Source organism: Streptomyces sp. NPDC006385 (assembly GCF_040612485.1).
GTDB lineage: Bacteria > Actinomycetota > Actinomycetes > Streptomycetales > Streptomycetaceae > Streptomyces.
Window position 1 is genome coordinate 1 of sequence record NZ_JBEXQG010000068.1, and the last position, 49,539, is coordinate 49,539.

Below are 49,539 nucleotides of genomic sequence, written 5' to 3' on the forward strand. Positions count from 1 at the left end.
GTGTAGAGTGGCCTCACCGACGCGGGGTGGAGCAGCTCGGTAGCTCGCTGGGCTCATAACCCAGAGGTCGCAGGTTCAAATCCTGTCCCCGCTACTGACCGACGGGCCCGGCATGCAGCCGGGCCCGTCGTTGTATCCGGGCACCGCGCGCCAGGGCGCCAACGACCTCCTCGCCACCTCCCGGCGCAGCTGACCGGGCCCCTCTCCACAGGCTGGCGTCACTCCGGCCTCGGCGGAGGCCACAGGAGCCGGGCCCGGCCGTACCGGGCCCTGGCCGCGTCCGCGCTCAGACCGTGCGGGCGCCCGATCTGCTCCCAGGTGGCGCCCACCTCCCGATCCGCGATCACCGCGCACCGCACCAGCTCGCTGGTCAGGTGTCGGAAGTCCGCGGCCGCAGTGCTGTGCAGCCCTGCGTCGGCCCGCTCGTTGCCGACCGCGTCGGCCACCAGCAGTTCCAGGGCCTCGCACCGGGCCCGGATCTCGCGCGAGATCTGCAGCAGAGCGATCCGTGCCCGAAGGGCAGCTGCCGCCCGCCGCCGCTCCCGGTACGCCTCCTGCCGGCAGGAACGCGGACGAGGGCAGTATCGGCGCCGCCGCCCGCCGGGTAGCCCGGCGCCACACCACACGCATCTGTCGTCCATATCCGAAGGATTCCCCCGGAACCCGATGACAGCACCTGGGGCCACCGCCGTCCGGTAGCACCGGCGCAGCCCGCCGCGCAGCCCGTACAACCACATTCACATGCCGCTGACCTGCAAAGACACCCACTGGAGTGTGGGCCGCAGTCCCGCTGTCGGCATCGCTCCGCCCAGCCCCGGGCAAGGCGTTTTCGTATGCTCCGCCGCACCGCGGGCACGCCCTCGCCCGCGGTGCGCCTGGAGCCGGCCGGCTCCATCGCCCGGATACGCAGGGCTGGAGGATTTGATGCGCGGCACGACTGTCGCCGGCCGGTACCGGCTGAAGGAGCCGATCGGCAGCGGAGGCATGGGCACCGTGTGGCGCGCCGAGGACCTCCACGAGAACCACGGCGTCGCCCTCAAGATCATCCCGGTGGGGGAGGGGGACCCGGTTCGGGAAGCGGCCTTCCGCCGCGAGGCACAGGTCGCCGCGCGCCTGTCCCACCCGAACGTCGTCGCCGTCCGGGACCACGGCGCCGCCGACCTCGACGGCCGCCGGATCCTCTTCCTGGCCATGGACCTCGTCGACGGACGGCCGCTGAACACGCTCACCGGCCGCCCGCTCCCCGTCAATCAGGCCCTGATCTGGGCGATCCAGATCAGCCAGGCCCTGGAGGCCGCCCACCACCGCGGCATCGTCCACCGCGATCTCAAGCCGTCCAACATCCTCCTCGACCAGGCCGCCGGCAACGCCGCGAAACTGTGCGACTTCGGCATCGCGCGCCTGGCCGAGGCCACCCACCACACCCTGACCGTGACCGGCGTCGCCATCGGCACCCCCGCCTACATGTCGCCCGAGCAGGCCCGCGGCGACACCACCCTGAGCGCACCCAGCGACCTCTACTCGCTTGGCTGCCTCCTCCACGAGCTGCTCACCGGCTCGGTCCCCTTCACCGGCACGGGCTGGCAGGTCCTCAACCAGCACGTCCACGACGCGCCGGCCCCGCTGTCCGCCCTGCGCCCCGGTGTTCCCCGCGAGCTCGAGCAGCTGGTCCTGGAGCTCCTCGACAAGGACCCCGACCGCCGGCCGACCGCTGCCGACACCAGCACGCGGCTCACCCGGCTGCACACCGCGCTGGCCGCCTTCGCCGACGCACCCACCGCGACAGCGCCCCGGTACCCGCCCACGCTGGTCGCCACCACGACCTCCGCCGGCCCCGCCGGCCGCCAGCGTGAGCCGGGCGCCCGCGGCACCACCGTGTGCACGGCCGGCCTGACCGCGGCCGCCATCACCGGCGCCCTCTCGCTCACCACCACCGTGCCGACGCCCTGGACGACCGGCCTCGGCACGCTCGCCGGCCTTCTGCTCGCCGCCCTCTACCTTCTCGACCCGCCCCAGCCACCGCATCCAGGGCAGCTGATGATCACCACGGCCGCCCTCATGACCCTCCTGCTCCTCACCGGTGGCGCGGCGCTCGCCGTCCTCGTCACCGACCTCTCCTTGTGGGCGACCGCCCTGGCCATCAGCGTCCTCGGCGGGCCCGCCATGGTCACCTGCGCCAGCGGTGTGCGCCGCCTGGTCGAGCACACGCTCCACCGCACGGCCTGGCACGGCGACCTCGCCTCGACCGCCGGCGCCCTGCAGACCGCCACCCTTCTGCTCGCCGCTCACCACGCCGGCCTTCCGCCCCTCACCCTCATCGCCGCCGGCGCCTTGCTGTGGCCAGCCACAGCACTTCTCACCGCGGCCCTCACACCGCGCCGAACCCGCCACGAACCTCTTGCGCCGGCCCGGACCGGAAACACCGAGCCCCGGCGTGCCACCCGGCCCCGGTCCGCCGTTACCCCCACATGAACGACGCCACCACCGTCTCCGGCGAGATCATTCCCGGCTCCGTCATCGACCAACTCCTCGCCACCGTCGACTGCGCCGACGGTGAACGCGCCCTCGCGAACAACACTCTCGCCGAGGAAGCGGCCTACAAGTACAGCCTGGCCTACGGGCTGCCCGGGGGCCGCGACCTTCACGACGATGCTCACAGCGCCGGCATCGACAACCTTCTGGGCCACGCGGTGCCGGCAGCAGTCGCCTTCGCACTGCACCACCTCGGTGCACTCCTGCCCGACCTGACGATCGAGCAGTGGGAGCGCCTCGATGCCGTCGCCACCACCCTCCACCTGAAGATCTGCGAGGACCTGACCGGAGCGAACGCCACCGGCGACGAGACACTGCCCCCTGCCGCTGCCGTACCCGATGCCGTGAACTGAGCCGCCAGGCCGCCCGGCACCGGTTCCCAAGGGCGGCAATACGACACCCAGCGTCGATGTCAGTGGCCGCCTCTATGCTGCGCCGCACAGCGAGGCAAAACCCCGCTCACCCTTGGAACGCGGGGAGTTGAACTCATGGCGCGCACCGGCAGACCGCGGAAGGACCCTCGCGAGCCGGAAGAGATCATTCGGGCGGCGGGTCTGGAGCCGCTGGAGCCCTACCCCGGCAGCTCCGCCCCGTGGCGGTGCCGCCATACGGCGTGCGGGCGGGAGGTCACCCCCCGACTGAGCAACGTCAGCAAGGGACAGCGCGGCTGCGTGTACTGCTCCGGGCGGGCCCGGATCGACCCCGAGGCCGCAGCCGCAGTGATGCGGGCGGCTGGCCTGGAGCCCCTGGAGGTCTATCCCGGCAGCGACCGGAAGTGGCGGTGCCGCCACCTCGCGTGCGGACGCGAGGTCACACCCACCTACGTCCGGATCAACTCCGGTACCGGGCCTTGCCGGTGGTGCGCACCGAACGCGCCGGTCGACCCGGACGTCGCCGCGGCCGACATGCGGGCCGCGGGCCTGGAACCCCTCGGCCCGTACCCGGGAGTGGACACACCCTGGCCCGTCCGCTGCCGGACGTGTGGAGAACCCGGGACCCCCACACTGGGCTCTATCCGGCAGGGGCAGGGCGGCTGCTACCCCTGTGGCCGGCGCAAGGCCAACGAGTCGATGCGCCACGACGCCGAGACCGCGGCCGCGGTGATGCGGGCGGCGGGCCTGGAGCCGCTGGAGCCGTACCCCGGGACCGCGTTCCCCTGGAAGAGCCGCTGCACCAAGTGCGGAGCCATCGTCTCCCCGCGCCTTGGTTCCCTGACCGGCCAGAGCCGGCGTCCAGGCTGCAAGCCATGCGCCGACCGGGCAACCGGTGCGGCACAGCGCCACGACGAGAACCTGGCCGTCGCCGAGATGCGCGAGCACGGATTCGAACCCCAAGAACCGTACCGCGGGGTCAAGTACACCTGGCGGTGCCTGTGCCACGGCTGCGGCACCGTCACCTCACCGACCTTCGGCTCCATCCTCGCCGGCCAGAGCGGATGCCGACGCTGCGCCGATCTCCGCTCCGCCGCCGCACGACGTGAAGACCCCGACCGCGCCGCCGCCTCCATGCGCGAGGCCGGTCTCGAGCCCCTGGAGCCCTACACCACGACCATGACGCCCTGGCGCTGCCGCTGCACCACCTGCGGCCGCACCTCGACTCCCACCCTGGCCAAGATCCGCAGCGGCCGCAGATGCAAGTACTGCGCCCGCTTCGGCTTCGATCGCGCGGCGCCCGCCCGCGTCTACGTCGTAACCCACGCACAGCACGGCGCCGTCAAGATCGGCGTCGCCGGCGCTCTCCAGCGCAACGACCGCATTGCCCAGCACCGCCGCCTCGGATGGGCCCTGTTCTACGAACACCACGTGCCCACCGGCGATGACGCCCTGTCCGTCGAGCAGACGATCCTGCGGCGCCTGCGCGCCGCCGGGCACGGCGTCTTCCTCACCGCCGCACAGATGCCCAACGGCTGGACCGAGACGTTCGACGCGGCCCGCGTGACCGCCGCTCACCTGCGGGACGCGATCCGAGAACACCAGCCCGCGCCAGCCCCTCCCGAGCCGCTGACCCTGTTCTAGCCGCCCGGCTGGGCCGGGGAGCGAGCCAACCTCGGCGGGCCGGGGTGGAAATGGGGTGGGCTATGCCACGTCCTGGAGAGGGAGGGCCGCCGCGGCGGCCTGCTTGGCGGACTCCAGCGCCTTGGTGAACGTCGAGGCGACGACGGCGGCCTCGTCCGTCAGCGCCTCGATCTCGGCGACCGCCAGGTCGTCGACTGCGGTGCGGGCAAGGAGGTCGAGGAGCTCGTCGCTGCCCGCGTCCAGCCGCTCGATCTCCCGTACCGCGGCGTAGCGGGCGTCGGCCTCGGCGACCTGTGAGGCGTAGGCATCCAGCGCCGCCACCCGCCGCTCGATGCCGTGCAGGCTCGTCGCAAGCACACCTCGGCGAGCGGCGAGCAGCTCGGCCACCGTGTCGTTGACCGTCTCATGCGGTACCCGTTGATCCTTGCGGGCCACGCGGCTGTAGTCCCGCAGGTCTTGGGCGATCGCCCACTCCTGACGGGGGAAGGCCGCCTCGTTGCGCTGGGCGTCGAGCCACTTCTCGCGGTGCACCCTGGAGTCGAGCACGGCCGTCATCGCCCGCCGAGCCCGAGCCAGGAGTTCCTGGGCGTCGGCGGTCAGGTCCTTCGGATGCACGAGGTGCTGCTGAACGGCGGCGAGCCGGCGCAACTGCCCGTTGTAGAGCGCCCGGTCGGCGATCAGACCGGCGCAGAGCACAGCCACGACACCGGCGGCCAGCGGCCATACGGACAGCAGTGTGTGCGCCAGGTCGACGGCCTCCTGCAGCAGCTGGTCCTGCGCGCCGACGATGGTGGAGGAGTCTGCGGCGGGATCCGCGATCTCGAGGCCACCGGTCCACCACCACACCACGCCCGCCGCCGCCACTCCCGCTCCGCCGCGCGCCAGAAGGGGGACGGCCGCCCACAGCGGGTTGGCCGGGCGGCCCGCGAAGCGGCGAGGATCCTCCAGGGCCTGCCGCAGGACCTTCCGGGTAGCGTCCGAGAGCTCCGCATCCGGGTCAAGGACCGGGCGCATAGCGCTGCCCGCGGGCTTCTTGGACTCCGTCACCGCTTCCTCCCCCTGTACGAACACAAACCGCTCGGCCATGCTCCGCCTGTCCCAGCGACCGCGCGGTCGCGGGCCGACGCATCGGTCCGCGCCACGGTACGTGATCGCCTTCCGGCGCCAAGGCGGCTGAACCTTGGCGTACTTCACACCGGACCGGTCCCACCGCCCGCGGTGGCGGCCTGGCAGCGAGATGCCCGGGCGCGACCGGCAACGCCGGTGAACAGACGTCCCCCAGCAGAGCCGAACCAGGGAAAAGCGGTGGGTCCGGTCCCGAGTCGTGCCGATACTGGCGACGAAGGAAGCGAGGATCCCGTGCCACAGGTCGAACCGAGTGTTCTCGACACCCTCATGGAAGCGGCGCAGGACGCCGCTTCCTACGAGGCCATCGCCGTCGCGCTCGCGGCCGCCGACCTCGACAGGAACGCGGCCGCCGCACAGCAGCGCGATGCGCTGCTCGCCGCGCTGCGACTTCGGCTATCCGGGACCGGCAAGGCCCAGGACTTCGCTGCGCCGCTCCCCGTCCACGCGCTCAGGGGGTGGTTGGCGAGCCTGTCCGAGGCCACCGCCGACCAGTTGGAGATCTGGAGCGCATACGCCGAGACCGTCAGCAACCCCTTCGTCCGGGGCCGCCTCCATCACCTTCTTCTGGCCGCGGGACACGGCCCCAAGCCCGATCGCATCCGGGGCGCGGCCACCGGGTATCTGGACGCGGCACCGCTGCTGCTGGCCACCCCCCGACGCTTCCCCGGCCTGATGGGCGCGACCGAGTGCCTGCGCTGGGCCGGAGACATCGCCCGGACCTTCAACCAGACCGCCTTGTGCAAGCGCGTCATCGACGACACGGCTGCCCTGGCCGAACGCGTCCTGGCCGCTCCCGAGGACGAGTCGGGGATCGTGGTCGGCCTTCTGGACGGACTGCGCGTGCAGCGATACGACATCACGGACCTCGCGGAACGTGCCGCATGTCGCTACGCCGCTGATGTGTACACCCACGTCGACTTCCTCAAGCTGCTGCGGGAGGTGGCGCCCGAGGACCGCCGAGCCGGCATCGACACCGCGATCGTCAACGCCCTCCTTGACGCCGCCGACGCCGACACCGGGTTCCGTCGCCACAACCTGCTGACCCGGGCCGCGACCGAAGCCCGCGACCGGGGTCTGTCCGAGCTGAGAGTGCGTGCGGAGATGGCCTTGCAACAGACCGATCCGGATTCGCTGGGATGGACCCGACTCGGTCGCCTACTCATCCCCCCGCCGGGCCTGTTCGCCGGGGCCCGAGCACACATCGACGCCGCCGCCGACCTGCGAGACGCGCTGTGGCGAACCGCGCTGGACGTCCACCCGGCGATGCGCGCGGACACCGACGACGCGCACCCACTGGACGGTCTGCTCCGGATCCCGCGCACGCGCATCAACACCGCCGGCCCTGTCCAGGTCGCCCCGCCCGTCGACGCCGACGACGACCACGTCGTCGGGCTGCAGGTCCTCGCGATGGACTTCGTCGGGCACCTTGCCGCCGAGCAACTCGACCGCATCTACGAGCGTTTCGAACCGGACGAGGCCGAGCTGATCGGCGCCCTGGCCCACGAAGCCGTCCTGCCGCCGGCGCGCGCCCGAACCCTGGCCTACGCCTTTCGGTACTTCTGGCTGGGTGAACTCGACGCGGCCGTGTGCATCGCCCTGCCCCAGGTCGAGCAGATCCTCAGACAGCTCTTGCGCCCCCGAGTCCCGATCATGTCCGTGGCCAAGGGCCAGTCCCCCGGGACCGTCGACCAGATGGGCGGACTCATCCGCAGCATGCCGGCCGCCGGGTATCCCCGGGACTGGAGCCGCGCCCTGGAACTGCTCCTCGTCGACCCCGACCGCGGCATGAACTTGCGCAACGACGTCTGCCACGGCTTGGTCGACACCCCGCCCAAGCACCGCGTCGCGCTCATCCTCCAGGCCGCGCTGTACCTGCTCAGCCACGCCCACGGACATCGAACCGCTGCGCCGCCCACCCCTTGAATGTCCAGCCGAGCTGAACCCAACAGGAGCAGCGGGACCTTCGTCTTGTGACACCGAATCCTGCCTTTGCCACTGTGGACTGACCGATGGCCCGCGCGTGCAGGATGTAGCCATGGAGAACGAAGTGCCCTTGTCCGGTGGACGCATCACTTCGGGTGTGGTCAGGATCGGCGATACCGTCCGTCGGCCAGTTACCGCGTCGTCCCCGTTCGTCGCCGAATTGCTCGGTGACCTTCGACGGCAGGGCTTCACTGGCGCTCCGCGTCATCTCGGGTTCGACGAGGCCGACCGCGAGATCCTCAGCTACCTCCCCGGCTGGGTGCCCGCCCGCTTCCAGCGCTGGACAGACTCTCAGGTGGCTGCTGCCGGCTCCCTGCTCCGCGCCTTTCACGACGCCACCAGCGCGAGCCGCCTGGCCGGTCGGCACCCCGTCGTCTGCCACCACGACCCGGGGCCGAACAACACGGTCTTCGCAGACGACGTCCCGGTCGCCTTCATCGACTTCGACACCGCCGCCCCCGGTGATCCGCTGGAAGACCTCGGCTACATGGCATGGACCTGGTGCATTTCCTCCAAGCCTGACGCTCCACCCGCCGCCAGCCAGGCCGCACAGGTACGCATCCTCGCCGGCGCCTACGGGCTCGACGACGCCTCCCGCTCACGTCTCATCGAGGCCGCGCTCGACCGCCAGATGCGCAATGCCCGGTGGTGGCGCCACCACCTCATGCGCCCGTCTCCGCACGTCGCTGACGACCACGAGATCGCCGAGCGCATCCGGTGGTCCGAACGGGAGCACGCCTACACCTTGGCCAACCGCACGACCTTCGACGCAGCCCTGGACTGACATCCGACACTCGTCCGATCCGCCTGCGCGATCAAGGCTCGATGACACATACCCGCGTCCAACGCTCGGTGACACAGGGCAGCCTTCGCCCGGCGTCCGAACGATCCCGGAAACTCGTCCGCTCTGACTGTCACACCGCGCGCCGTCCGCACACCTGTACCAGGTGACAGCGGACCTCACAGCGGGAGCAGCACCGTGACGCACACCGACACCCTCACCCCGTACACGCCCCGGCTACAGCAGGGCCTTCGCACGACCGACACGGCCGTCTCCCCGGTCGCCCTGCGCCAGATGGCCACGGGCGAATCCGAAGAGACGGCCCGAGCCGAGCTCGCGGACTTCGAGCACCTCATCCCGACGCCCACACCCGAACAGGCCCGGGGCGAGGCACGGATCTTCCAAGCGCTGATCACCGCCTACGGCCGTCACCGCCCCGCCCTCACAGGCGGCCCGTTCGGCATCCGCAGCCTCACCCCCCGCACCGACGAACTGATGGTGCGGATCGCGCCCGCCCAGCTGGACCGGTGGATCGACGCCCTCGCCCACCGGCCGGGCGGGACAGGCGTCGCAGGCCTGCGCTGGGCCGGCAGCGGAGACGGGATCGCCCTGACGCTGCCCGGGATGAGGATGGTCCTCGCCGGCATCAGCGAGACCGACTGGCGTTCCGCGCTCGGCCGTCGGTCCGCCGACCAGAGCAGCCTGATGCCGCACTGGATCCCCCAGTTCCGCCGCGAACCCGAGTACGCAGCCGCCCAAGACGCCGAACTCGCGGGCCTCGCCGACCACCTGTGCGCCACCCTGCGCCGGATCCGGCTCCTCGACGCCCTCACTCGTATCAGCGGTCACGTCCACCTGTTCACCACCCGACACCACGGCGACCTCCACCTGATCGAGGCATGCGAGGCCACCCCCACCGTCCTGCCGCTGTGGACCTCCCGGTCCGTCCCCCTGGCCCTGTGGCCCGCCGGACCGAATCCCGCCCCGGGCCCTGCCGACCCGCGCACAGCCGTCCTCGACCTCCTCACCGAAATCGAACCCGCCCGCGCCCCGTCCGTCACCGCCGATCACCCCGCCGCCCGCGCCCTCTGTCACCTCGCCGGCCTCAGCGCGAACCCTGTCTTGGTCCAGGCCGCCGAGCACACTCTCGATGTCGCCACCCGCGTTCTCGCCGACCCCGCCCACGCCAGCGTGTACGCCGCCGGCGGCTGGGCAGGCAGCTGCCGCACGTACCCCGCAGGCACGGTCCACGGAAGCGACCCATGCCTCCCGCCAGGCGCCGAGACCGTCACCGACCTCCCCGAGGAAGCCCTCCAGCGCCTCGGCCGGCACTTCACCAGCCGGCCGTCGGACACCTCCCGCACCGACCTCTCCAGCGCCGGCCAGGAAGAGCTCGTCCACCTGCTCGACTGGGCGCTCGCCGCCGCGACCCGCCCCGCCAACCGCCCGGACTGGACCCGCGACAGGACCGACGGCACGCTCCAGCACACCCAGCCGCTGCCCGACCGCGACGGCACCCTGACCCTGACCGCCACCACCACCGGCGTCTACCACGTCAGACTGGACCCACTGGGACTGCGCGACCTCGCCGACGAGGACGACACCGTGGAATGGGAACGCGAGGCCGCGCCCTCGCAGAGCGCCGCCGTCCTGCTCGCCGAACACGCCGCGATCGAGGCCGCGGTCTGCCTGCCCTTCCAGCGCGAACACCGCAAGCAGCGCCTCCTGCTGCCCGCGCCGGTGTCGGCCGAGCCGACGATCCGGTCCGTCATCGCCGGAGCCGACTACGTTCTTGGGTTCTTCACCTTCGCCAGCGTCCTCGGCCGCCTCCACGAGCGCGTGGGCTCCGCCCAGGGAGCAGCCGACGGCCACTGGCGAACAGATCCCCGCTCCGACACCCCGCCCGACGGCCCAGCCACCCTCACCGCTCTCATCAGCGACTGGTGCGCGCTGCCCTCACCCCACCACGGCGAAGCTGCTAACACCGCCACCGTCGACAGCCCCGCCTACCTCCGCCACCTCGCCTCCCACCGCGCGGCGCTCGACCCGTTCGTCACCCGCTACCTCGCCGCCGCCGACAGCCTCCCGGGCGCGCGCACCTTCGAAGAGCGTCACCTCGCCGGCTTCGCAGCCCTGCGCACCACCGACCTGTCCGCCCTGGCCCGCACGGAGGTACGCCCCACCGGCGAACGGCTCCTCCGCCTGGTCAGGTCCATGCCGCAGGACCCCGCCCACCTGACCGCCTGGTACGAACACCACCTCGACCAGGCCTGAACCACGCCGACCCGGAAGAAGGACCACACGATGAGCGATCAACTGCCGGACCGGCAGCGTTCATAGGCCCCCATCGGACGCGGGAAGGCGCCGCTGCCGACCACCGCCGACGCCGACCAGTGCGCGGCCGTGCTGAGGCGCGCCCTGCACACCGTCGAATGCCGCGAACTCGGCCCGGAGGCCGCCGGCCAGAAGTTCGGACCGTTCGCGGACACCGCGGACGGCCGTGTGACCGTGCTCGTGGACGAGGACCAGCTCCGGGCCCGCCACCCCGGCCACGCCGAGCTCCACCACCTGGCGCACGCGGTCCGTGAACGAGGACCGGCGGTGGACGTCGTCATGGTGGCGCCCAGGCCGACCATGCTGTTCATGGACGAGATGGCCCACGTCATCAGCAAGGCCGCCGAGCCTGCCTCCGGCCCGGCGCTGGCCGGGCGCACCCGATGGGTGTACGAGCCGAGTCGGCCACTGCGACCGGTCTGGTGGTCTCCGAGAGGTGAGCGTGAAGCGGCGGACGAGCGGTGACGGTTCGGGCCCGGAGGCGGTGGTCGACGCGTTCGCATCGGCGGACGTGGCACGGGCGAGCGTGCCAGGAGCGGCGGGCGGTCGGGAGCGAGGGGGGCTTGACGTGGGAATGCGGCCCGAGGAAATCTCCTCGGGCCGCAGTTCGGAATCTGTATACGCTTTCGCAGCCGGTCTGTGTGCCGGCCTTCAGCCGGGCCCGGCCCGGGACGAATCAGGGGACGAGATGACCACCACGAAGACCTCAAGCCCGGCAGCGGCAGCGCCCGGCCGGACGCCGGGCACCCTGGGCGACCTCTTCAGCGACGAGGCGTCCGCGGTGACGCGGGCCGTGCCCGGCGCGGCCCGGAACCTGCCGCGGCCACTGGACACCTTGACCTGGCAGGAGCCCCCCGCCCTGGAGGATGCGGACGACGACGCGCGGTGACCGCATGGCCCGGGGCACGTCGCCTCTCACGTTCGGCTGATCCGCCCAGACCACGGTCAGCAGTTGTGCCAAGCGGAGTGGTCCTTGTTCCACTGCTCCCGGGCCCGGGCCCGCTCCACAGAGCACGGCACTCCCCGTACCACGGCTGGTCTGCCACCCTCACCTGAGCCAGCCCCAGCGCGCCGGTCTCCCACGGGATCCGACGGCCAGCCCATGGACGGGTCCTGGAACTCTGAGGGCGTTCGGGCGGGTTCTGGCTGCCGCTGCGTGCCGGTCCGGTGCTGTCGCGGACAAGTACGACGGCACCGGACCGGACCGTGTGGAGTGGGTTAGGCGGGCACCGGCCAGGGCGGTGAGGGGGGCTACTCGCCCCGGGTGCTCCATCCGAAGAAGCACCAGGTCGACTCGTCTCCCGGGGTGCGCAGCAGCAGTGCGGCGGCGGCGGATCTGACGATCGGGTCGTAGTCCTCGATCAGGCGGTCGGCGAGCCAGTCGGCGTCGTCCTCGCCCAGCGGCCCGCCGTCTTGGCCGTCGAAGCAGCCGTCCGCGCGCAGCCGGTCGCGGCTGTCGGCGACCTTCACCTGGGTCACCTTCGACAGGTCCGCGCGCGGCCGGAACGGGTCGTGCGGCTGCTCGCGGTCCTGGGCGGCAAAGGCGGCGAATGCCGCTTCGGGCGTCGGCCCGCTCGCCGTGAAGCGGAACAGCATGGGGTCCGTGATCATGTCAGTCCTCACATCTGGGGGGCGGGCGCCTGGTTCTTGGCCTGTTGGCCGGGGCCGTTGTTGAGGGCGTGCACGAACCGGCCCAGAGCGACGGGGATGGTTCCTTCCAGCTCCCGTGCGCCCTTTTGCCCGGCGACCGACAGGCGGGGCTGCCCGCCGCGGGCGCGCACGATGTGGAAGTCGCGCTGGTTGAGATCGACGGCGTGGACGATCCGGACTTCCTGGCGGATGGGCAGGAGATGGTTCACCCGCTCACCGCTGTCCCGCAGCATGCGCAGTTCCGGCGGGAGTTCGACGTCGGTCGGCTTGTTCCACCCCTCGAACATGAACCCAACAGCGAAGACGGAGTCCTCATGGACCTCGCTGGGGACGAGGAGGGGCGGCACGGGCGGAAGCGCCTCGGCGTGGTACTTCAGTGCGTCGGCGGGGTTGATCCCCATCGGGTTCCAGACAACCTCCGGGATGAACTCCACCTCCACGCGCGGGGGTCGGAGGCTGAGCATGAACAGGCGGGGAGGGCGGTCCCAGCCCTGTTGTTCGCCGAGCCGGGCTTCGATGTCGGTCAGGACGGAGGCGACCATGTCGGAGGCCGGGTCGTGCGACGGGGGCGTGGCGGGCTGGGGAGCTCGGGGCATGGAGAAGCCACCTTTCGGCCCGGCCGCACAAGAAGGCGGCCGCAGCGAATGCGATCAGGGGAGAGGAAGAGGGCCGGGCTGGCCCGGCGACGATATCAATCTACATATCGAAACGCGAATACACAACAAGTCTGTCTGTGTGTACGGCACGAACCTGACGCCTACGCAGGTCACAATGGGAGTGGTCTCGACGGCGTCCGGCTACTGGGGGAGTGTCTTTGTCCATCGACCGTCTGCAGCCCATCAGCCCTGCAGCGCTGGCCGCCCGTACGCCACGACCCCAGATCCCGCCCTCCCGCGCCGAGACCGCCGAGGGCCCGCCCTTGTCCCTGATGGACGCGGAGGCCTTCCGCAGCACGCTGCAACGCGCTGTCGCCCAAGGCGCCCCCGCGGCGGCGATCGCCGCCGAAGCCGTCCGCCGCATCACCCGGGGGCACCTCGACGTCGCCGCCCTGCGGACGGTGCTCCTCGATACGGCCGAAGCACAGATCTGGGCGCCCGTACGGCAAGCCGCCATCAAGGCCGTTGCCGCCAGCCCGGCCCTGGCGCCGAGCATCATCTCCATGCACGCCCAGCTGCTGCGCACGCCGTCCGCGACCGTCCGGGAAGGACAGGGAGACGACGGCCAGCCGTGCTTCGTCGCGCAGGCCGCCTTCGCTCCCGCCGGCCGCGACATCACCGGCAGCATCCAACAGGCCCGCACCCGCAAGGGCGCCAGGCAGCAGGCCATGACCAGCCTCGTCGCCGCGCTCGCCGACCTGCCCGACCCCCTCGCCGATCGCGCGGTGCCCGACTGGAACTGGGACACGCCCGCCGCGCCCCAGGCGCCCGCGCCAGCAGGGGAAGCCAACCCCCTCTCGGTCCTGAACGAGTTCCACCAGGCCGGCCACATCACCCGGCCCGACTACCGGACCCCGACACCGACGCCCACCGGCTTCACGGCCACGGTCACCGCCGTCCACCGCGGCCAGCAGCTCACCGGCGAAGGAACCGGCCCCAGCAAACGCCACGCCCGGGCCGAAGCAGCCGACCGCCTCCTGAAGGCCCTGCAGACCGCCCTCGGCGCCGACCCCCCGGCCGCGACCGAACCCGCGGCGGCCGCGCCGACCCCGCCCGCGCTCCCCATGCCGCCCGCGCCGGCAGACCGCCAGGAGCCGCCGCCCGCCCTCCCCGCTGGCCCGGCCGACCTGTTCGCCGCCCGCAGCGTGCTCGAGCAGGCCCTCGCCGACGGCGCCGCCCTGACCCTGGTGCCCGCACGCCACCCCGGCCGGGCCGCGTGGATGCTGTTCCAGCCCGACGGCACACCCCTGCCCACACCCGGCCACCTGCCGCCGCCACTGCAGCCGGTCACCCGCGACCTCGTCCTCGCCGGCGCCGGCGGCATCATGCCGCGCCGTGCCACCGTGACCGGCATCGCCGTCCCCGTCGGCCTCGCCCTGCCCGCGCTGCTCACCCCCCGGGAAGGTGAACACCCCTCCGTCACCGGGTGGCGGCCCGCTCTCCGCCTGGCCGTGGCGTGCGTGGCCCAGCAGCGCTTCTACCCCGCCCTGACCGCGGACGGCCAAGGCTGCTGGCGCATCGGCCCGGTCACCGAAGCGCTGCGCACCGCCGTCACCGAGGCCGCGGCCCGGATGGCTCCCGAGGGCCACTGCCTGCTCGCCGGCCACAGCCCCCTGCGGGTCCTCGCACCCGAACACGCTCTCTGGCCCCTGCTCGACGCCGTCGCCGACGCGATGGTCCGCACCCCCAGTGCCGCCCCGCTCCTGGGCCCCGGCCCGTTCACCAGCACCCCGGCCCCCGAGTCCGAGCCCACACCCGAACTGTGGGCCTGGGCCGACGCGATCGAGGACGCCGCCGACCCCTGTCCCGCTCCCCGCCTCACGCTGCGCATCAAGGAGCCCGAGGCCAGCGAGCAGACCCCGACCGCCCAAGCCGTCCTGCACCTGGCCGCCGACGACCAGGACGAACCCGTGTCGGCGAGCAGCATCTGGGACGGACAGCACACCCACCCCGCCCTGACGCCTGCCGTGCTGCCCGGCGTACGCCGGGCGCTGCGCCGCGGCGCCCGCCACTTCCCGCCGCTCGGCGACCTCGCCGCACAGGAACGGCCCCGCCGCCTCACCCTGTCCGCCGAGGACCTGGCCCTTCTCCACGACCACGCCGCCGCCCCGCTCGCCGCGGCCGGCATCACCGTCCTTTGGCCGCCCGCTCTCGTTGGCGCGCTCACCGCCACCGCCGTCATCGGCAGCCGCGGCGGCGCCGACGAGTTCACCTCCGGCAGCGGCTTCCTGGCTCTGAACCGTCTCGTGGACTGCCGCTGGCACATCAGCCTCGACGGCGATCCGCTGACCGAGGACGAGATGACCGCCCTCGCCGACGCCGCCTGGCCGCTGATCCGCATGCGCGGCCGCTGGCTGCTCATCGACCCCGACACCGCCCGCCGCGCCGGCCACCGCGACCTCGCGCCGTTGCCCTCCCTCGACGCGCTCGCCGCCGCCCTCTCCGGAACCCTCACCCTCGACGGCGAGACCCTCGATGTACGGGCCGCCGGCACGCTGGCCACCCTCGTCGACGCCCTGCGCCAGGCTCCCGACGATCCCCGGCCCGTGCCACCGCCGACCGGTCTGAACGCGAACTTGCGCCACTACCAGCAGCGGGCCCTGACCTGGCTCGCGCACACTCTCGGCCTGGGCTTCGGCGCGCTCCTCGCCGACGACATGGGCCTGGGCAAGACGCTGACGACCATCGCCTTGCACCTCCACCGCGCCGAAACGGCCGGCGCAGCCGCCGGCCCGACCCTCGTGGTCTGCCCGGCCTCCCTCATCACGAACTGGCAGCGCGAGATCGCCCGCTTCGCCCCGGACACCGCTGTCGTCCGCTACCACGGCACCACCCGGACCCTCGACACCGATGCGCTCGACCACACCACGGTCGTCATCACGACGTATGGCACGCTGCGCCGCGACCCTGCCGTCGCCGCCACCCAGTGGGGCCTGGTCGTGGCCGACGAGGCCCAGCACATCAAGAACCCCGCCTCCGCCACGGCCAAGGCGCTGCGCGACGTCCCCGCCCTGGCCCGGCTCGCCGTCACCGGCACCCCCGTCGAGAACACCCTCACCGAGCTGTGGGCCATCCTCGACTGGACCAACTCGGGCCTCTTCGGCACCCGCGCCGCCTTCCGCGCCCGCTACGGCACCGTCGAGAAGGACCCCGACGCGCCCGCCGCAGCAGGGCTCGCCCGGCTCATCGCCCCGTTCATGCTTCGCCGGCGCAAGACCGACCCCGGCATCGCCCCCGAACTGCCCGGCAAGATCCACCACCACCGTGTCGTGGCCCTGACCGACGAGCAGACCGGTCTGTACGAGGCGATCGTCCGCGACACCATGCACAAGATCACGACCAGTAGCGGGATCGAACGCCGCGGCCTGGTCCTGAAGCTGCTCCAGGCCCTGCGCCAGATCTGCAACGCCCCCACCCTCTACCTCAAGGAACCCCTGGACGACGCCGAGCCGGCCGGCCTCGCCCGCCGCTCGGGCAAGCTCGCCGCCTTGGACGACCTCACGGCAACCCTCGCCGACCGGGGCGAAGCCGCCCTCGTCTTCACCGGCTACGTTCAGATGGGCCGTATCCTCGAACACCACCTGCGCGCCCGCGGCCGCTCCGTCCGCTTCCTCCACGGCGGCACCCCGCTGGCCCGCCGCCAGCACCTCGTCGACGCTTTCCAGCACGACCCCGACCCCGCCCCGGTGTTCATCCTGTCCGTCAAGGCGGCCGGCACCGGCTTGACGCTGACCCGGGCCGAGCACGTCATCCATTACGACCGGTCCTGGAACCCGGCGGTCGAGGACCAGGCCACGGACCGCGCCCACCGCATCGGACAGCGCCGCACCGTCCAGGTCCACCACCTGATCACCGAGGGCACCGTCGAGGACCACATCAACGAACTCCTCGCCCGCAAACGCGCCCTGACCGACGCCGTCCTCACCTCCGGCGAAGGCGCCCTGACCGAACTCGACGACTCCGAACTCGCCGCCCTCGTCACTCTGGGAACCCGATGACCGGCACCGCCCGATCCCTCGCGCCGCTGGCCGGAGCGTGGAAGCAGGCCTTCCACCTCGCCACCAACGGCTCCGGCTCCTACGGCAAGGGCCTCAACCTCGCGCGCAACAGCGCCGTCGCTCAGATCCACACCCAGCCCGGCAGGATCAGCGCCCCTGTCGCCGCGAAGAAGGCCACCCACCAGGCCGTGATCCACCTCCCCGAGCTGACCGCCACCCAATGGGAATCGCTGGCCGCCCGGCTCGCCGACGACCCTCAGGCCGTCGCCGACCTCGTCGCCAACCGGATCCCCGCCACGATCGCCGACTCCGGCCACGCCGGCGGCATCTCCATCACCCCGCCCTCCGACGGAATCACCTTCTCCTGCTCCTGCCCCACCGGCCGGACCCACAGCGTCTGCGACCACAGCGCAGCCCTTGGCCACGCCGTCGCCGAACGCCTCACCAACAGCCCCTCCTTGCTGCTTGGCGCCCGCGGCATGACCGCCCGCGCCCTCGCGGCCCACGTACGCGACCTCGTCGACGGCGCCGACCCCGGTCCCCTCCCCGCAGACACCAACGGCACCGTGCGCGCCGCCCAGCTTTACTCGCTGGCCGCCCACCGCTCCCCACAGACGGCGCCGGACCTCGACCTCGACACCGTCACCACCCTCACCTACACCGACGCACCCCTCCCCGGGCCCCGAGCCCAGGACCTGGCACACATGACCGCCGACGCCGCCGCCCGCGCCCGGACCCTCCTGACCGACAACACTGCTGCGCCGCACGACGAGTTGGCCGACATCCTCCGGATCCTCGCCAGCCCCGACGGCGCGGACTATCTCGCGGCCGCCCAGCGGGCCACCGGCATCCCCGAAGCCACCCTGCGGGCGATGATGATCGGCTACCGCCACGGCGGCCCGGCCGGCGCCCACGCCACCCTCGCCGCCACCCCAGCAACCAGGGACGTCCTGGAACAGGCACGAGAGACCCTCCACTCCTCCCGTGCTGTCGGCCTCGGGACCATCACCCTCGACGGCGATGCGCTCACCGACACGACCGCCGGCGTTCAGATCCGCCCGGGCCCCGACGGCCGCTGGTATCCCTTCACCGTTTGGCGCGCTGGCGAATGGCGCCCCGCGCCCGGACCTTGCGACGATCCCGCCGAAGCATTCCGCGCCGCACGGCGCGCCCGCGCTGCACGACCGCTCAGGCGATAGCCCAACCGACGACCCGACCAGTACGTCCCGAGCCCGAAAGACCTCACCACATGCCCCTGGACCAGCAGACCGGCGTACGCCTCTATCAGTTCATCGTCGACCGGCTCGAGGAACGGCGCCGCGAGCAATACCCCAACGGCCGCGACGAGTACGAGTCCGACTGGACCGCAGCCCACGATCTGGAGAAGGACTTCGCTACGGCCGTACACGCCGACGACCTCGCCACAGCCGAGCAGCTCCTCCAGGAGCTCATCGACATGGCCGCTCCGTGGCGAAGCCATCCTCAACACCCGGACAGTCACACCGAAGACGGGAGCCAGCCCGACAACGCCGTGCTGGGCAACCGGGCATGAGGCGGCAGTGGATCCTTCCGTGCGGCATGGTCGCCGCGATGGTGGTGCTCACACCCACCGTGATCCGCACCCAGAGCGCGTCGTGGACGATCGGGTGGTCGGCCATCCTCCTCGGGGCCGTCGCCGTGCTGCTGCTACTCGTCCTGGCTGAACGCCTCACCCCGCCGCCGGACCGACCCGAGCCCCGCGACCTCCCGGAAGCCTGACCCGCCCCGACCCGCCGTTCCCCGCCCCGGACAAGGGCGGCCCTCAGCCCTCCGCCCGGAGCAGGACGATCACGGTGGCGTCGTCGCGGTACCCGCTCTCGTCCTCGGCAGCCGCCGCGACCAAGGCGTCCGCGAGCAACTGCGGGCCGGCCGCGTACATGCGACACAGCCGGGCCAGCACCTTCTGGGGCACCTGGTCGGAGACCCCGTCGGACACCAGCAGCACCAACGGGACCTCCGAGGGGACCTGCACCTGTCGGCACGTCGCCGCCCCGGCCTGGGCCAGCCCGAGCCGCGACCAGTTGTCGTGGAGCTCCGCCGCGAGCTCCACCGCCGCGCCCCCGTTGATCCGCAGCCACTCACCCATCGTCTGGTCGGTCGACCACTGCCTGAGCGAGACCCCGTCCCACCCGTACGCCCTGCAGTCCCCGATCCAGTGGACGCTGGTCGGCTGTCCCGGCTGCGCGCAGGCGAAGACCGCGGACGCGTGCGGGGGCCGGTCGTAGGCCGCGGCCATCTGCCCGGCCGCCATCAGGCCGGCCAGCCCGCCCATCACGGTCCCGATGTGGGTGATCACCGCCGGGGTGATCGCCGCGTACCGGACCACCTCCGGATGATGGCCGGCCCCGTCGACCACTGCGGCACTCACCATCTCCCCGCGGCGGTGCACGTCGGCTCCGTCCGCGCAGGGCGGCTCCGTCCCAGGCCGCTGGGCCAGTCCCACCACGATCTTCTCGACGCTCACCGTGCGGGTGTTCTGCTCTTCCATCGTCCATGCCTCCGTTCCGGGGGCCGGGGTGACCCTCGTGCCCTACAGGCCGCTCGGAGCAGAGGGGTGGGCTATTTAACGAAGTTGAGGCTGGTGTGACGCCTGTGGCGGCCATTCCGTTGTGGACGAAGTCGTACGGGCGGCTGCCACGGGAGCGGGGGATTCGGAAACCGAAGGTGCGCGGTCAGACCGGCTGAGATCATGGCAAGAGGGTCAGCTCATGACCATGGCACAGCAGTGGGGGCGGCGATGGACGAGACGAGCACGGTGCGCGCGGTCGCGATCGACTACAAGGCGGTCCTGCGCTCACCCGGACGCCCCCACGACGGGATCGCCGACTTCCTGCAGTGGCTCGACGAACACGACATCTCCTTCGTGCTGCTCACGACCGACTCCATCGACGCCGAAGCCGCCCTGAGGGCCGCCGGTCTGCCCGCCCCCGCCCTCCACCTGTGCCGTGACGACATCCCCGGCCGGCCGGCCCGCGGCAGCGGTGCCTGGCTGCTTTCGGTCGCCGACCACCTCAAACTGCGCACGAATCAGCTAGTGATGGTGGGAACCACGGAGTGGGACTGGCGTACCGGCATCAACGCCGGCGTCGTTTACATCCACGCCCGCTGGGCCAACCACGTCCGCGACAACAAGAACATGCGCCCCCTCTCGGCGGACGAGCCGGCCGGCGTCGGTGAGCTCCTGGAGCACTTCCTGGACGAGCCCTGCTGGGCCTTCAGCCACGACGACGACGCCCGCTCCTTCAAGATCCGCTCGCTGTTGCCTCCCAACGTGCGCTTCCCCCAGGCCCCCGGCCGGACCTTCGAGCTCCAGGACATCTTCACCCGCGGCCGCACGATCACCGTTGGCACCCAGGACGCCCGCGACATCCTGATGCTGCGCCTGCTGTCCTCCGCCTACCTCGACGGCACCCTGCCCCACCGCAGCCTCTTCTGCGTCTACCCCAGCAGCTCCCCGGGCAAGGTCAGCCAGCAGCTCGCTGGCTTCCTCACCAAGGCGAAGGTGATGGTCGGCTCCTACTACCGCGAGGACCTCCTCGAGCGCGTCGCCCAGGCCCCGGACACCAGCTGGGAGCGGGCGAAGAAGAACTGGGGCCAGGTGAGCACGGCGGACATCTCGATCGGCGCACAGGCCCGCACCGTCCGGATCAACCCCAAGTACAAGGGCAAGCTCAAGGGCAAGACGGTGATCGTCTTTGACGACTTCACCACCGAAGGCAAGTCCATTGAGTGGGCTCGCACCCTCCTGGCCAGCGCCAAGGCAGCACAGGTCATCGCCCTGACCATCGGCAAGTACGGCGCCTCCCGCCACACCGCCTACCAGCTGCGCCCCGGCACGACGATCGATCCGTACCAGGTCAGCTACCACCTGGCGGCCACGAACTTCGTGACGACGTCCGTCACTGGAGCCGCAGGCCCGGGCCCCGACGACGCTCTGAAGGCCACGATGTCCCACTTCATCGCCGCCGAGCAGACCGCTGATTGATCTTGCCCGCCGTCCGGCCTTCGGAGCTGGCGCCCCCCGTGGCGACCGGACCCGAGGATCGAGCCGACCGTGCCCTTCCCTCCCGTACGCGGACCGCGTACGCCATGATGGAAGTGGCCCGAGAACCTCGCTTCATCCTTCGAACATCCCGGGGCCACGAGTAGAAGGACACCTTGATGGACCTCGATATCACCGCTGACCAGCACGATCTGCTGACCCTGTGCGCGTTGCGCGCTGGCGACGCCACCCTCGACTGGAGCCTGATCGCCCGCGGCGCCCAGAGCCCCGAGGGCTTGGCCGCGCTCATGGACGGACAACTGCACGAGGACTCCCGTGCCGCGGCCAAGAACCGCCCCCTGCTGCAGCAGGCCCTGACCTCCGGCCTGGACGACGCCCGCGCCCGCGTCGATGACGAGCTCGCCGCCGCCGGCAAGACCGGCGCGCGCCTTGTCACCGTCCTGGACAAGGACTACCCGGCGAACCTCAGGGTGATCGGCAACCTGCCGCCGTTCCTCTTCTACCGCGGCGAGCTCGACCAGCGCGATGCCCGCTCCATCGCGATCGTCGGCACCCGCCAGGCCTCCGAGGACGGCCTGCGGCGGGCGGCCCGGATGGCCCGCGAGCTCGTCGACCACGACGTCGTGATCGCCAGCGGTCTCGCCAAGGGCATCGACGCAGCCGCCCACCAGGCCACGCTCACCGCCGACGGCCGGACCTTCGCCGTCATGGGCACCGGCATTGCCGCCCCGATCTACCCGGCCGAGAACCGTCCGCTCGCCAAGGCGATCCTCGCCGCCGGAGGCGCGCTGCTGAGCCAGTTCTGGCCCACCAGCCCTCCGGCGAAGTACACCTTCCCTCGCCGCAACGTCGTCACGTCCGGCACCACCCTGGGCAGCGTCGTCATCGAGGCCTCCAGCACGTCGGGCGCCAAGATGCAGGCGCGCCTGGCGGCCGAGCACGGCAAGCTCGTCTTCCTGATCCGCTCCCTCGCCGACACCCAGCCCTGGGCCAAGAAGATGCTGGAGGAGGGCCGGGCGATCCTGGTCACCGCCTCCAGCGACATCACAGACCGCCTCGGCCAGGCCGTGGACATCCAGGCCGCCGGACAGCAGCGCCAGCAGCTCGCCCTGGCCGGCCTGTGACGGCAGGTCTCCCGGATCCGGCAGGCTTCCCCGACTGCCCGGTATGCGCCTACCGCATCACCGGCACCGCCCGCCTGTGCTCCGACTGCGCCGGCCGCACCCTCCAGCCCGTCGCCGAGCCCCACTGCCCGGTCTGCTCCCAGGCCGTCGCGCCCGGCAGGCCGTGCGGGAACAGGGTGTGCGCGCTGTCGGAGGCCGAGCGGGGGTTCTCCCGCGTCGACGCGGTGGCCATGTACTCCGGAGCCTTGCGCGACAAGATCCACAAGCTCAAGTACGAGGGGAGGGCGGGCTGGGCGTTGATCTTCGGTCGGCTCCTCGTCGGCTGGATGGAAAGCCACCCCGAGGCGATGCAGGGCGTCGACCACGTTGTCGGGAACCCCACCCACACGGGCCGCCAGCCTCTCCAGCACATTGAGGCGATCATGGACGCCGCCTACACGGAGGACGTGACGCGGGTCTTCCCGCTCAGCCCGCCGGGGGCCCACCGGCTGGTGAAACATGCCGAGACGCCCCGGTCCGCGAACCGGACTCTGGACGAGAAGCGCGTGGCCGCAGTCGCGCACGCCGCCGCCCTGACCTGGACCGGAGACACTGGCGACATTAAGGGGGCCACCATCCTCCTCGTCGACGACGTCTTCACCAGCGGATCCCAGCTCCAGCACGTCGCGCGCCGACTCCGGGCAAACGGCGCCGTCGACGTCAGGGGACTTGTGCTCGCACGAGTCCCCTGGAGCGGATGACCGCCCCGACGCTGCGGCCCGTCTCCGCGGCATCCCGCTCTCCCGCGCAGACCGAGTCCGCGCCACGCCCCGTGATCCGAATCCCCGAATATGTGCGATAAGAGGCCAGTTGGCGCGGTACGTTGAGCAGCAGTCCCCCCCGGACGCCGCGTCCCCCCGTGCGTTGCGTCCGGGGGCATACTCCGCCGGATCCGGCCTGATCACCGGCCACGACCGTCCCGCCACGACGTACACAGCTCTCGACCGCGCGCCTCGTCAGGACCACTCCTCACCCCTCTGAGGGATGGCCATCGGCGGGTGGAATTCAACGTCCTCGTCCGCCACTACCCTGGTGGCCAGCGGGATCGAGGGAGCCACATGAAGCGAACGCGAGCTGTCGAACTGATCGAAGCGATGCTTCACAGGCTCGACGGCCCCCAGGAATGGCCCCTCAACCTGGTCCGGCAGGTGTGGCTGTTCGGGAGCTTCGCACGCGGCGCCACCGAGCCTCACGACGTCGACGTCGCTGTCCGGTGCGAGCGCGACGAACGGATGAACCAGGCCGTCGTCCAGGCCATCTTCTCCGGCGGCAACCCCTACGCGCCGCTGCGCCGCGCGCTCGCCGGGTCATCCCGCGGGCTGCAGTTCCAGTTCGAGGACGCGGCGCGTGAGCAACTGGAGGCCGAAGGGACCCTCATGCTCCCGCTGTGGCAACGGGGTGACACGCTCACCGAAGCTCTCGGCGTGCTCCACGCGATCGACGAGGATCCCGAAGCGGGCCGGGCCGAGCGCCACGACATGATCGACGCTTTCGAAGGCCTCGACCGGCACATCCCCCGCCCGATCCGGGCAGAACTGATCGAGTGGCAGCAGCAAGAGGCCCTCACCATCTCGCGCATCACGCTCTCCGACGCGCCGGACGACACCGACCTGCTGGCGACCCCGGACATGCGCTGGGCCTTCCGCCGGTGGAACGACGACAGCCCGCTGCGCCGCGCTGCCCTGGCGGGTCTGGCCCTCATGAAGGAACTCGCGGTCGACCTCGACGACGTCGAGCTGGCCGGTCAGCGGCTGCCTACACCGCGACGCCTCGCGGGACACCGGAGTGAACCCCGCTGGTGGATCAACTGGAAGTGGCAGGGCTACCAGAGCATCCCGTACTGCGTCACCCGCGCCGACGGCTGGCTGGAGGTAGTACAGCCCACGCGGGCGCGACCGCTGAACGCGTTGGTGATCAAACCCGGACCCAAGGCAGCAGCATTCGGACGCTGACCACCCGAGCCGGCAGCCTGCGCTCGGTACGTTGGCGGTCAATCCCTGCACATTGTGTTCCCCGATGCGCGGCGTCCAGGGGCATACTCGCCGGATCCGGCGTGACCATCGGCTGCCGCCCATCTAATCCCGGAAACCCCGCCACTCGTCTTCCCGCCATCCGGGGCCCAGCGCGTTATCGGCTCTTCGGTAGCAGAGCTCGCAGACGTGGGTAGCGGGCGAGCAGCCGGGCCAGGTGGGTGCTGAGGAGGCCCGGCCTGAGGACGGCGGTGACATGGACAAGCCAGAAGTCCTCCACGGTGCGCCTGGCGTGCGTCAGCGCGTCCTGGGACGGCGTGGTCTCGTCGTGGTCGGGAAGGTGCCGGCCGTAGACGGGAATCACCTCTATGCCGGCGGCGCGCAGCGCGCACAGGCGGTGCTGGCCGTTGGTCAGATTCTGCTGTCCGGTGTCCCACCAGATGTGGCCCCCTCCGATGAGGGAGCGAAACCAGGCGCGGTCGCGCTCGCTCAGGTCCGTGGCGCGGTAGAGCCGGTCCTGTTCGTTGCTGTCGGGTTCGGCGCGGGCGAAGGCGAGCACGGCCGCGGTGATCGCCCTCCAGTCGTCGGCCTGATGGTAGGGGCAGGCGGCGAAGTCCTGATCGCCGAGCCGGGCGAACAGCTCGGCGTGGGCGGTCTTGCTGTGACCTTTGGGGTAGGTGGCAGCCAGGGCCTTCGCCCGCTCACCGTAGGGGCACTTGAACAGGCCATGTGGCCACGGAAGCTGAGAGGCGGCGACAGGGCGGATGCCGGTGACGCCGTCCAGGTGCAGAGCCCGCTGGGCGGGGCTGCTGAACCTGCTGGGGTACAGAGCCGCCTCCGAACCTGGCGGCTCCGGCCGTATACGGGCATCGGCGTGGAGCTGCTCGGTGAGGTCGGGTTCGGTGACACCGGCCAGTTCGTAGAAGGGACCCTCGTGCCAAGCTTCGTCCTCGTCGGAGCGGCGACGCTCCGGGTTGGGCTGGATCAGGACGGTCACCGGAACCTCGGGCAGCACGAGGATGCCGGACAGGCCGTGGACCGAGGCGAGGGTAAGGCGACCGCGCGCCCAGGCAGGATCGTTCAGCACAGCGTCGAGGGCGTCACCAGCGAGGTGGCCGATCCATTCGACACGGTGGAATCCTTCGTCGATGCGCATGTCCCACTTCGGGTGCCGCAGGGCATGGATCTGCAGGTAGTCACCAACCATGACCAGGTGGGCCGGTTTGTCGAACACGGCTGCCCGCTGGCGCGGCGGCTGCGGCTCGGTCTCGTCGGCCGGCGCCACGAGGTCGGGGCCCTGGATGGTGCTGCGAAAGGGGTGCGGTCCGGCGGCCAAGCGGCTTCCGGTGAACAAGGGCTCTGGTGTCTCTGGCCACCAGGGATGGGCGGAATCCCAGCGGGCCCGGTCGCTGTCGACCTCGCCGAGGGTCCACTGATCACCCTCACGCAACATGACCGGGCCTGGCATGCCGTGACAGAACACGACCGCGATCTGCCGGGTTGCCCGGGTACGCAGGTGGGTGGAGCCGGGAGCCAGGAAACCGATGTCGGTGATGACCTCCACCCGCTCGATCCGGGCGAACCCCTCGCCGTCCGGCACGCCGTCGACGGCCATCCGTTCCGAAGCGATCTGGAGGTAGTCCCCCGGGCGAAGCGCGGTACTCACGTGCGGAACGGTCATTCCCTACCCCCGGTGCGCCGCCTCACAGTGCGGCGGTCTGTGATCTCCTCGTGTATACCGCACCGGACCAACAGCTCCTGCCCGGCCTCGCGAGCTAAGTGCTGTCAGTGGCCGTTGATAACGTGCTCCGTCCAGTCGTGGAGTTCATGAAGGGACGGGGTCCGTGCGGGATGTGACATGCCATCAGGTCAGCGAGCAGCGGTTGGCCGAGGCGCTCGACGACATCGACGGGCGGGCCTACACGCGGTGGCACTGGCTGCGGTACGGCAGCATCTCGCCGACGCTGATCCGGGCCATGGCGGACGAACTGCTCGACCACGTCGCCGCGCGAACGGTGACGGAGCCGGGGCTCGACGCTGCGGCCGGCACGGTCGCCGTCACCGCCGCGGAGTGTGTGCACGGAGTGCTGAGCATCATGTGCTTCCCGGACGGGGACCAAGAGCTCCGGTTCCCCCTCGTCGGGGAGCGGATCAGCACGGACCCGGACGACGACGAGTTCGGGGACGGGCCCATCACCTTCCGGGACGTCGTCAAGGAGGCGCCCACCGCGCGGACCTGGCTCGACATGTTCGAGATGTGTGTCGTCAGCGGGCATGTGTGGGACTGGGAGCGGGTCACCGGGCTGCTGCTGCGCGGCGACTACGCGCCCGCCATCCGTGACGGCGTGCCCTACAACCGGTACACCTCCGTCTCCGACCCCGCCGACCTGGCCGCCATGGACGCCCTGTGCCCCTATCTCACCGAGGCGGCCGGGCATCTGCCCCGCGACTGGCCTACGGTTCCGCTGCGCAAGCCGGACGCCGGGGAGCGCACGGAGGCCGCCCGGCGGCTCGACGAGGTCGGCGACGCGCTGAGCGCGGACCAGCGGCTGCTCCGCGTACTCCTCGAAGACGACCAGCACGCATTCGAGGACGCCCTAGTCGCCCGGCTGGTCGCGTACCGGGAGAGCGTCGAGGCCGATGCCGGTGATCCCGCGCCCCGGTCCCTCCTCCCCCTCGGCATCCTGGCCCTGGCCTGCCTCGCCGTCCAGGTCCATGGGTGGGAACTCGGTGTCCGGTCCGGGTATCTGCCGTACGGTCTGCTGGGATCGCCGGACGCGCTGCTCCGGGCAGCGGAGGGGAACCGGAACAGCTTGGGCTGCTGGGCCGCCAAGTAGGCACCCGGGGTGCGAAGGTGGGCCTGGCGCGCATCCAGGACATCGTCGTGGAGACGGACTCGTCCCCACCGAAGCAGCGCGTACGTCTGTGCGATAGCAGTCGGCGCCCCGAGCCGACGAACGGCGTGGCGCCCCCGTCGAGTCGAGCCCGAGGGATACGGTGGCGCCCTGCGGCATCGGTCTGCTGCTCCTCACGCGAACCTCGGCCCACTGGTTCAAGGCGGAGGCGAAGAAGCTCGGCTTCGATCAGAGCCATCTCACCGACCGCACCACCGCACACCAGTGCCTGTTCCTCACGCTCCGCGGGCCGACGGAGCGGAGCGAAAGGTACCCGCCATGTCGGCCACCCAGACCAGCAGCCGGGCCCGGACGTACGCCCTCTACACCGGTGCTCCCCGCCAGCTTGCGTGCGAGGTCGTCGCCGGCCTTCCCCGGCGCGCCCCTCTCATCCCCGCTCCCGCCCACCATGAGCAACTCCTCCTCGAGTCCGAGGTGTTCTACTGGGTTCTCGGCTCCCAGCGGAACTTCTTCGAGTTCCCCTTCGGTATCCAGTACGTGCAGCCCACCGCGGACGGCATCAGGCTCCACCTGGAGAGCAACGCGAGCCTCGACAGCCTGCTGGCCGGCCTGCTGCCCGGGCGGGTGAGCGTGGGTAGCGGCGACGACGAGGTCCACGGCCTCAACGGGTGCCGGATCACGGCACGAAGCGAGCGCGGCATCGAGCTTCGCCGCCTCGGACAGCCGACCAGCATCCGGCTCACCGGACCCTCCCGACGCGCCTTCCAGAAGGCCGAAGCCGCGCTCGCCGAGCGCATCCGTGACCACGGCGGCGAGGCCAGCTGGCTCGCTGGCGGCACGTGGACCGCCCACGAACGCCGTTGGGAAGACGAGCGCCAGCCACTGCCCTACGAATCCACCTGGCGTGACGCGGCCTGGCTCCCCAGCGGGCTGCTGCGCCGCCTCGGCCTCCTGCACACCGTCGCCGTCCCCCAAGTCGTCACCGGCCACGAGTCCCGGCTGGGGGAGTGGTGGGTCCTGGAGCTGGACCACGATGCCGACACCGGCCTGCGCCGCGCCGAGTTGGTCCAGGCCCTCACCGACCCGGAGCACGGTCTTCCGCTGGAACTGCGGGGACACCGTGACCTGACCCCCGGCAAAAGCCTCGGCCTGATCCTCCTGAAGTCCCCGGACAACACCGCCACCCTCCAACTGCGCTACGACCGCTTCGACTACCCGGTCAAGCCCGAGCGGGCCGAGATGTTCGCCGCGATCCGGCGACGGATCAGCACCGTGACGGGCGAGGCCCCGCTCCCGGCGATGCCCGACTGCTCGGCCACCGGCTGAGACGCCAAGCACCACCAGGACCGCCGTCAAGCCCCCGTCACCCGAACGGATTGCCGTCACTCGGCGATCTCCTACGCCCCGTGTTCGTGCCGTACCGTTTCCGGACTGCGCCTGCCCGGGGGAGGGTATGGGGCCGGACCAGGGAGAGGACGGCATCGGGGTGGTCGGGGATGATCAGGACTGGAGTGAGCACGCGGCCTGCCGAACCGCCGATCCCGACGAGCTGTTCGTCGAAGGCGCGGCACAGAACAAGGCCAAGGCCATCTGCACCGGTTGCCCGGTGCGCACCGAGTGCCTCGCCCACGCCCTCGACCTGCGCATTGAGCACGGCATCTGGGGTGGGATGACCGAGCGCGAACGGAGGGCTCTTCTGCGGCGGCGCCCTCTGGTCACGTCCTGGCGCCGCCTGCTCGAGGCCGCCCGATCGGAGCACGAACAGACCGCCGGTGCCGAGGACGGACAGTGGGGCGCCACCGGATGACGAGTGGCCGCGGCCGAACGGACCTCCCCCGCGCCAGCGGTCACATCAATGCCGCCCGGCCGGCCGTTCCTGACAACTTCGCTCCCCTCACCTGCAGCCGACTCACTAACGTCACCCCTTATGGCGACAGACCTCGTTAGCGGCCCAACCCGCAGCTGCATGCGGGAGATCAGCTCACGGATCGAACTCTCCCCACTCCAAGCCTGCTGGGACGGCAGCGGCTTCACCCCCGGACCACCGAAGGACACCTCCGGCGCCCAGAGGAAGCGGCTCTTCTCCTCCTACGCCGACCACATCACCTGGAGCGACCCCGAACAGGTCACCCGCGCCATAGCCGTGTTCGAGAGGATGCTCCGCGCCTACCGCAATGAGGTGGAGAGATACACCGGATCCGGAGAGGAGACGCCCCAGCAGAAGTGGGGGAAGGAGCTCGACAGGATCCGTCGGGACTTCGAATACGACGGCTATCAGATCACGGACAGCCTGCGCATCCGCAAGGCCGGAGAGCGTCGGCCTGATCATGAGAGGGCCGACGCGGAGCTCTACACCGAAGCTCTGCGCGTTCTACGCCACGCCCGCAACCAGATCGAACGCCTTCCCTCCACCACGCGAGGAAAGGGCGAGGAAGACATCCGAGACGTCCTCTTGGTCGCGCTGGGCGCAGCGTTCGCGGGCCGCTGCACTGCGGAGAGCCTGAACGGCGCGGGGAAAACCGATCTCCTGCTGCGGATTGAGGACCGTAATGTCCTCGTCGGCGAGTGCAAAGTCTGGAAGGGCGCCTCGAAGTTCCACGAGGCCATCGACCAGTTGTTCGGCTACCTGACCCGCTACGACCGCTTCGCGGTGCTTCCGCTGTTCATCCACGCAGCGCAGCCGAAGCCAATCGTGGAGAAGGCCACTCAGCTGCTGACCAACCATCCGCGCTGCGTCTCCGCGGCTGTCCCCGATGACAATGGCCGCCAGTACAGCTTCGTGCTCAGGTCCCCTTCATCGACGCCGTGGGATGTGGAGGTGGCCCTGATTCCCTTCGTGATCAGCTAGGCGGATCTGCGCTGGGGGAACCCGAGTGGTGGCACGTCCCGGACACCTGCGGGGAGGTGTCACCGCAGGTCAGCCCCACGCTGACGCTTCTGCGTTCACTATGGTGGGCCACGGCAAGTTCCTCCGGGTCTTCGTGCAGCCGGCCACCGCCGTCGAGGCCCCTTCACGGTCGACTGGACCGGCACCGTCCAGATCGACTTCGAGCTCGGCGCTCCCTGTTGGTTGCCCTGCCGCGACGACGGACAGGCCCCCACCGCCAAGCACTCCGCTAGGCCAGGTTCCACGCTCTCTTCTCTGGCGCAATGCCGGTGCGCACAGTCCGGTCCTACAGGAGGTCCACCTCGGCGTCGACGTAGCCGAACTGGCGAGCCATGTATACCAGCGCCTCCCGCAGCAGGCGCTGGCGCTCTGCGCGGACCATGGTGGGCGCCGTAGTGATGGTGACGGCCATCTGCGACCTGGGGCCGCCGTCGTTGGGGCCGAGCGGCGTCAGGTCGACGTGCGTGTCCAGATCCGGCAGGACGCCGTTGTCGGCGGGCTGTTCGCATGTCATCCGCAGTTCGGTGGTGGGTGGGGCGGCCCACGACAGCCCGGCCGAGTCACCGACGACATCGGGCAGCAGCTCGGCGGCCGTCTCCCACGCGGCGAGCAGCACGGCCTGGACCTCGTCGAGGCCCAGTTGCGTGTCCCCGCCGGGACCGAGGAGCACGGCCCACGCCTCCGGATTCTCGATCAGGACGTCCGCGCAGGCGACCACGGTGGACTCCATCGTGGTGGGCAGGGCGAGCATGACGGAGGCCTTCACGGCCGGGCCGCCGTCCGGCGCGGCGATCGTGCACGTGTACCCCACGGAACGGGCCGAGTTGCCAAAGGGCCCCCGTTCCCAGCGAGCGGCGGGCAACTCCGCGCCCCGACGCCGGGACAACATCGTCACCGCGCCGGCCACCGCGCTGTGCGCAAGCTGCTGTTCGAGCAGCGTACGCCGGGGTTTGCTGACCTCCAGCGCGCCCGGGTCGGCCCACGGCAGGTTCACCAGGGCGCGAAGGCGCAACGCTGGCGTCTGGCCAGCGGTCCCGATCTCGGCCGACCGGCCCTGGTCCAGGCTGAAGCGGGGAAGCGGCTGCCACCGCCACACGCCGCGGCCCGAACACGACAGCCGGCCCGCACCCCACGATCCGCCGTCGAGGTCCACGCTCCGAGCGCCGGCCGGGATCACCCACGGGGTGTCCGAGCCGGCGGGAAGCCGGGGGAAGCCGACGGCCGCGAGCGGGTCCTGACCGCCCGGGGCACGCCGCCCCGCTTCGACGATCGCCTGCCAGACGGGCTCGGCGACGGCGGCCGGAGGGCGACCGGCAACCAGACACAGCACCCATCCCGGCTCGCCGTCCGCCTCGTGCTCAAAATCCTGCAGTACGGCCGGGCTCTGCGACCACGCCTCTCCGGCCGGCTGGCCCAGCCCGGCTTCGGCCAGCTGCTCGTAGGCCGCCCGCATCTCCCGCTCGCGGTCGGGCAGGCCCTGCCCGACACGCAGCCCGCCGTCCGGCCCGGCTTCAGAGACGGCCTTCCGCACGAGCTCGGTGAGCGCCTGAGAGGTAGGCATGCCAGAGGCGCGGACACCGGCGGAAAGCAACTGCTGGATCTCGGCCCGCGGCAGCCAGTGCGTGCTGTCGCCGTCCCTCATCGGCACGGCGACCGTGTCCGTGCGCGGAGACCCGGGCTTGCCCACCGGGGCCGGCACGACGAACAACGTGCCGGCGGCCTGCTCGGGGACATCGATGAACACCACCCGCTCGCCGTCAGCACCGGACCATCCGACGCGCACGCCGCGCGGAGCTGGGGTGATCCATTGACGGATCAGCTTGCGGATCTGGTCCACGTTCACTGCGGCCGGGTCGAGGCCGACGATGCGGTCCAGGACCTCTTCGTCATGCTCCAGGCGGGTGGCGATGCCGATGACGATGATCCCGCCGCCCCCGTTGGCGAACGCAGCGACGTCCTTGGCGAGTTCCTCGACCGCCTTGGGGTCCGCCAGCTGGTAGGGGCCGCCCTTCGCGTCGAGCCACTGCGTCTCGCGCAGTTCGAGCAGGGAGCCCGGTTCCTGGGCGTCCAGCGCGGCCAGCGCGCTCTTCAGATCCTTCACCACCCCGGCAGTATCCACCCGCGCTTCGGCCGCTCGCCGTCATGTTCACAAGCTCACCTGCGCCATCGCATGCGATGAGGGACGCCGACTCACCCCTCCATATGCTCGAGCACGATGTCGATGGTGAGGGCGAACCGGGGCCGGGTGGTACGGCCGGTGCCTTGCGCCGCCTGAAGGGTGCGCTCGCTGCTGCTGCCGAGCCACAGCCCCACGACCAGATCGGGCAGGTACTGCTCCATCGTGACCGCGGTGTGCCGGACGGCCGTGTAGCCGACGGTGAACTGCTGCGCGGAGGGGCGGGCGGTGGCGCCCTCGACGGCGGCGAGGAACTTGGCCGGGACCACCAGAACGTCACCGTTCCCGCGGATCAGCCAGTACACGGAGCTCGGGCTGTGCTCCAGCAGGTCGTGCAGTTGGCGGCGCTTGACCGTCCAGGTGTCCTCCCGCCCGGCGCGCCCGGGCGCCAGCGCGGCGGACTTTTTGACCTGGATGAGGTCTCCCGTCCGCAGCTGGAGACGGCCGGGAACGCGTACGTCGACGACGACGCCGATGTCGGCTCCGTTGGCCCGTTCCTCCTTCTTGGTCACGGTGCGGTGGCCGACCCGTAGATGCGGGCCGGCCACGCCGGCCAGCCGGGTGCGGGCGGGCAGGGCGGTGAACTCACCGGCGAAACCGGCCAACAGTGTCGCAGTCAGGTGTTCTTCCTCCGCGGCCCCGAGGTCGTGCATGGCGCTGGCGAACTCGGCCACCGCGCGGCGGGTGGCGCCCCGCACGAGGTCTTCCAGCCCGTGGTCGGCAAGCCAGGTGGACGACGGCGCAGACAACGGCCGCGGGAAGTCGGCCCGGCGGGCATCGACCGACGCGGAAAGGACGTTCAACAGCCGCTCTTCGAGCGGCCTTGTGGTCTCAGTGGCGGCCCGTAGCCCGCCGGCGCGCAGCTGTACCGGAAGGATCGTGCTTCGGCTGCACCGGTTGACCGCCTGTCGGACTATCCGGTGCTTGTCGGCGAGTGCAACGGTGAGCGCCACGTCCAGGCCCTCCAGATGACGTCCCAGGAGCAGCAGCCACTCCAGAGAGCGCGCCCACAACCCCGGCCGCGCCCGCTTCTCCACCATGTGGCGCAGCCCGGCTGCCGCGACCGGGTCACGCTCCTCGGCCAGGAGTGCCAGGTCACGCCACAGCTGTGCCAGCCGCTGGTCAACGTGGGAATCAAGGCGGTCCAGAAGCCGGGAGGTCCACGTCTCATGCCGGCTGCGAGGACCCTCACGCTGCTGGTGCGCCCGGGCGAGCCCGACGGCGACCGCACAAGGTACCGGCAGCACGTCGGCGACTGCGGGGGTTGCGCAGACGGCCCAGCGCACCAGGGGAGGAGGCCCGCCAGGGTAGGACCATTCGATCAGCGGCCGATGAGCGCACTCGGCAAGCAGCAGGTTCTCCACCCACTCTCGGTGCTCCCTGGCGAACTCGGCGAAGGCATCCGGCTCGCGCCGGGTAAGGCCATCGACATCTCCGGGGCACGCGCTCAGTGCCTGCCGACAGCAGTCGAAACACCGGGAGACAAAGGAGTAGTGAGCGGGGCAGGAGTCCACCCCGCGACTCTACGGCCCTCGTAACCGCCGTTCTGCAGAAGCAAGTCGGTCGGCAAAGGACATGCCGCTCTCCTCGCTCCGAACAGTCGACATTCGTTCACGCCACGACGTCAGTCGGGCCGGATGTACCGCGGGTAGGTCCGAGTAGATCCAGGCTAGCCGGGGCGGTCCGGTGTCGGCCATGTCCGGTTCTCGTGCTTCACGGGTACCGGGCCGATCTGCCGGGCAAAGTGGGAGCGGCAGACGATCCCGGCCGGTGTCCCGGCCTGGGTGGGATGTGCTGACGGCCTCGGGGAGGGAACGTCGTGGCGCTGTTCACACGGAACACCGACGACAACAGTCATGCGAGCCAGCAGCGGTGGCTCCAACGACCGGTAGCCAACGCCGTGTTCGACGGGGCGCAATTCATCGACCGCTACGCGGTGCTGCGGTGGGACACCGACCGCGGCGGCCTCGCGCTTGTGCACTCGATGGTCGACGGCAACGCCGCCCCCAAGACCGTCACCAGTGCACTGCGCCGCCACCACGGTGCACGCCTGGCCGACAGGTACGCGTGCGTGGTCGTGGCGCAGACCAGCACCCAGGTGAGTCAGCCCTGGGTGCCCGACCTCCAGGCCTACGACGTTGACGGGGGCGACCAGCCGTACTACACAACGTGGGCCGAGTTGGCAGCCCTTCTCGGACAGCCGGCGCCGTACTGGTTCCACGCGCTGCGCGACCGTGACTCGATCGCCGCCTGGCGGCCGGGAGCCCCACCGGCGGTGGTGCCCGCGCACGATATCGCCACCCCAGTGACGGCGTTGACGGAGCTCGCTGCGGACGAGCCGGACGGGTCCCCGGCGGCCGAGCTGTGCTGGTACCTCGCTCGCGAAGTCCGCCACCGCGGCCACGCCTCGACCACCCGCTACATCGCCGAACTGCGCAAGAATGCGGCCGACGGCGGCGACGGTGCCCACCTTGTCCTTGGCGCGGAACCGGCCTCGCTGCTGCGCCCCGCCCCCGAAGAGCCGACGGAGATGGTCCGTCGCGCCGGCTGGCTGAGCATCACCGAACGCCGCGACGTTCTCGCCCACCGGGTCGCTGCCTTCGCGCAGCGCTGGGACGGTGGCCGGGACTGGCACACCGGAGCTGTGGTCAGCGTGCGGCCGGAGGCCTGCGCCACCGCCCGCGAGTGGGCCAGGCGCCTGGTTCCGGCGGCTGCCGACCAACCACCGACCGTCCTGGAGAAGGTCCTGCTGGACAACGACCGCGGTGCCGACAGCGATGTCCTCCTCCACGATCCCGTCGCCGGCGTCCCCGTGCTGCAGCGCGCCCCGGACACTGGCGCTACGGACCTGTCCACCTGCACACTGCAGCGCCTGCCGACCCGCTCGCCGCTCGCGGCCCTCGTCCTCAGCGCCGGGATCTGCTGGATCCGTACCGAAGACCAGACCTTGTGGCTGGCACCCGAACGGGACGGCTGGGGCATCGGCTACGGCTACTCGGGCAACGGCTGCCTCACCCTCGCCCGCCTCGTCGATGTCCTCCTCGACGACATCTCCGCCCCCGCGGTACGTCCCGACGATCCTGCGGCACCGCGAGCGCTGTTCGAGCTCCTGCGCGACGCCCCCGGCACGGTGACCTACACACGAGCCCAACTGCTCGCAGCCCGAGCCGGATGACCACGTGAAGGCCCCTACGCCCGAGGAGGCCTCGTGCGCAGGGCATCCCGCCTTCCTGCCTGGAAGAGCACAGCGGGCCCTCGTGCTGAGGAACCAAAGAGGGTCCCGCCCCGCTTCCGCCCGGCCCGAGCCGGGCGGAAGCGGCCAGATACAGGCCGCGGCCGTCGCCGGGATCTGCCTACGGAGGCCGTCGCGCGCTGCGGAGGCTTGTCAGCCGGTCGAACTAAGATCCGAAGCATGAGCACCCCCGCCCCAGAACCGGACCCGTTCGACCCGCAAAACTTTCCCGCCGACCTAATCGCAGCCCAGCGCCAGGTGGCGGATCTGTACGCCGCCCTCCGCGCCCACCAGGCGACGCTCCCCTGGTCCCGTGAGCCCCACCCCGGCTGGCCAGACGAGACGGAGCGAGGAAGGGAACGGTGCGGCCGACCCGCGTCGCCCGGCTGGACGCCCGACGAGGCCACCGAGTTCGACAGGCTCATGGAGGAGCTGCGCGCCGCCACGGCACTGGTGCAGTGCCACACGTGGTGGGCGCGATGTGAACGGGAGGGCATCACGGGCGCAGACATGGTCGCCGCCCGTCAAGCGCTCAAACACGCGAAGGGCGCCGTTCCGGAAGGCGCGCCCCTCGAACAGGACGACGTTCGTCCAGCCGCCTGAGCCGACTGCAGGCCTGGTCCCTTGCGGCCGAAACAGAGTACTCAAGGGCTACAGCGGCCCGCATCAGCGCGCCCTTCAAACCCACGCCATAGCTGTCCGCTCCGCCCGCCCCTACCTACTGACCCTCCAGCCCGTGCGCGACCCCTGCCTTCCGAAACAGTTGGCGCTGAGCGGCCCGAGGTACCGGGTGACCGTGGTTATTGCCGCTCGGCACGCTTCTTGTCCGCGGCCTCCTGACGGGCCGCGAGAAGACGGCGGGCGCTCTCGACCGCGGCGTCGGCGTCAAGGTGGCGGACCAGCCGCCACTGGTAGGAGTCGTACCCCTCAGTGCCCTCCCAGTGCCAGACCATGAACACCAGCCGGTTCCAGGACGTCTTGCGCGCCTGGAGGGTCTCGGGCTCCTCATCCTCGAAGCACTCGTTGAGCGCGTCGAGGTGCATCCCGAGGGCTTCCTTCAAGGTGCGGGCCGCGCGGTCCTCGGGGCTGCCCGCAGGATGCTTTGCACGGAGTTCCTTCACGCGCTCGTCCAGGAAGGCACCGATGGCCTTGGCGTGCTCCGGCTTGAGCTCGTCGGCGTTGAACGGGGCGGGGCGGGGCTCGTCATGGGCGAAGTACTCGAGCACGGGCTGGCTTTCCTTCCTGTCGTGACGCGCTGCGACGAGTCGTCGTGTCCTGTCCGTCGCGTTGGATGAGAGAGGAAGGTATCCGACGCGGTCACCTCTGTAAGCGGTTCCCGGACGACTGGCTGTGAGGTTGGCCGGAAACGGCTGCACGAAGAGGGTTGCCGCACATGTATAAGGGAGACAACATCAGTGATGCACAAGGAGTGCAGCACTCGAAGTGAAACGAGGAATCAGCCTTGAATCACGTTCTTCCGCTCGCCAACGGCCTGCGCACCGATCATCCGGTGCCGGGCCTGCCCTTCATCGACGACTCCCACCTCCCGCTCGACGAGGGGCCGGAGGCCATCGAGGCCATCGGCCGCAACCGGGGCCCGGGCATGTGGGGCCGCTTCGACATGGACCGCTCCGACAAGAGCTGGCGGGCCTTCACCACCGACCCGCTCAACCACGCGCTCGGCTGGGCGGTGCGCTACCACCCCGACCACGGCCGGACCGTGCTGCTCGTGCGGGACGGCGAGACCTCCGGCCTGCACACCGAGTGGGACGGCGAGGTGCTGCTGTTCCGCGCCGGCGGCTACTGGTGGAACGGTGATACGTGGTACCGGCCCGGCCAGGTCTGGAACCCCGTCGCCCAGGATTACGAGAAGCGCAAGGCCCGCATGGCCGTCACCGTGACCGCCTCCGACATGCTCGACGGCCGCGCCGACCCGGCCAAGGCCTACGTCAGCAAGGTGGCCACCTTCGACCCGGACGCCCCGCGGCCGGACAACTGGCTCGACCACCTGGCGCTGTGGGCAAAGCACCACCAGGAGCAGGACGGTGCCCTGCCGCTGGAGCGGTGCGTGGTCGACGTCTCCAGCCCCGAGCTGACGGGGGCGCAGCTCATCGGCGCACCGGAGATGGCGGAGCTGGGCGGCATCACCGCCTCGACGCTGCGGGCCTACATCTCACGCGGCAACAGCGAGGTCCCGCGCCCGCAGGCCGTCGTCGGCGGTCGCGACCAGTGGGCCCGCGCGGTGGCCGATGACTGGGTGGAGGCCCGCAAGCGCTCCTACACGGGCGTCGGAGAGGCCATGTCCGCCGGCGACCGTGACGCCCTCTCGCCCGGGGCGGCCGAGGTGCGCGACCGGTTCGCCGCCGACTTCCAGCACGCCCTGTACGACCGGCCCGACGTGCGCAAGCGGTGGGTGCTGCGCCACCGCAACAAGGAGTCCGTCACCCAGATCGCGGGCGAGCTCGCCTGGTCGGTGGCCGCCGGCCTCGACCAGATCGTCCCCACTGAACACCTCGGGCGCACCGTGCGGGCAGCGGTGCTGCACGACTTCGCCGAAACCGTCGAGATGTTCGCCGACGACGAGGACGCCACGGATGGTGAGGCGTCCCCGGAGTGGTGGCACCTCAACCTGACGCCCTCGGTGGGCAAGATGCTCGACTGGTACATCCGGTGCTTCCCCGGCGAGGCGTACGCCACCATCGGGGAGATCCAGCGCCAGGCCCACAAGACGTGGAAGATGCCGGCGCCGGACACCCTGAGCGCCCTGAGGTCGGCGCTCTCGCTCGACGGCGAGCTGACCGAGCAGCAGCGTGAGACGTACTTCGCCCTGCTCGAACCGCGCGAGGATACCGACTGACCCGTTTTCGCCGCCAGATACAGGGGCCGGAGCCAATGTCAGTGGCTCCGGCCCCCTGCCGCGTGACTGTAGCGGGCGAATCCCGCACGGCGATGCTCGGCTCAAGGAAGGGTGAGCGCCATGGATTCTGTCGACACCGCCCTGGACCGTGTCTGGCCCGCCCAGTTGCGCACCGACCGTCTCCTCCTGCGGCCGGTCACCCGGGAAGACGGCCCCCTGGTAAGCGAGTTGTTGACCGACGACCGGGTGCGCGCGCATCTCGGCGGTCCGGTCACGGAGGATCGCGTCGCCGCCCGGCAGGCCGCCTACCCGACGACGGCCGGCGCCTTCACCGTCGTCCGCGTCGCCGACCAGCGGCCGATCGGCCTGGTGACCATCGGCGCCGACCACAGGTGCGAGGGCCGCGCCGAAATCTCCTACCAGCTGCTCCCCGCCGCCTGGGGCGAAGGCCTGGGCAGGGAGGCCGTCGCGGCAGCCGTCAGCTGGTGGACGGACGCCGTCCCCGGCGGTGGCCCGCTGGTCGCGGTCACCCAGAAGGCCAACAGCGCCTCGTGCCGCATGCTCGAGGCGATCGGCATGACCGTCGTCGACGAGCTCGACGAGCACGGTGCGCGCCAGTGCCTCTACACCCCCGCGGGCGACCAGGACGACAGCGACCTGCGCTGGTTCCGCCTGCTCGCCGAGCGCCGGGACGCCGTCGAGCGTCGCCGAGGCGCCCAGGCACGCGCGACCGCGGCCGGCCAGAACCTTCCCGACGACCTCGCGGCGCTCACCCCCGAGGAACTGGCCCGGCTGTGCCCCGCCCGCCACGGCGCCTACGGCCGGATCTGCGCCCGCATGGCCGATCACACGCCTGACCTTCACCTGGGCCGGGCACAGGACGGCGCGTGGATCGCCTGGCTGACGACGGCTGACGCCTGACCGCCCGACCCGGCGCGGCCGAGGGACAGAGTCGCTCAGAACTCGTCGGCGCGCATGGGGACGAGTTCGGCGACCTCGAACTGGGTTGTCTCCGGGTGCAGTTCGAGGAACCGGTCGATGACCTGGACGTGCGCCTGGCCGGTGAACAGGTCCAACGCCACACGGTCGAGGGGACCGTCGTCCAGCTGTAGGTACGTCATAGCCAGATGGGCGCCGTGGTGCAGGGCGTCCTTCTCGGTGGGGTAGGTCCAGGTGCTCAGCTCGCGTTCCGGCTCGCTGCGGTGCAGCAGAACCCACGGCCCGCCGGCCGCCCCCTTGGGCGCGTCGACCAGGGCCCGGCAGGTGCGGCACCACGACGCGTTCGCGGCAAGCCGCTCCGCCGAACCGGCACCCCACACTGGCGCCGGCACGACGACGCGCGTGACATCCGGCCGTACGGGCAGGGCCTGCGGCTCCCGGGTGAGCAGTTCGGGGACCTGGTAGGCGGCGCGGGCGCGGCCCTTCCTTCCGGCCGGAGGCTGCCACAGTGCCCGCGGCCACGGCTCGTCGAGCGTTACCGAGGGGCTGGGGCTGAGGGGATGGCCGAGGTCGACCAGGTCCCCGTCGGACGGGGTCGGCTCCTCGCCCGGAGGCAGCGGCAGCAGCCACCCGGCCGCGTCCTTCACCCAGGACTGCCCGCAGCCGCACCAGTGCACGGCGGCATCCTGCTCGGCGGGGCTGTCGTACCAGTCCGGCTCCTCCCGGCCCAGCCCGAGGCGCGCCATGGCGGTCGGCTTGTCGCACGGGCAGGACGCGACCCGGTACAGCTGCACATCGGGCTGCTCGTCGCGTGAAGCGTGCAGCCACGCCGGATGGACACCCAGTGCCCTGGCCAGTGCCTCCCGCTCTCGATCCCCGGGTCGGGAGCGGCCCGCCGCCCAGTGTCCGATCTGGTGCGCGCCGACGCCGACGTCGTCGCCCAGGCTGACCGCGGTCTTCGCGGCCGCCTCCTGCCATAGCCGCAGGCGCCGCGCGAGGGGGGACAGCTCCAGCAGCGCCCATACCGGGTGGTCACCCTGCGGCTCGACGTGATCCGGATCGTCCTCCCACACCTCGTGAAGCTCGTTGTAGGAAAAGGCGTGCTCGGCCAGCGTCTCGGTCACCCACCGGCGCACTGCGGCGTCGTCCGCCCACTGCTCATCGGTGGCCTCCCGAGCCGCGGCGTCCGCGTTCTCCGCCAACACCAGCTCTTCGTGCAGCGGGAACACCAACTCCTCGACGCCCAGCAGCGCCCGGGAGGCGACGACACGGCGAGCCGGCTCCGGCGCCGCGCCGCTCAGCACACCCGACAGCACGTCGACGGCCCGAATCACCAGCCGGTCCTGCTGCTTTCCCCACCTGCTCACTTGGACCCCCTCCCGCGGCCGCCGCGGCCCCGCACGTGCCACATCATCCCGGCCACGACACGGACGCGGGCGACAACGCCCGAAGTTCACCCACACCAGAACAGACCCGCCCCGCACCCCGGACAGCCAGCAGCGCCCGCCATCAGACCCAGCACAACCGCCAGCTACGCGGCCACATACGCTGTGCCGATGCCCGTCGTACCCCCGCTCTTCAGCGATGCCGAGACCAACCACCCCGCCATCGCCCAGTGGTGCTCCACCATCCTGGCCGGCGACACCGCCCGCCTGCTCCTCCTGGGACCACACTGGTCCGGCAAGTCCCACGCCGCTTACGCCGGGCTGCGCCGTCTTCTCGCCTCCGGCTACCGCGAGGAGAACATCACCGTCCATCAGGCCCACGATCTCGGGCGCAGCTACGAGCCCAGCTTGATCGAGAACACCACCGCCGTCACGGTCATTGACGACCTGACCCTCTCCGTCGACCTGGTGCGCGAGGCCAAGGTGCCGCTGAAGCCCGACACACCCGACGTCCAGGCCATGATGGCCCTGGAAGCGGGAGCACTCGCAGATGCCGTCGCCCGCCTGAGCCTGCTGCCGCGGCGCTCTTGGCTCCTGATCGCCTCGAACCTCGACTGCCTCGTCGAGGCGGTCGGCCAAGAGACCGCCGAGCGCCTCGTCGCCGTCGCCGAGCAGGCCGAACTCGCCCCCCGCCCCCGGCCGACCCTGCGCTGGTAGCAGCCGGACAACCAGCACGCCCGCCGCACCTCAACCCGCTGGACTACGCTGCGCGTTGTCGTCAGGGCGAAGGAAGGGCGGGCTGTGGCCAAGCGGACGAACGGCTCCGACAAGAACCGCAAGGAGCCGGTGTCCGGCGTCGCGCGCCGACTGTGGGCGTTCTCCGGCAACGAATGCGCCTGGGGCGACCCACACTGCTCAACGCGGCTGGTCACAGATGAAGGCGCCTGGGTCGGCAAGATCGCCCACATCATCGGCGCCGAGCCTGGCAGCGCCCGGCACGAGGCATGGGACGGCAAGGACGTCGAACAGCTGCGGGACTTCGACAACCTGATGCTGCTGTGCGGGGTGCACCACGACCTGATCGACAGCAGCGTCACCCGGCACGACTACACGGTCGGGTACCTGCGGGCAGTCAAGCAGAAGCACGAGGCCAAGTACCGGTACACGCTCGACGACATCGAGGCCGAGTTCCGCGACACGGTCAACGGCTCCCTGGTCCAGCCCGCCACCACCATGCGCCGCTTCTTCGCCTGGGAGGATGCCAACCAGGACCCGGAGGACGAACAGGACTTCCTCGAGCTGGTCAACCGCTTCGCGGGGCGTGTCGGCGGCCTTACGCGGATGGCCCGACAGGTGCTCGCCCTCGTCGTGCACGAACAGACCACGGACTTCGAGCTGGTGCTGAGGCGTTTCTCGGCGGACCGTACGACGCTGCTCAGCGTCGTACGCGAGCTCCAGAAGGCGGAGATGGTCTACCTCCACGCCGAGGAGTACGACGAGGACCGCGGACAGCTTTCCCTGCTCGGTGGCGCTCTGGAGGGCGTCCCCGAAATGTGGGACGAGCTTCGGGGCTTCTGCCGCGACGAGAACGTCGACGTGAAGGAGATCCTGGTGGACCTCGACTTCTCCCGCCTGGACTGAGCCGCCCGTGATCAACCGGCGGGAGTAGCCCCGGCCGTACTGCGTCCCGTCACGGGGACCGGGGCCTGTCCCGCACTCTCCATTCCGGCACGGGCCACAGCGAGCCTAACGGGTGCGCTGAGAGCCCCTGCCCGAATCTCCACCAGCTCGACTCACCGGACGGGACGAGGTACCGAGGACGAGCACGGCGAAGACTGCCGCAAGGCATTCACGCCGCCGGCTTCCGTACAGGACCGGTTCCGCGAGCGGCGACACCGGCGGCATCGTCCTCGCCGTCCTGGACGTGCTCCGTGTCGGCCTCGCCGGGCTTGGCGGTGGCACCGTAGAAGCCACCGAAGGCCTCGACACCTCTCTTCCCCTCCAGTTGGGCGAGCAGCGCCGCCGCGGCCACGCCGCGCGCCAGTTCGCTCGCGGTCCGGACCACACGGTTCTGCGCGCGTCCCGACCGAGGACGACCATCGCTGAACTGCAGCACGTCACCGTTCTCGCCCAGGCTGCCACCAGCGCGCTCGGCCTCGCCACGTAGCCAGGCCTTGGCCTGCTCGCGCGAATGGCCCCATTGCCTGAGCTTGTACGCGATGTCAGCGCCGCAGAGCGGAACTGCGAAATCCAGGAAGAGCCGCAGCTCGTCAATAGCATTCAATGGTTCAGGCTGGCGCATAGAAGAATCTCCTAGAACATAAAGAGTCGGAAACCCGAAATAGGGCTAAAGAAGTGGCTGGGTTCCAGGAGAAAGCGAGCAAGAAGCGTCAGTCGGAAAGACGCCGTCACTATCGGGCCACACGGCCTGCCAATACGGCACGGCAATCTCCTGGCCGTACACCGCACGCAGCATCGCGAAGGGCTCCAAGGACTCCACGGGGCGCATGAGCAGTTGGAATCCGTCCGCAAGAAGCCCGTTCAGCACCTCACCGGAAACCGGACCAGACGATCCGGCGAACCGCTCGACGACGGAATGGAGTACGCCCTGCATCACCCGGACGTCCAGGCCGGTCATCACGAACTCCTGCCCCAGAGACTCGTGCAGACCGATGGTGTAGCAATAGGCGGCAGAACCCTCATCACCAAGAACCGGCTGGATAGCGAACCCGTGCTCCGCGATCACGGCCCGCAGCCGAGCAACGTACGCCGCCATGAAGTCGGGCGGACACACCGGGCACTCCTCATCTCCGCAAGAATCGTGAGGGAGGCCCTTCGGCAAGACATTGGCCGCGGCATCGGGTGTGAAATCGAGATCGCGGACGACCAGCTGGGACGGGTCACCGTCCGGACGGAATGACTCCAGAGCCGGGAGATCGATCAGGCCCCAGCCGCCCTGCGACAGGTCACCCCCCAGGCACGACCACCCGTAGGCCCGGCCGCTCGCGTTGTCGACCTCAACGACGTACCACTGGCCCCAGGCGGAGGAGTACCGGAGGCGGACCACCCTGTGCTCATGCGGCTCCAAGGCCGTTGCCCACAGAGCCGGGATCTCGGCCAGCACCTCCGGAGCCGGGTAGAAGCCGTGGCCGCGCTCCTCGCGCCATAGCTCGGGCGGCCGCGTCCCGACCGGAGCGCCCCCCTGCGCAGAGCCCTCGGGGTCGGGCTGGGCGCGGAAGATGGCCTGCTCCACATCCGGGTGATAGATCGAGACCTCCTCGCCGTCCCAGCGCACGGTGTACGCCTCCAGGTCACCGGGCAAAGCGAGCAGTTCGGGGACGGTCTCCATCGCTCTGAGGAAGAGGGCGATGAACAGCTCTTCGCGTCCTCCGGCATCGGCAGAGACGGTGGCTCGCTCCCAGGGGTGCCCGAGGAAGCGCATGCGGATGTCCGCCATGATCAGTTCTCCAGTGAATCGTGGGGTGGGGAGGCCGACGAGGGCCTGGCCGAGGGCGTGCGTCGCCGATCAGGCGATCGCGGAGCGGCGACGCTGCGTCTCCGCGCGCATCACGGGCCAGCCGGCCCCGACGTCGAAGGCCTGGTTGAGAGCAGCCGTCAGAACCGCGATGCCTCACGCCGCCAGCTGCGCGTCTCGGCGCGGCGAACCAGACGGCGGAACCAGGGCCCCTTTTCGCCCTCATCGCTGTACCGGCCCGGCAGGATCTTGCTCCCCACGGAGCCGGTCCGAGCGTTCTTGACCTTGCGACGCCTCGCGGGACGCTTCTTCGCCCCGGCTCCCGGGACGGGGGTGCTCATGTTGGGATCAACTCCGCATCTGTTTGCCCCGATGCCTTACGCGGCGTCGTTTTCGGCGCAGTCGGGGCAGTCGTCGGGACAGCGGTCTTGGGTGCCGTAGGTGTGAACCGCACAGCGCACACAGGGGTCGACGGAGGCGACGTAGTCGCCGTCTTCGGTACGGGTTTCTCCGGCCCAGTCGTCAGCCGGGATCCCAGTCGATTCGTTGCAGTGGCCGCAGTTGACCTCGCCGGGACGGTAGATGGCCATCAGCCCTCACCGACCATCACCGGCACGCCCGACGTCCGGCACTCCTGGCCGCGCACGAAGTGGCGATCCAGTCGGCCGTTGATCAGATCGACAACCGCACCGCACCCGGCGGCCGGGCAGCGGACGGCCATGACCCGGCCCTCGTCGTCAAGGAGGGGCATTTCGGATGCGATGGCCATCGCGGTCTGCTCGCCCTTCAGGCGTACGGAGAAGGTCACCGCGCCGCCGGCCTCTACGTCATCGAGACACGACTGGCACAGGGGTCGCCTACGCGCTCGGGCCGTGGCCTCTGGCGACGGAGTCACACGGTGACCATCGGGAGAGATGCCGGGCGGCAGGCCCGTCTCGGGGTCGATCAAGAGGCTCGGGGCGGTGTGTCGTTCCAGTTCATGAAACATCGTCGGGTGGCCGCAACAGGGGCACTTCATCAGATAGAACACGCGAGCTCTCACGATCGTCGGAGTGGTGTGGGTAGGCGCGGACGGCCCCCATGGGGAAAGACCGCTTTTGTGTGGGGCTGCTCCAGGAGATCCAGCCGGTGACCTCGGGCGCTTCGTCTTCCTCGACGAGGCCGCGGGCGGCGGTCTGCTGGGCGGGTGGCTTTTCGGCCGGTTCGTCGCCCGGCCTTACGAGAACAACAGTACACACTGAAACGCGAATACACAACATTGCCCGGCACCCATGCAAGACGCGGCGCGGTCCGGCCGCCAGCCCGTACGAGAACGAGGACCGTCTGCCTCGGTGCCCCGGGCCAGGTGCCGGAAGGCGCGAGAGGCCCATCCGATCGCCGCCGTCCCTAGACCGCGCTGCCCTCCGGGCCGCCGCACAGCCGTCTGCCCGCCCTCGTCACCGGCCCCGGCGCGCCAGGGCAGAAAGGGGCGCGCGGAGCCGACCGGGTGTGCGCCCTGCCCGAGGCACGGCCGGACCCGTACCGTCGCAAGATCGGGCCGAAGACCCCGGGGGCGCCCGGGACACAGCGGCAGGGGAGGACGGTGGCGTGGTCGTGGAGCGCAGGAGGGTACTGGGCACCGGGCTCTGCGCGGCGGTGCTATGGACGGGCGGCACGACACCGGTGCTGGCCGGCGGGCGCGGCCAGCACCTGACCGAGGGGGATCTGCCGGCCGCGCGCAGGCTGTTCGCCGCCGGCAGGTACGACCGGCTCCACCAGGTGCTCCCTGGGATGGTGGCCCGCGCGAGCGAGAGCGAGCGAACGGGCCCGGTCGGCGCCGGCCGGGCGGCGGGGGTATGGGTGCTCGTCTCTCAACTGGCGGTGAAGGAAGGCGAGATGGACATGGCGGCCGCCTTCGCGGTCCGGGCTGGGACGGCGGCCCGGCGCTCGGGCCGACCGGTACTCCTCGCGGCCGCCGCGCGCGCGGCCGCGACACCGCTGCGCCGTACGGGACGCGCGGACACGGCCCTGCATCTGCTCGGGGAAGCGCACGATGCGCTGGACACCGCTCTCCGGCCGGCCGCGGCCGTCTTGGACGCGTCCGGCATGGTGGCCCTGACCGCGGCATACACCGCCGCACAGGCCCAAATGCCCTCCGCCGCCGAGCAGTTCGCGTCCCTGGCCGAACACACCGCGGTCCGCCTCCTCCGCGACCGCGGACGGCTACCGGCGGGCGGGGAGCTGTCACCAGCGCAGTGCCTGCTGTACCGGGTCGGCATCCACCAGAAGCTCGGCGACGTCGACCGCGCCCTGGCGTACGCCGCGGGCCTGGAACCGACTGCGCTGCCCACGCCGGAGCGCCGAGCCCGCGCGGCGACCGACACCGCCCGCGCCCTGCTGGCCGCCGGCGACGTGCCGACCGCGTTCGCCCAGCTACAACTCGTGGAGCGGGCCGCACCGCAAGAGGCCCGCCGCCCCTCCGTACGCGCGCTGTCGGCCGAGGTCGCCGCGCGCCGACCGGACCTACCCGGCCTCACCGCCTTCGCCCGCCGCACCGCCACCTGACTGCCCCGCCGACCGAATCCCCACCGCGCCCTCCTCGTACAGTCTGATCAGGGTCGAACAGACCGTGCAGGCTGTTGCCGGGAACTTCTCCAGCTCCGAGTGGACGCGGCAGTTGCCAGCCGCGTCGACCGGCCAGCCGTGGCGGTGCTCCAGCCAGTCGTTGTAGTCCATGCCGGTCAGCCCGAGGAACTCGTACTGCTCAATCGGCTGCGCCTCCCACTGCTCACGCAGCCTGTCCATGAACTCCTGACGATTTACTGTGCTGGTGTCCTGGGATGTGGAGGTAATACAGCTCCGCACCGCGTCGGCTCCGCACTGGTAGCCGATGGTGATGGCATTAGCGATGATCAGTACGAGCTCCGGATCGTCCACCCATTCGGACTGTGTCCACATCACGATCTCCCCCTCGTCGTCGGAGAGGGAGATGGAGTCGGCGTCGAGAACTACGTGAAACCCGCGATCGGGCGCAGCGCTGGTCATAGGTGAGGGCTCCTCTGCGCGGTGGCGATGGTGGTGGGGCCCGGGCCCCACCCCTGGGAAGGAGGGGGTGTTGGGGCCGGGCCCGGGGTGGGCGCGGGTGGGTCCTGGGGGGTCGGACCGGTCCTGCCCTGGTCTCTTCGGTGGTTCAGTGGCCGTTGGGCGATCGGGTGGGTGAATGGGGAATCGAACCCCGCGCGCCCGCTCAGCGAGTCGTGCCGTGTCCAGACGGTTCACCCGGGGTGCCGGCCGGGGCCCTGGGTGGAGGGGGTTTGGGGGGCCGGGGCCGGGCTGGTGGTGGGCGTGGGCGGCCCTGCGGGGGGTTGGGGCCGCCCTGCCCTGGTCGGTGGCTGAGGCGGCCTTGTAGCCGCTGAGCTTCTTGCTCAGGTGGGCCCGCCATCCGCTGCTGCTCGGGGTGCGCGCTCCGGCATCCCGGTCTCCTTGAGCCGGACGATGCGGGTGTAGCTGACGGTGGAGCGGTAGTTCTCCATGCCGTCCTCGATCTTGAACTTCCGGCCGTCCGACGTGTGGATCAGCTCCCGGCCGATCTTGGCCACGGTGACCATCGTGTAGCCCCAGTGGACCTGGCACGTCTCGTACTGGGCGACCTGGTCACCGACCTTGATGCCCTGGAGCTGCGGATCCGGGTTCCGCACTGCCTCGCTGAAGTCCATGTAGGTCTCTCACCTCTTGATCTCGCCCCGGCCCGCCGCGCCCCAGCTAAGGCGCTCGGTGTGGGAGGGGCTGGGTCCGGGCTCCGTGGGGCTGGTGGTGGGCGGGGGCGGCCCTCCGGGGGGTGGAGGGCCGCCCCCGCCCTGGTCGGGTGGTGGTTCAGGCGGCCTTGTGGCCGTTCAGCTTCTCGACCAGCCGGGCCTTCTTGAGTTCGAGGGCCTTGATGAGGTCGTCGATCTCCTTGATCTGGGGCGCGAGGACCTCGGCGCGCTGGGCGTCGAGGAGCTTGGCGTACTTCGCCTCACGCTTCGGGGTCGCCTTGTCGGCCCGGTAGATCTTGACCAGCTCGGTCACCAGGTCCTGTACGGCCAGGAACGTCGCCTTGCTGGCCGTGGTCGACGGCGACTTGACCTCGGTCGCCGCCGCCCGGAGGTGACCCCGGAGGAACCGCACCTTCGGCGCGCTCTCCTTCTCCTCGGCCTCCGGGTCGACCTCCAGGTCGGCCGGGTTGACCAGCTGGTGACCGATGATGAACGCGGCCTCCAGCTCCTCGCCCAGCATCGGGACGTCCGTACGCTCGTCGCGCTCCGCACCGCCCTTGCCGAACTGGACGTTCAGCAGCCCCGGAACCTCCGGGAACGGGTTGTAGTCCGGGTGGATCACGATCGCGCCGACCGGCAGCGCACCGTCCTGGAAGACGCGGGACAGGTCGTAGATCGTCTCGCCGTTCTCGCCCTCAGAGACCGAGTACGAGTAGGTGCCGGTCTGGGTGGTGAGCGTCTGGGTGCCGGACATGAAGATCCCCTCCAACAGGGTCAGGTGGTGTGGATTCTCGGCCGGTTCTTCGTTCCCCCGACCTCGTGATAACTACAGTACACATCGAACCACGAATAGGCAACACCGGAACGGGATCACCCCCACACGCTCAACCAAACCCACCCCCAACTAGGAACCTCACCCCACCACCCCACCCCCGGCGACCATCCGCACCCCCATCCGAGCCCGCGCCGCCAACCCACCCCCGAACCCACCGGAGCCACCCGACCCCACCCCCGCGCGGCCCTGGATCTAACGCCCGCACCGACCCCGGACGCGAATCTAACGACACCCGGAAACGCCACACCGACCCAACCCGCGAATCTAACGCCCGTCCCGTGTGCGACGATTGAAGCGGCCCCGGATCTAACACCCCCGGTTCACTGAATCTAACAACCCGCCAATCCCCGAACCGTGAATCTAACGCCACCCTCACGCGCGCCCCGGATTGCCGCACACGGCCCCCTGGTGCGTCACCTCCGGAACACCCTTCCCTGACTGCCGGGGTCCCTGTAGGCTGCTGCTAGAGCCGTACAGGGGCAGCCCGACCCCATCGGAGCGACCCCCGGGGCCGGGGAGCGGAAACCCCGTCAATTCCTCGCCGCACCACTTGAATTCATGGGTCCCAAGCCCTTAGAATGATCAGACCGCACGGGAAATCAGAACCACCCGCAGAGAAACACCACCGGGACAACCTGAAAACCCGTTAGAAACCACCAGAAAGGCCCGCCAGGACCACGAGGGAACCCCCTCCCACCTAGCCAGCCATTCTCTGACCACAACCCCCGGAAAGAGGAACTGAATTCGAGGCCGAACCGCCCGCCGGCCTCCGGCCCGCCCCGCGGGCCGGCTCCACGGCCGGCCCCTTGGCCGGCCGGTCAGCGCTCTGCGCTGACGGTCTTTCAGAGGGCGCTCTGCGCCCCCGAGGCCCATGTGTCCCCGCTCCGCGCCGCCCGCCGCCCGGGCACCCTG

45 protein-coding genes and 1 tRNA gene are annotated in these 49,539 nt (G+C 70.9%); 28 read left to right on the forward strand and 18 right to left on the reverse strand.

Annotated features, from left to right (window positions below; translation table 11 throughout):
- Positions 1 to 20 precede the first annotated feature (20 nt).
- A tRNA-Met gene (locus tag ABZ078_RS35200) sits at positions 21 to 94 on the forward strand.
- Between the two features lie 124 nt (positions 95 to 218).
- Here ABZ078_RS35200 and ABZ078_RS35205 read toward each other — a convergent pair.
- Positions 219 to 641, reverse strand: a complete 423-nt coding sequence (locus tag ABZ078_RS35205; RefSeq protein ID WP_356582158.1) for a hypothetical protein — start codon at positions 639 to 641, stop codon at positions 219 to 221.
- 283 nt (positions 642 to 924) lie between these two features.
- Between ABZ078_RS35205 and ABZ078_RS35210 the strand changes: the two genes are divergently transcribed.
- The 3 genes from ABZ078_RS35210 to ABZ078_RS35220 all read left to right on the forward strand — a co-directional run bounded on the left by ABZ078_RS35210 (position 925) and on the right by ABZ078_RS35220 (position 4,547).
- Positions 925 to 2,472, forward strand: coding sequence for a serine/threonine-protein kinase (locus ABZ078_RS35210; RefSeq protein WP_356582160.1), 1,548 nt, complete (start codon positions 925 to 927; stop codon positions 2,470 to 2,472).
- A complete protein-coding gene (locus tag ABZ078_RS35215) occupies positions 2,469 to 2,885 on the forward strand; it encodes a hypothetical protein (protein ID WP_356582161.1) in 417 nt (138 codons plus the stop codon). Before ABZ078_RS35210 ends, ABZ078_RS35215 begins: the two co-directional genes overlap by 4 nt.
- Positions 2,886 to 3,020: 135 nt before the next feature.
- Positions 3,021 to 4,547, forward strand: a complete 1,527-nt coding sequence (locus ABZ078_RS35220) for a hypothetical protein (protein ID WP_356582163.1) — start codon at positions 3,021 to 3,023, stop codon at positions 4,545 to 4,547.
- Between the two features lie 60 nt (positions 4,548 to 4,607).
- Here ABZ078_RS35220 and ABZ078_RS35225 read toward each other — a convergent pair whose 3' ends face one another.
- Positions 4,608 to 5,633 (reverse strand): hypothetical protein, encoded by a 1,026-nt coding sequence (locus tag ABZ078_RS35225; protein WP_356582165.1) that lies wholly within the window; start codon positions 5,631 to 5,633, stop codon positions 4,608 to 4,610.
- A gap of 273 nt (positions 5,634 to 5,906) precedes the next feature.
- Between ABZ078_RS35225 and ABZ078_RS35230 the strand changes: the two genes are divergently transcribed.
- The 5 genes from ABZ078_RS35230 to ABZ078_RS35250 all read left to right on the forward strand — a co-directional run bounded on the left by ABZ078_RS35230 (position 5,907) and on the right by ABZ078_RS35250 (position 11,662).
- Positions 5,907 to 7,598, forward strand: coding sequence for a hypothetical protein (locus tag ABZ078_RS35230; RefSeq protein WP_356582167.1), 1,692 nt, complete (start codon positions 5,907 to 5,909; stop codon positions 7,596 to 7,598).
- Between the two features lie 112 nt (positions 7,599 to 7,710).
- Entirely contained in the window at positions 7,711 to 8,442 is a 732-nt protein-coding gene (locus ABZ078_RS35235) for a phosphotransferase (RefSeq protein ID WP_356582169.1), read from the forward strand.
- A 195-nt stretch (positions 8,443 to 8,637) separates the two neighbouring features.
- A complete protein-coding gene (locus ABZ078_RS35240; RefSeq protein WP_356582171.1) occupies positions 8,638 to 10,713 on the forward strand; it encodes a hypothetical protein in 2,076 nt (691 codons plus the stop codon).
- Positions 10,714 to 10,842: 129 nt separating this feature from the next.
- Positions 10,843 to 11,238, forward strand: coding sequence for a hypothetical protein (locus tag ABZ078_RS35245; protein ID WP_356582173.1), 396 nt, complete (start codon positions 10,843 to 10,845; stop codon positions 11,236 to 11,238).
- A 223-nt stretch (positions 11,239 to 11,461) separates the two neighbouring features.
- Complete coding sequence (locus tag ABZ078_RS35250; RefSeq protein WP_031049033.1) at positions 11,462 to 11,662, forward strand: hypothetical protein; 201 nt, start codon at positions 11,462 to 11,464, stop codon at positions 11,660 to 11,662.
- A gap of 362 nt (positions 11,663 to 12,024) precedes the next feature.
- On the opposite strand, the gene ABZ078_RS35255 is transcribed toward ABZ078_RS35250, so the two are convergent.
- On the reverse strand, positions 12,025 to 12,384 hold the full coding sequence (locus ABZ078_RS35255; RefSeq protein WP_356582175.1) for a hypothetical protein: 360 nt from the start codon (positions 12,382 to 12,384) through the stop codon (positions 12,025 to 12,027).
- Positions 12,385 to 12,392: 8 nt separating this feature from the next.
- Complete coding sequence (locus tag ABZ078_RS35260; protein WP_031049036.1) at positions 12,393 to 13,019, reverse strand: hypothetical protein; 627 nt, start codon at positions 13,017 to 13,019, stop codon at positions 12,393 to 12,395.
- A 218-nt stretch (positions 13,020 to 13,237) separates the two neighbouring features.
- Here ABZ078_RS35260 and ABZ078_RS35265 point away from each other — a divergent pair, with 218 nt between their 5' ends.
- Genes ABZ078_RS35265 through ABZ078_RS35280 form a run of 4 tightly spaced genes read left to right on the forward strand, consistent with a single transcriptional unit; the run spans position 13,238 to position 18,835 of the window.
- Positions 13,238 to 17,077: an SNF2-related protein gene (locus tag ABZ078_RS35265; protein ID WP_356582177.1), complete on the forward strand. Its 3,840-nt coding sequence runs from the start codon at positions 13,238 to 13,240 to the stop codon at positions 17,075 to 17,077.
- Positions 17,074 to 18,276, forward strand: a complete 1,203-nt coding sequence (locus ABZ078_RS35270) for a hypothetical protein (protein WP_356582179.1) — start codon at positions 17,074 to 17,076, stop codon at positions 18,274 to 18,276. The genes ABZ078_RS35265 and ABZ078_RS35270 overlap by 4 nt, the downstream gene beginning before the upstream one ends.
- Positions 18,277 to 18,326: 50 nt before the next feature.
- Positions 18,327 to 18,629 carry a hypothetical protein gene (locus ABZ078_RS35275; RefSeq protein ID WP_051715313.1) on the forward strand — a complete coding sequence of 101 codons (303 nt, stop codon included), beginning with the start codon at positions 18,327 to 18,329 and terminating at the stop codon, positions 18,627 to 18,629.
- On the forward strand, positions 18,626 to 18,835 hold the full coding sequence (locus ABZ078_RS35280) for a hypothetical protein (RefSeq protein ID WP_356582181.1): 210 nt from the start codon (positions 18,626 to 18,628) through the stop codon (positions 18,833 to 18,835). The genes ABZ078_RS35275 and ABZ078_RS35280 overlap by 4 nt, the downstream gene beginning before the upstream one ends.
- Before the next feature lie 43 nt (positions 18,836 to 18,878).
- On the opposite strand, the gene ABZ078_RS35285 is transcribed toward ABZ078_RS35280, so the two are convergent.
- Entirely contained in the window at positions 18,879 to 19,604 is a 726-nt protein-coding gene (locus ABZ078_RS35285; RefSeq protein ID WP_356582183.1) for a hypothetical protein, read from the reverse strand.
- A gap of 249 nt (positions 19,605 to 19,853) precedes the next feature.
- On the opposite strand from ABZ078_RS35285, the gene ABZ078_RS35290 reads away from it, so the two are divergent.
- Both ABZ078_RS35290 and ABZ078_RS35295 read left to right on the forward strand, forming a co-directional pair.
- Positions 19,854 to 21,101 (forward strand): hypothetical protein, encoded by a 1,248-nt coding sequence (locus ABZ078_RS35290; RefSeq protein WP_356582185.1) that lies wholly within the window; start codon positions 19,854 to 19,856, stop codon positions 21,099 to 21,101.
- Between the two features lie 176 nt (positions 21,102 to 21,277).
- Positions 21,278 to 22,243, forward strand: a complete 966-nt coding sequence (locus ABZ078_RS35295; protein WP_356582187.1) for a DNA-processing protein DprA — start codon at positions 21,278 to 21,280, stop codon at positions 22,241 to 22,243.
- A 49-nt stretch (positions 22,244 to 22,292) separates the two neighbouring features.
- On the opposite strand, the gene ABZ078_RS35300 is transcribed toward ABZ078_RS35295, so the two are convergent.
- Positions 22,293 to 22,499: a hypothetical protein gene (locus tag ABZ078_RS35300; protein WP_356582189.1), complete on the reverse strand. Its 207-nt coding sequence runs from the start codon at positions 22,497 to 22,499 to the stop codon at positions 22,293 to 22,295.
- Between ABZ078_RS35300 and ABZ078_RS35305 the strand changes: the two genes are divergently transcribed.
- Together ABZ078_RS35305 and ABZ078_RS35310 are read left to right on the forward strand one after the other, a co-directional pair.
- Entirely contained in the window at positions 22,489 to 22,983 is a 495-nt protein-coding gene (locus ABZ078_RS35305; RefSeq protein WP_356582191.1) for a ComF family protein, read from the forward strand. The two genes, ABZ078_RS35300 and ABZ078_RS35305, sit on opposite strands and share 11 nt — an antisense overlap.
- Before the next feature lie 357 nt (positions 22,984 to 23,340).
- Entirely contained in the window at positions 23,341 to 24,234 is an 894-nt protein-coding gene (locus tag ABZ078_RS35310; protein ID WP_356582193.1) for a nucleotidyltransferase domain-containing protein, read from the forward strand.
- 175 nt (positions 24,235 to 24,409) lie between these two features.
- Here ABZ078_RS35310 and ABZ078_RS35315 read toward each other — a convergent pair whose 3' ends face one another.
- Positions 24,410 to 25,918 (reverse strand): hypothetical protein, encoded by a 1,509-nt coding sequence (locus ABZ078_RS35315; RefSeq protein ID WP_356582195.1) that lies wholly within the window; start codon positions 25,916 to 25,918, stop codon positions 24,410 to 24,412.
- 178 nt (positions 25,919 to 26,096) lie between these two features.
- Between ABZ078_RS35315 and ABZ078_RS35320 the strand changes: the two genes are divergently transcribed.
- The 4 genes from ABZ078_RS35320 (at position 26,097) to ABZ078_RS35335 (ending at position 29,955) form a co-directional block, all read left to right on the forward strand.
- Positions 26,097 to 27,089: an immunity 49 family protein gene (locus ABZ078_RS35320; protein WP_356582197.1), complete on the forward strand. Its 993-nt coding sequence runs from the start codon at positions 26,097 to 26,099 to the stop codon at positions 27,087 to 27,089.
- Between the two features lie 336 nt (positions 27,090 to 27,425).
- Complete coding sequence (locus ABZ078_RS35325) at positions 27,426 to 28,433, forward strand: hypothetical protein (protein ID WP_356582199.1); 1,008 nt, start codon at positions 27,426 to 27,428, stop codon at positions 28,431 to 28,433.
- 127 nt (positions 28,434 to 28,560) lie between these two features.
- Positions 28,561 to 28,914, forward strand: coding sequence for a WhiB family transcriptional regulator (locus ABZ078_RS35330; RefSeq protein ID WP_356582201.1), 354 nt, complete (start codon positions 28,561 to 28,563; stop codon positions 28,912 to 28,914).
- 159 nt (positions 28,915 to 29,073) lie between these two features.
- A complete protein-coding gene (locus ABZ078_RS35335) occupies positions 29,074 to 29,955 on the forward strand; it encodes a hypothetical protein (protein ID WP_356582203.1) in 882 nt (293 codons plus the stop codon).
- 325 nt (positions 29,956 to 30,280) lie between these two features.
- On the opposite strand, the gene ABZ078_RS35340 is transcribed toward ABZ078_RS35335, so the two are convergent.
- Positions 30,281 to 32,098: an RNA-binding domain-containing protein gene (locus ABZ078_RS35340; RefSeq protein ID WP_356582205.1), complete on the reverse strand. Its 1,818-nt coding sequence runs from the start codon at positions 32,096 to 32,098 to the stop codon at positions 30,281 to 30,283.
- A gap of 86 nt (positions 32,099 to 32,184) precedes the next feature.
- Positions 32,185 to 33,417: a hypothetical protein gene (locus ABZ078_RS35345; RefSeq protein ID WP_356582207.1), complete on the reverse strand. Its 1,233-nt coding sequence runs from the start codon at positions 33,415 to 33,417 to the stop codon at positions 32,185 to 32,187.
- A 572-nt stretch (positions 33,418 to 33,989) separates the two neighbouring features.
- On the opposite strand from ABZ078_RS35345, the gene ABZ078_RS35350 reads away from it, so the two are divergent.
- Complete coding sequence (locus tag ABZ078_RS35350; protein WP_356582209.1) at positions 33,990 to 35,345, forward strand: hypothetical protein; 1,356 nt, start codon at positions 33,990 to 33,992, stop codon at positions 35,343 to 35,345.
- A 237-nt stretch (positions 35,346 to 35,582) separates the two neighbouring features.
- Complete coding sequence (locus ABZ078_RS35355) at positions 35,583 to 36,005, forward strand: hypothetical protein (RefSeq protein ID WP_319656728.1); 423 nt, start codon at positions 35,583 to 35,585, stop codon at positions 36,003 to 36,005.
- Between the two features lie 197 nt (positions 36,006 to 36,202).
- Here ABZ078_RS35355 and ABZ078_RS35360 read toward each other — a convergent pair whose 3' ends face one another.
- Positions 36,203 to 36,628: a hypothetical protein gene (locus tag ABZ078_RS35360; RefSeq protein WP_344500291.1), complete on the reverse strand. Its 426-nt coding sequence runs from the start codon at positions 36,626 to 36,628 to the stop codon at positions 36,203 to 36,205.
- Between the two features lie 236 nt (positions 36,629 to 36,864).
- On the opposite strand from ABZ078_RS35360, the gene ABZ078_RS35365 reads away from it, so the two are divergent.
- On the forward strand, positions 36,865 to 38,259 hold the full coding sequence (locus ABZ078_RS35365; protein WP_356582211.1) for a hypothetical protein: 1,395 nt from the start codon (positions 36,865 to 36,867) through the stop codon (positions 38,257 to 38,259).
- A gap of 120 nt (positions 38,260 to 38,379) precedes the next feature.
- Positions 38,380 to 39,180 carry a GNAT family N-acetyltransferase gene (locus ABZ078_RS35370; RefSeq protein WP_356582213.1) on the forward strand — a complete coding sequence of 267 codons (801 nt, stop codon included), beginning with the start codon at positions 38,380 to 38,382 and terminating at the stop codon, positions 39,178 to 39,180.
- A 35-nt stretch (positions 39,181 to 39,215) separates the two neighbouring features.
- On the opposite strand, the gene ABZ078_RS35375 is transcribed toward ABZ078_RS35370, so the two are convergent.
- Entirely contained in the window at positions 39,216 to 40,565 is a 1,350-nt protein-coding gene (locus tag ABZ078_RS35375; RefSeq protein ID WP_356582215.1) for a helix-turn-helix transcriptional regulator, read from the reverse strand.
- Positions 40,566 to 40,754: 189 nt separating this feature from the next.
- Between ABZ078_RS35375 and ABZ078_RS35380 the strand changes: the two genes are divergently transcribed.
- Both ABZ078_RS35380 and ABZ078_RS35385 read left to right on the forward strand, forming a co-directional pair.
- Complete coding sequence (locus ABZ078_RS35380; RefSeq protein ID WP_356582217.1) at positions 40,755 to 41,300, forward strand: hypothetical protein; 546 nt, start codon at positions 40,755 to 40,757, stop codon at positions 41,298 to 41,300.
- 84 nt (positions 41,301 to 41,384) lie between these two features.
- The gene (locus tag ABZ078_RS35385; protein ID WP_356582219.1) at positions 41,385 to 42,224 is read left to right on the forward strand and encodes an HNH endonuclease; all 840 of its coding nucleotides are present in this window, start codon (positions 41,385 to 41,387) and stop codon (positions 42,222 to 42,224) included.
- A gap of 208 nt (positions 42,225 to 42,432) precedes the next feature.
- On the opposite strand, the gene ABZ078_RS35390 is transcribed toward ABZ078_RS35385, so the two are convergent.
- From ABZ078_RS35390 to ABZ078_RS35405, 4 genes are all read right to left on the reverse strand, one after another.
- Positions 42,433 to 42,885: a hypothetical protein gene (locus tag ABZ078_RS35390; RefSeq protein WP_356582220.1), complete on the reverse strand. Its 453-nt coding sequence runs from the start codon at positions 42,883 to 42,885 to the stop codon at positions 42,433 to 42,435.
- 45 nt (positions 42,886 to 42,930) lie between these two features.
- The gene (locus ABZ078_RS35395) at positions 42,931 to 44,040 is read right to left on the reverse strand and encodes a DUF4262 domain-containing protein (protein ID WP_356582222.1); all 1,110 of its coding nucleotides are present in this window, start codon (positions 44,038 to 44,040) and stop codon (positions 42,931 to 42,933) included.
- Positions 44,041 to 44,435: 395 nt separating this feature from the next.
- On the reverse strand, positions 44,436 to 44,648 hold the full coding sequence (locus ABZ078_RS35400) for a hypothetical protein (RefSeq protein ID WP_356582224.1): 213 nt from the start codon (positions 44,646 to 44,648) through the stop codon (positions 44,436 to 44,438).
- The gene (locus tag ABZ078_RS35405) at positions 44,648 to 44,866 is read right to left on the reverse strand and encodes a hypothetical protein (RefSeq protein ID WP_234332406.1); all 219 of its coding nucleotides are present in this window, start codon (positions 44,864 to 44,866) and stop codon (positions 44,648 to 44,650) included. The genes ABZ078_RS35400 and ABZ078_RS35405 overlap by 1 nt, the downstream gene beginning before the upstream one ends.
- A 785-nt stretch (positions 44,867 to 45,651) precedes the next feature.
- Here ABZ078_RS35405 and ABZ078_RS35410 point away from each other — a divergent pair.
- Positions 45,652 to 46,602 carry a transcriptional regulator gene (locus tag ABZ078_RS35410; RefSeq protein WP_356582226.1) on the forward strand — a complete coding sequence of 317 codons (951 nt, stop codon included), beginning with the start codon at positions 45,652 to 45,654 and terminating at the stop codon, positions 46,600 to 46,602.
- Here the strand turns inward: ABZ078_RS35410 and ABZ078_RS35415 are convergent.
- The 3 genes from ABZ078_RS35415 to ABZ078_RS35425 form a co-directional block, all read right to left on the reverse strand.
- A complete protein-coding gene (locus tag ABZ078_RS35415) occupies positions 46,561 to 47,082 on the reverse strand; it encodes a hypothetical protein (RefSeq protein WP_356582228.1) in 522 nt (173 codons plus the stop codon). The two genes, ABZ078_RS35410 and ABZ078_RS35415, sit on opposite strands and share 42 nt — an antisense overlap.
- 380 nt (positions 47,083 to 47,462) lie before the next feature.
- A complete protein-coding gene (locus ABZ078_RS35420) occupies positions 47,463 to 47,753 on the reverse strand; it encodes a hypothetical protein (protein WP_030819783.1) in 291 nt (96 codons plus the stop codon).
- A gap of 157 nt (positions 47,754 to 47,910) precedes the next feature.
- Entirely contained in the window at positions 47,911 to 48,546 is a 636-nt protein-coding gene (locus ABZ078_RS35425; protein WP_356582230.1) for a hypothetical protein, read from the reverse strand.
- Between the last annotated feature and the right edge of the window lie 993 nt (positions 48,547 to 49,539).

What these genes read in the sequence shown, in the direction of transcription:
- ABZ078_RS35295 (WP_356582187.1), top strand. Translation starts at nt 21,278, where the DNA reads ATGGACCTCGATATCACCGCTGACCAGCACGATCTGCTGACCCTGTGC.
- ABZ078_RS35380 (WP_356582217.1), top strand. Translation starts at nt 40,755, where the DNA reads ATGCCCGTCGTACCCCCGCTCTTCAGCGATGCCGAGACCAACCACCCC.
- ABZ078_RS35280 (WP_356582181.1), top strand. Translation starts at nt 18,626, where the DNA reads ATGAGGCGGCAGTGGATCCTTCCGTGCGGCATGGTCGCCGCGATGGTG.
- ABZ078_RS35310 (WP_356582193.1), top strand. Translation starts at nt 23,341, where the DNA reads ATGAAGCGAACGCGAGCTGTCGAACTGATCGAAGCGATGCTTCACAGG.
- ABZ078_RS35390 (WP_356582220.1), bottom strand. Translation starts at nt 42,885, where the DNA reads ATGCGCCAGCCTGAACCATTGAATGCTATTGACGAGCTGCGGCTCTTC.
- ABZ078_RS35250 (WP_031049033.1), top strand. Translation starts at nt 11,462, where the DNA reads ATGACCACCACGAAGACCTCAAGCCCGGCAGCGGCAGCGCCCGGCCGG.
- ABZ078_RS35255 (WP_356582175.1), bottom strand. Translation starts at nt 12,384, where the DNA reads ATGATCACGGACCCCATGCTGTTCCGCTTCACGGCGAGCGGGCCGACG.
- ABZ078_RS35415 (WP_356582228.1), bottom strand. Translation starts at nt 47,082, where the DNA reads ATGACCAGCGCTGCGCCCGATCGCGGGTTTCACGTAGTTCTCGACGCC.
- ABZ078_RS35330 (WP_356582201.1), top strand. Translation starts at nt 28,561, where the DNA reads ATGGGGCCGGACCAGGGAGAGGACGGCATCGGGGTGGTCGGGGATGAT.
- ABZ078_RS35420 (WP_030819783.1), bottom strand. Translation starts at nt 47,753, where the DNA reads ATGGACTTCAGCGAGGCAGTGCGGAACCCGGATCCGCAGCTCCAGGGC.
- ABZ078_RS35400 (WP_356582224.1), bottom strand. Translation starts at nt 44,648, where the DNA reads ATGGCCATCTACCGTCCCGGCGAGGTCAACTGCGGCCACTGCAACGAA.
- ABZ078_RS35235 (WP_356582169.1), top strand. Translation starts at nt 7,711, where the DNA reads ATGGAGAACGAAGTGCCCTTGTCCGGTGGACGCATCACTTCGGGTGTG.
- ABZ078_RS35205 (WP_356582158.1), bottom strand. Translation starts at nt 641, where the DNA reads ATGGACGACAGATGCGTGTGGTGTGGCGCCGGGCTACCCGGCGGGCGG.
- ABZ078_RS35355 (WP_319656728.1), top strand. Translation starts at nt 35,583, where the DNA reads ATGAGCACCCCCGCCCCAGAACCGGACCCGTTCGACCCGCAAAACTTT.
- ABZ078_RS35215 (WP_356582161.1), top strand. Translation starts at nt 2,469, where the DNA reads ATGAACGACGCCACCACCGTCTCCGGCGAGATCATTCCCGGCTCCGTC.
- ABZ078_RS35290 (WP_356582185.1), top strand. Translation starts at nt 19,854, where the DNA reads ATGGACGAGACGAGCACGGTGCGCGCGGTCGCGATCGACTACAAGGCG.
- ABZ078_RS35225 (WP_356582165.1), bottom strand. Translation starts at nt 5,633, where the DNA reads ATGGCCGAGCGGTTTGTGTTCGTACAGGGGGAGGAAGCGGTGACGGAG.
- ABZ078_RS35395 (WP_356582222.1), bottom strand. Translation starts at nt 44,040, where the DNA reads ATGGCGGACATCCGCATGCGCTTCCTCGGGCACCCCTGGGAGCGAGCC.
- ABZ078_RS35425 (WP_356582230.1), bottom strand. Translation starts at nt 48,546, where the DNA reads ATGTCCGGCACCCAGACGCTCACCACCCAGACCGGCACCTACTCGTAC.
- ABZ078_RS35370 (WP_356582213.1), top strand. Translation starts at nt 38,380, where the DNA reads ATGGATTCTGTCGACACCGCCCTGGACCGTGTCTGGCCCGCCCAGTTG.
- ABZ078_RS35335 (WP_356582203.1), top strand. Translation starts at nt 29,074, where the DNA reads ATGCGGGAGATCAGCTCACGGATCGAACTCTCCCCACTCCAAGCCTGC.
- ABZ078_RS35220 (WP_356582163.1), top strand. Translation starts at nt 3,021, where the DNA reads ATGGCGCGCACCGGCAGACCGCGGAAGGACCCTCGCGAGCCGGAAGAG.
- ABZ078_RS35270 (WP_356582179.1), top strand. Translation starts at nt 17,074, where the DNA reads ATGACCGGCACCGCCCGATCCCTCGCGCCGCTGGCCGGAGCGTGGAAG.
- ABZ078_RS35275 (WP_051715313.1), top strand. Translation starts at nt 18,327, where the DNA reads ATGCCCCTGGACCAGCAGACCGGCGTACGCCTCTATCAGTTCATCGTC.
- ABZ078_RS35285 (WP_356582183.1), bottom strand. Translation starts at nt 19,604, where the DNA reads ATGGAAGAGCAGAACACCCGCACGGTGAGCGTCGAGAAGATCGTGGTG.
- ABZ078_RS35260 (WP_031049036.1), bottom strand. Translation starts at nt 13,019, where the DNA reads ATGCCCCGAGCTCCCCAGCCCGCCACGCCCCCGTCGCACGACCCGGCC.
- ABZ078_RS35325 (WP_356582199.1), top strand. Translation starts at nt 27,426, where the DNA reads ATGTCGGCCACCCAGACCAGCAGCCGGGCCCGGACGTACGCCCTCTAC.
- ABZ078_RS35210 (WP_356582160.1), top strand. Translation starts at nt 925, where the DNA reads ATGCGCGGCACGACTGTCGCCGGCCGGTACCGGCTGAAGGAGCCGATC.